Consider the following 57,416-nt stretch of genomic DNA (forward strand, 5'->3'; position numbering starts at 1 on the left):
GGCTTGCGCCCATTGTCCAATATTCCCCACTGCTGCCTCCCGTAGGAGTCTGGACCGTGTCTCAGTTCCAGTGTGGCTGATCATCCTCTCAGACCAGCTACGGATCGTCGCCTTGGTGAGCCATTACCTCACCAACTAGCTAATCCGACATCGGCTCATCTTATCGCGTGAGGCCTTGCGGTCCCCCACTTTCACCTTTCGGTCTTATGCGGTATTAGCGTAAGTTTCCCTACGTTATCCCCCACAATAAGGCAGATTCCGATGTATTCCTCACCCGTCCGCCGCTCGCCGCCAGGGTTGCCCCCGCGCTGCCGCTCGACTTGCATGTGTTAGGCCTGCCGCCAGCGTTCACTCTGAGCCAGGATCAAACTCTTCAGTTGAAATTGCAGACTTCCGGGCCGAAGCCCTTCAGTCAAACTTCTGAGTGTGAACCAAGCCTGCGTAAAACATTGCTGCTTTGACGTTTGCTTGGACGCACTTTGTATCGATGGACATTCATCCACCACAAGGCGCCCACACAAGTTACCTGCGCACACTTTCAAAGATCAAAGGCTTGCGAGAACTTCTTGTCTCGCGCCCCAGGACGTTTCGTCGTAGGGAGCCGCGTACTATACAACCATTTTCGTAACCGTCAACACCCCGGAGCGATTTTTTTTCGTTCCGCGATGCTCGACCGGAGTCTTGCATCGAACCTCGACATTCCGTCCCGGAGGACCTCTCTGTCGAAGGGCCGCGAATCCTACAACCAAACTCGGATTCGTCAACCCCTCTCCGCGAACTTTCTTTCACTTCGCGGAGGGCGCCCTGCAGCCGCTGAAGTCGTCGTTTCGATCGACCCGCCGTTGCAGGGCCGCGCATCCTACATCCAATCCAAAATTCGTCAAGCGTCCGCGCGAAAATTTTTTCGCGGCACGCTCAAACCCGCGTCGCTATGCGGTTCGGACCAGGCGTACGCGCGCAAACGCACGCTTGCCGATCTGCAACAGATGCTCGCCGCCCGGTACGAGCAAGCGCTCGCGATCCTCCACCACGGCACCGTCGATGCGCACGGCACGCTCGTTGAGCTTGCGCGTCACCTCGGAATTGCTCGACGCGAGCTTCGCCGCGACGAACAGCGGCGCGATGCGGATGCCTTCCGCCGGCACGGCGATGTCCTGCAAAGGCAGATCGACGTCGACGCGCTGCTCGCGCACCAGCGCGATCCACTGCTCGACCGCCCGCTCGGCTTCGCCGCTTCCCTGAAAGCGCGCGGCGAGCTCGCGTGCGAGCGCGATCTTGGCGTCGCGCGGATGCAGCTGGCCGCCGGCGACCTCGCGCTTCATCGTTTCGATTTCGCTCGCCGAGCGATCCAGGCTCAACAACTCGTACCAGCGCCACATCAGCTCGTCGCCGATCTTCATCGTCTTGTTGACGATGTCGATCGCCGGCTCATTGATGCCGATGTAGTTGCCGAGCGACTTGGACATCTTGTGCACGCCGTCCAGCCCCTCCAGCAGCGGCATCGTCAGTACGATCTGCGGCGGCTGGCCGGCGTCCTCCTGCAGCATGCGCCCCATCAGCAGGTTGAACTTCTGGTCGGTGCCGCCGAGTTCGACGTCGCACTTCAAGGCGACGGAATCGTAGCCCTGCACCAGCGGATACAGGAACTCGTGGATCGCGATCGACTGCTGCGCCGCGTAGCGCTTGGCGAAGTCGTCGCGCTCGAGCATGCGCGCGACGGTGTGCTTGGCCGCCAACCGGATCATGTCGGCCGCGCTCATCTGCCCGAACCATTCGGAGTTGAAGCGCACCTCGGTGCGCTCGCGATCGAGCACCTTGAACACCTGATCGGCGTAGGTCTTCGCGTTCGCCTCGATGTCCGCGCGGCTGAGCGGCTTGCGCGTGACGTTCTTGCCGCTCGGGTCGCCGATCATTCCGGTGAAGTCGCCGATCAGGAAGATCACCTGATGGCCCAGGTCCTGGAACTGCCGCATCTTGTTCAGCAGCACGGTGTGGCCGAGATGGAGATCAGGCGCGGTCGGATCGAATCCGGCCTTGATCCGCAGTGGCCGCCCGAGCTTGAGGCGCGCCTCGAGCTCCTCGTGCTTGATGATTTCGTCCGCGCCACGGCCGATCAGGCCGAGGGCGTGCTGGATGTCGCTCATGTCGCTCCCAATTCGTGATGCAGTGCGCCTTGCAATAAGTCCACTTCTGGAATTCTCTTCATGCTCCGCGCACAGGGGGGAAACCGGTCGCGCGGTTAATAAAACGTTAGATCAAAGACCTCTCGCAACCCCTTGTTGCGATTGGGATTGACGCCGCCTGCGCAAGCCCTTTATGGTACCGCGCGATTGACCGGACCGCGACCGTGACCGACAGCAAAAACGCCATCCATTCCGCGCGCCACAAAACCCGTCGCCTCGCGATTCGGCGCCACACTCAACGCAAGCATTTCCATTTCTATTCGCGCTGGTCGAGCTGGACCTTCGTGCAGAGCGTCGCCGCCGGACCAATCAACTGGCGCGCCGAGCACTGGATCCTCGGCGGCGTCGCGCTGCTGTTGACCGCTCTAGTCGGTATCGTGATCCCGACCTGGGCCAACGCGACGCGCCACGAATCCGGCCCGACACCTTACACCACGCTCAATATCGAATTGCCGCAGCTGCCCCCCGGCAGCGAGGCGGACCCCGCGATCGGCAGCTACGGCGTCGACGCGACCGAGCCGGAATGGCGCATCGTCAGCGTGCGCGCCGGCCAATCGCTGTCGGACATCTTCCGCGAACAGGGCTTCGGACCGAACGAGCTGCAACGCGCGCTCGATTCGCAGGACGACGCCTCGCCGCTGCGCCGCATCCGCCCCGGCCAGGAATTCGCCTTCGCGCTGGACACCGACGGCAGCCTTGCCGCGATGCGCTTCGAGCGCGACGACGCCACCCGCGTCGTCCTGCACTTCAACGCCGACGACGTCAGCGAAACCACCGAGGACCGCGCCGTCGAGCGGCGCACGCGCGTCGCGCACGGCGTCGTCACGCGCTCGCTGTTCTACGCCGGCGAGCAGGCGGGCCTCAGCGACGCGATGGTGCTCAAGCTCGCCAACGCGTTCGGCTACGACATCGACTTCGCGCAGGACCTGCGCGAGGGCGACAGCTTCAGCGTGATCTACGACGACGTCTACCGCGAAGGCGAACACCTGCGCGACGGCGACATCATCGCCGCGACCTTCATCAACCAGGGCAAGCGCTACACCGCGATCCGCTACACCAACGCGGCCGGCGAAACGCTGTTCTACAACGAGGCGGGACGCCCGCTGCGCAAGTCCTTCCTGCGCACGCCGGTGGAATTCACGCGCATCTCCTCGGTGTTCTCGACCGGCCGCATGCATCCGGTGCTCGGCTACATGCGCGCGCACAAAGGTGTCGACTACGCCGCGCCGACCGGCACGCCGATCCGCGCCGCCGGCAACGGCAAGATCACCTTCCGCGGCTGGAGTTCGGGCTACGGCAACTTCATCACGATCCAGCACAACAGCACGATCACGACCGCGTACGGCCACATGTCGCGCTTCGCCAACGTGAAGGTCGGCCAGAATGTCAGCCAGGGCCAGACCATCGGCTACGTCGGCTCGACCGGCCTCGCCACCGGCCCGCATCTGCACTACGAATTCCGCGTCAGCGGCCAGCACCGCAACCCGCTGACCGTGACCCTGCCGATCGAGGAAGCCCTGCCGGCGACCCAGCTCGCGCAGTTCAAGCTCAAGACCGCGCCGATGCTGGCGCGTCTGAAGACGATCGACGGCCTGCAGTTCGCCCGCGCCGGCAATTGAGCCGCGCGTGGCGCCGGTATCCTGGCTCTATCTCGGCCTGATCTCGGGCACCAGCGCCGACGGCATCGACGCCGCGCTGGTCGAGTTCGCCACGCCGCCGGCCGCCGAACCGTTCACGGCCGGGCATTCCGGCAAGAGCAACTCGCTGCGCATCGTCGCCGCGCGCACCACGCCGTACCCCGAGGAGTTGCGCCGACGCGTGCTGGCGCTGGCCACCTCGACCGCGACCATTGCGCTGGACGACTACGGACGACTCGACGTCGAAATCGGTGAATGCTTCGCGGCCGCCGCGAACGCCTTGCTGCACGAGGCCGGCGTGCCCGCAAGCGCCGTCGTCGCGATCGGCTCGCACGGCCAGACCGTGCGCCACCGCGTCGACGGAGCGCATCCGTTCACGCTGCAGATCGGCGACCCGAGCGTGATCGCCGAACGCACGGGCCTCACCACGGTCGCCGATTTCCGCCGCGCCGACGTCGCCGCCGGCGGCCAGGGTGCACCGCTGCTGCCGTCGCTGCACGCGGCCGTGTTCGCCGATCCGCGCGTCCCGCGTGCGATCCTGAATCTCGGCGGCATCGCCAACCTGACTTTGCTCGACAGCGGCCGCCCCGTCATCGGCTTCGACAGCGGCCCGGCCAACTGCCTGCTCGATGCGTGGGCCGAGCGCCACCTCGGCGCGCCGCGCGACGAAGGCGGCGCGTGGGCACGCAGCGGGCGCGTCGACGAAGCCCTGCTCGCCGAATTGCTCGCCGACCCCTTCTTCGCCGCCGCGCCGCCGAAGAGCACCGGTCGCGAGGATTTCAACCTGGCCTGGCTGGAGCCGCGCCTCGGGCCCGACCTCGCCCCCGCCGACGTGCAGGCGACCTTGCTCGCCCTGAGCGCGCGCAGCATCGCCGACGCGCTGCTCGCGCATGCGCCCGCCACGCGCGAGATCTACGCCTGCGGCGGCGGCGTGCACAATCCGGCATTGATGGATGCGCTGCGCGCGCGATTGCCGCGCCTGCGCATCGACAGCACCGCAGTACTCGGTCTCGACCCGGACTACGTCGAAGCCGTCGGCTTCGCCTGGCTCGCGCGCGAGCGCCTCGACGGCGACCCGGGCAACCTGCCGAGCGTGACCGGCGCGCGCGGCCCGCGCCGGCTCGGCGCGATCTATCCGGCCGGCGGCGCGGACGCTTTCTCGCGCCCAATGTCGCGATAGCGCGGCCACAGCAGAATGAACAGCAACGTCGCCGGAATCAGCGCGAGCACCGTGATCACGAAATAGGCGCCGTAGCCGACCGACATCGCGATACCGCCGGCGAAAATGCCGAGCAGCTTGCCGGGCAGATTCACCAGCGAACTCAGCAGGGCGTACTGCGCCGCGGTGTGCTGGCGATTGACCAGCGCGGACAGGAACGCGACCGTCGGCGGCCCGAGCATGCCGAGCGTGAAGTTCTCGGCCGAGATCACCGCCGTCAGCACCAGCAGATTGCCCTGGTGCGCGATCAGGAACAGGTAGAACAGATTGCTGCAGCCGCAGAGCACGATCGTCGCGCACAGCGGCCGCCAGGCACCCCAGCGCACCACCATCGCACCGCCGATGAAGGCGCCGAGGATGCCGATCCAGACGCCGTAGAACTTGGTGACCAGGCCGATTTCCGTATTGGAAAACCCCATGTCGCGATAGAACGGGCTCATGATGCCGCCGATCGTGGCCTGCTCCGGGATCTTGAATGTGAGCAGGAACGCCAGGGTCAGCAACGCCAGCGGCGCGCCGAAGCGACGGAAGAAATCCGCCAGCGGATCGACGACGCTGACGCGCATCGCGTCGCGCCAGCCCTGCGGATACGCGCGCTCGACGACGGGCTCGCGCGCGATCAGGGCGGCGACGATCGGAATCGTCATCGCCGACGCCATCAGCAGGTAGACGACGCGCCACGGGATGTGGTCCGCCAGCGTCGCGGCGAACGCGAAGCTGACCATCAGGCCGAGGCGATAGCCGAGCGAATAGGTCGCCACCAGCGCACCTTGCTGTTCGACCGACGCGATTTCGATGCGGTACGCATCGACGGCGATGTCCTGCGTCGCGCCGAACACCGCGACGGCGAGCGTCGCGACGATGAACGCCGGCAGGTTCTGCGGCGTCAGCGCCGCCATCGCGATCAGCCCGGCGATCACGCCGAGCTGGGCGAAGACCAGCCAGCCGCGGCGCAGCCCCAGGCGCGCGAAACCGGGCAGCCTGAAGTGGTCGAGCAGCGGCGCCCAGAGGAACTTGAACGCGTAGGCGAGACCGGCGCTCGCGATCATCGTGATCGACTTCAGTTCGATGCCGGCGTCCTTGAGCCACAGCGCGAGCGTGCCGGCGACGAGCAGGAACGGCAGGCCGGAACCGAAGCCGAAGAAAAGCATCGTCCACGCCGACGGCTGCGCGAACGCGCGCCACACCGAGGGCTTGTTCGGGGCGGTCGTCACGCGGCGTCTTCGGCTCACGCGTCCTTGATCGGCGCGTATTCGACCAGGTACGGCGCGTGATCGGAGAAGCGCGGCGCCGGGGTGATCGAGCACTTGCGCGGGCGCAGACCCGGCGTGGCGAGCTGGTAGTCGATGCGCCACCCGACATTGTTCGCGCGCGCGGCGCCGCGGTTGCTCCACCAGGTGTAGTCCTGGCCTTGCGGATGCAGCGCGCGATAGGTGTCGACCCAGCCGCGCGCGGCCGACGGCGTGCCGTCGCTGCCGCCGTCGTCGCCGAGCTGCGCGTTCAACCAGGCGCGCTCCGGCGGCAGGCACCCGGAATTCTTCTGGTTCGAGGACCAGTTCTTGATGTCGAGCCGGCTGCGCACGATGTTCCAGTCGCCGCACAGCACGTACTCGCGGCCGCTGGCCAGCCATTCGTCGAGGATCGGCTTCAGCCACTCCATCGCCTTGAACTTGAAGCCCTGCCGCTCCTCGCCGGAGGAGCCGGACGGGATGTAGAACGAGACGACGCTGAGCTTGCCGTAGCGCGCCTCGATGTAGCGGCCTTCGTCGTCGAACGGCGCCCAGCCGAGCGCGGTGCGCACTTCGTCCGGCTCGCGCTTGGAATAGATCGCGACGCCCGAGTAGCCCTTCTTCGTGATCGCGTCGCGATAGAAGCAGTGATGGCCGTCCGGCCGGAACATCGGGTCGGTCAGCTGGTCTTCCTGCGACTTGGTTTCCTGCAGGCAGACCACGTCGGCGTTCTGCTCGCGCAGCCAGTCGAAGAAACCCTTGTTCGCGGCGGAGCGGACGCCGTTGGCGTTGAAGGAGATGATGCGCATAGGTGAGCGGTCGACCGTGAGCGGTGAGCGGAAGGTGTTTCGTCGCAGAATAGCGCATCACCTGCTCGAGCCCGTCGCGGCCCGAACGATTCCGGCAAAATCCGCTCACCGCTCACCGCTCACCGCTCATCGCTCACGGCCCCCATGCTCCCATCCCAACGCGCCTTCCTCGACCTCGCCGTCGCCCGCAACGTGCTGCGCTTCGGCGAATTCACGCTGAAATCCGGCCGCGTCAGCCCGTACTTCTTCAACGCCGGGCTGTTCGATTCCGGCGCCGCGCTGGCGACGCTCGGGCGGGCCTACGCGGAGGCGATCGAGCGCTCCGGGCTCGAATTCGACATGCTGTTCGGGCCGGCCTACAAAGGCATCGTGCTCGCCGCCGTCACCGCCGCCGCGCTGGCCGAACGGCACGGCCGCGACCTGCCGTTCGCCTACAACCGCAAGGAGGCCAAGGACCACGGCGAGGGCGGCATGCTGGTCGGCGCGCCGCTGCGCGGGCGCGTGCTGATCGTCGACGACGTCATCACCGCCGGCACCGCGATCCGCGAGTCGCTCGGCCTGATCCGCGCCGCCGGGGCGACTCCGGCCGGTGTGCTGATCGCCCTCGACCGCGAAGAACGCGGCCAGGGTGCGCTGTCGGCGACGCAGGAGCTCGCCGCCGAGCACGGCATCCCGAGCTTCGCGATCGCGCGCCTGACCGACCTGCTCGCCTACGTCGGCGACCGTCCCGAACTGGCCGCTCATCGGCAGAAACTCGCCGACTACCGCACCCGCTACGGAGTTTGAAGCGGCACGCAGCGCAGCCGCGCCCGGCTCGCCTATACTCGAAGGGAGGGGGTACCTGCATGCATCGAGGATCGTACGGCCTGTTCGTCTGCGCGCTCGCGCTCGCCGGCGCCAATGCGCTCGCCGCTGGCGGAGCCAGCGGCGCCCGCAGCCAGTACAAATGGCGTGACGCTTCGGGTGCGCTGCACTATTCCGACGCATTGCCGGCGGACGCCGCGCAATACGGCTACGAGATCGTCAATGCCCAGGGCCTGGTGATCAAGCGCGTCGAACGGGCGAAGACGGCGGACGAGAAAGCCGCCGCCAAGGCCGAGCTGGCCAAGGCGCAGGCGCTGCGTGAAGAATCCGATGCGCGCGCCCGCACCGACGCCCAGCTGCTCACCGCCTACCCGGCCGAAAGCGACCTGAAGCGCGCGCAGCAGCAGAAGCTCGACCTGCTCGACCAGCAGGTCAGCGCGGCGCGCATCAGCCTGCGCAGCCAGGAGCAGGCGCTGGCCGACCAGCTCGCGCACGCGGCCGAGGTCGAGCGCAACGGCAAGACCCTGCCGGATGCGCAGGCCAAGCAGATCGCCGAGACGCAGAAGCAGGTCGACGCCCAGCGCGCCGCACTGGCGCGCCGCGAGAGCGACCATGCCGCGGCGGCGGCGAAATTCGAGGCCGAAACCGCGCGCTACCGCGAGCTGAAAGCCAAGCTCGCGCAGCGCGCGCAGGGACAATGATCTAGGAAAGAGTCGGGCCCGACGTCATGCCCGCCCAGATGGGCATCTCCGGAAAGCCGCCGCGAGCGAAAGCGATCTCTCGCACAGACGTAGAGGCGCGGAGAGAAAGAGCTTTTTTCCTCTGCGTCTCTGCGTCTCTGCGTCTCTGCGAGAAAATCTTCTCAGCCTTCCTCAGAACGGCATCGGCAGCGCCGGATCCAGCGCCTTCAGCTGCGTGCGGAACAGATCCTGGATGCGCTTCAGCGCGGCGGCGTTGTCGGCATCGAAGCGCAGTACCAGCACCGGCGTGGTGTTCGACGCGCGCACCAGCCCCCAGCCGTCCGGCCAGTCCGCGCGCAGCCCGTCGATCGTGGTCAGGCGCGCGCCGTCGAACTTGGCCTGCTCGCGGAACGTCTCGATGAAGCGGTAGTGCTCGCCCTCGCGCATCGGGATCTTCAGTTCCGGCGTCGAGACGCCCTTCGGCAAGGTGTCGAAGATCTGCTGCGGCGTGCGGCCTTCCGGATCGCCGGCGAGGATCTCCATCAGCCGCGCGGCCGCGTAGATGCCGTCGTCGAAGCCGTACCAGCGCTCGCCGAAGAAGAAATGCCCGCTCATCTCGCCGGCCATCGCGGCTTCCGTTTCGCGCATCTTCGACTTGATCAGCGAATGGCCGGTGCGCCACATCAGCGGACTGCCGCCGTGCTGCAGGATGACCGGCTGCAGGTGGCCGGTGCACTTCACGTCGTAGATGATCGTCGCGCCCGGATTGCGCGTCAGGATGTCGATCGCGAACAGCATCAGCAGGCGGTCCGGAAAGATCACCTCGCCGCTCGGCGTGACCACGCCGAGGCGATCGCCGTCGCCGTCGAAGGCGAGGCCGAGATCGGCCTTCTCGTGCTTCACGACCGCGATCAGGTCTTCCAGGTTGTGCAGGTCGGACGGGTCGGGATGATGGTTCGGGAAGTTGCCGTCGACGTCGCAGTAGAGCGGTACGACCTCGCAGCCGATGCCTTCGAGCACGGCCGGCGCGAACGCACCCGGGATGCCGTTGCCGCAGTCGACGACGACCTTGAGGCGGCGCTCGGTCTGCACGTCGTCGGTGATGCGGCGGATGTAGTCGGCGCCGACGTCGATCGCCTGCAGGCCGCCCTGGCCGTCGACGAAGCGCCCTTCGACGATGCGCGCGTGCAGGTCGCGGATCGCGCCTTCCGACAGCGTCTCGCCGCCGAGCACGATCTTGAAGCCGTTGTAGTCCGGCGGATTGTGGCTGCCGGTCACCGAGATGCCGGAGCCGGTGTGCAGGTGGTAGTTGGCGAAGTACGTCACCGGCGTCGGCGCGGCGCCGATGTCGATCACGTCCATGCCGGTCGAGCGTAGGCCGTCGATCAGCGCGCGCACGAGTTCAGGCCCCGACAAGCGGCCGTCGCGGCCGACCACGATCTCGCGCAGGCCGCGCTCGCGCGCTTCGCTGCCGATCGCGCGGCCGATCAGGCGCGCGCTGGCGTAGGTCAGGCCCTGCCCCACCACGCCGCGGATGTCGTAGGCGCGGAACATGCTCGCGTCGACCTGCACCGGCTCGTTCGGCGCCGCCGGCTGCGGCGCGGGTTTCGAGGCGGTTCCGGTCGATTCCGGCTGCTGCTGGATCGCTTCGGCCAACGTGATCTCCTGAGTCTTCGATTGGGGGGAACGCTGCAGCATGGACAGGGCGCGCTGAACACCGACCTGCCGCAGCCACAGCGCAAGGCCGCCGCCGAGCAGGCTGAGCAGGGTCAGCACGCACAGCAGCGCGAGATTGTGCGGCACGACGATGAAATAGTCCGGCTCCGCCTTGCCGATGCGCAGGCTCGATCCGGGCACCGGCACGCCGGGATCGGCGAGCGCATCGGCGCGCGACGCGCCGATGCCGGCGATCAGGAGATCGCCGCGGCCGTCGCCCTGGCGCAGCTGCAGGCCCGCGCCGTTCGCCGCCGCGCTGCGGAACGTGTCCAGAACGGGCGCGAACGGCAATTCGACCACGGCATAGGCGCGCACTTCGCCGCCGACCGCGGCCGGCTGCGCGAGCATCAGGCGCTGGCTCTTGTCGGCGCCGCTGCGCATCTCCGCCGGCGGGTGCTCGGGATGCATCTTCGCCTGCATCAGCGCGGCCGCCTTGGCGTAGCCGAGCACTTTCAGGTCGCCGGCGAGCACTTCGTCCAGGTTGGCGCTGAAGAACTGCGCGTCGCTGGCTTCCGGCAGCGCCTGCTTCAGCGCCGCCGCGGCAGCGGCGTGATCGGGCGCTCCCTCCGCCGCGAGCGCCTGCTGCACGGCCGGAGAAGCCAGCGCCTCGCGCACGCGCTCGGTGGTCTGGCGAATCTGCTTGGCCAGCGCGTCGACGGTCGACGTGCGCACGCGATCGGCTTCTTCGGCGCCGCTCTGCATGCGCCAGACCAGCGAGGTCTGCCACGCGAGGAACAAGCCGAGCGCGAGCAGCAAGGTCGCCAGCGCCAACGACAGCAGCACGCGCCAGTCCGCGCGGAATCTCGCCGGTGCCGCGTTCGCCTCGCTCATGAACCGCCCCCTAGTCTGATTCGCGAAACCGGGCGTCCCGCCGCCGTCCGCTACGCAACGATCGCGGCGAAGCCGCGCCACGCCCGTCGCGTCCGCCGCTCACCCGTCGGATGCGACGGCACGTCCTGTGCCGGTGTGGTTGTCCGTCAATGCCGGCCGGAACTGCCGAATCCGCCGGCGCCGCGCTCGCTCGGCGCGAAGTCCTCGACGACCTCGAAGGCGGCACGCACGACCGGCAGGATCACCAGCTGCGCGATGCGTTCCCCCGGCGCGATCGTAAACGCGGCGTCGGAACGGTTCCAGCACGAAATCATCAATGGACCCTGGTAGTCGGCGTCGATCAGTCCGACCAGATTGCCGAGCACGATGCCGTGCTTGTGACCCAGTCCCGAGCGCGGCAACACCACGGCGCAGAGATTCGGATCGCCGATGTGGATCGCGATGCCGCTCGGGATCAACGCGCTGGCGCCCGCCGCGAGCACGAGCGGCGCCTCCAGCATCGCGCGCAGGTCGACGCCGGCGGAGGACGCCGTCGCGGGTTCAGGCAGCGGGAAATCACGGCCGAGGCGCGCGTCGAGGATCTTCAGCGCAATGTTCGTCACCGCCGGGCCGCTCATGCGCGCGCCTGCGCGCTGCGCTCGGCGATGCGCGCGACCAGCGCGCGCGCCAGCGCACGCTTGTCGGCCTGCGCCAGCTCCTCGCGGCCGCCGGGCCAGAGCAGCAGCAGCGCATTGTCGTCGCGCTCGAAGCCGCAGTCGGCGCCGACGCGATTGGCCGCGATGAGATCGAGCTTCTTGCGCTCGAGCTTGGCGCGCGCGTAGTCCTCGACGTTCTCGGTCTCGGCGGCGAAGCCGACCACGAACGGCCGCTGCGGCAGCGCGGCGACTTCGGCGAGGATGTCCGGATTCTGCACCAGGGCGAGTTCGAGCCCGCCGCCGCCGGATTTCTTCAGCTTCTGCGGCGCCACCGCCTCGGGCCGGAAATCGCCGACCGCGGCGGCGGAGACGAACACGTCGTGGCGCGGCGCCTGCGCCAATACCGCCTCGCGCATCTGCCGCGCGCTGCGCACGTCGACGCGCGCGACGCCGGCCGGCGTCGCCAGCGAAACGGGACCGGCGACCAGCGTCACCTCGGCACCGGCCTGAGCCGCAGCTTCGGCGACGGCGAAGCCCATGCGGCCGGAGCTGCGGTTGCCGATGAAGCGCACAGGATCGATGTCCTCGAAGGTCGGACCGGCGCTGACCAGCACGCGCTTGCCGGCGAGCGGCCTGGGACCCTGCAAGGCCGCCAGTTCCGCAACGATCTGGTGCGGCTCGAGCAGCCGGCCCGGGCCGGACTCGTTCTCCGCCATCGGTCCGTCGGCCGGGCCGAGGAAGGTCGCGCCGCGCTGGCGCAGCGTCGCCACGTTGGCCTGCGTGGCCGCGTGCGCCCACATGCGCACGTTCATCGCCGGTGCGATGCTCAACGGCGCGGTACTGGCCAGGCATAGCGTGGCGAGCAGGTCGTCGGCGAGGCCGTGGGCGAGACGCGCGATCAGATCGGCGCTGGCCGGCGCGATCAGAACGTGCTGCGCCCAATGCGCCAGTTCCAGGTGGCCCATCGAGGCTTCCGCCGAGTCGTCCCACAGGCCCGAGCGCACGGGCTGCCCCGACAGCGCCTGGAAGGTCAGCGGAGTGACGAAACGCGCGGCGTTCTCGGTCAACACCACGCGCACGTCGGCGCCGGCGTCGCGCAGGCGTCGCACGAGTTCGCACGCCTTGTACGCGGCGATGCCGCCGGAAACGCCGAGCAGCACGCGCATACCGGCCAGGGAGGGACGATTCATGTAGGAAACCGCGTACGGGACACGAAGCGGCTAGCTTACTGAAATTCGCGCCGATCGCCGCTGCGGCGGTGTCGAGCCGTCGTTAACCTGCAAGGCGACGAAGCCATGACGACATGCGCCCGCGTTCGCTTCGGGCATTTCCGCTCCCGTTCGAAACGACGCGCCCTCCCGATTCCGATCCCGACCCTGCCCATGAACATCCGCGACTGGCCAACCGAAGAACGTCCACGCGAAAAACTGCTCGCGCAGGGCGCCACGAGCCTGTCCGACGCCGAGCTGCTGGCGGTGTTCCTCGGCTCCGGCCGCCGCGGCCAGAACGCGGTCGATCTCTCGCGTGCGCTGCTCGCCGGCGCCGGCAGCCTCAGGGAACTGCTCGACGCGCACGAACGGCCCGGACTCGGCGCCGTCGCCTGGTGCCGCCTGCGCGCCGCGCTGGAACTCGGCCGGCGCTATCTCGACGCGAACCTGCGCGAGCGCGAAACCCTGCTCGATCCGCTCTCCAGCGCGCGCTATCTGAAGTCGCGCCTGTCCGGCTATCCGTACGAAGTGTTCGCCTGCCTGTTCCTCGACAGCCGCAATCGCGTGATCGCCTTCGAGGAACTGTTCCGCGGCTCGATCGGCGGCGCCCACGTGCACCCGCGCGAAGTCGTGCGACGGTGCATCGTGCACAACGCGGCAGCGGCGATCCTCGCCCACAACCACCCTTCCGGATCGACCGAGCCGAGCCCGGAAGACCGCGCGATCACGCATCGGCTGCGCCAAGCGCTGGATCTGATCGAGGTGCGCCTGCTCGATCATTTCATCATCGGCGAAGGCCCGCCGACCTCGCTGGCGCAGCGTGGATGGTTGTAGCAAAGCCCTCCCGCGCGAGCGGCGCCGAATGTCGGGGAGCGCATTCCGGCGGCGGCGTGCCGATCGACGTTTTTCGCGCGGAATCCTCATGCCATGAAGCCGAGGTCGTGCGGTTCGAACTCCTTCAGGTTCGGGAACACCAGATGGAGCGCCTCGTCCGGCACCCCGAACCAGCGCCCCAGCGTCGCGCCATACTGGTCGACGGCGATGCGCGGGATCAGATTGCCGTCGCCGGCGATGTCCTGGCTCGCCGCCGACAAGTCCGGCATCGCGCCGAACACGCGCTGCCCGCGCACGGCGCCGCCGAGCACGAACAGATGGTTGCCCCAGCCGTGATCGGAGCCGTCGCCGTTGCTGGTCAGCGAGCGCCCGAACTCGGTCGCGGCGAACGTCGTCACGCTCGATTCGACGCGCAGCTCGATCGTCGCCGCATGGAACGCCTTCAGCGCGCGCGACAGACCGGCCAGGAGCTGCGGCTGGTCGGCCATCTGCGCGTCGTGCGTGTCGAAGCCGCCGAGCGAGCAGAAGAAGATCTGCCGGCGCATGCCGAGCGCCTGACGCACCGAGATCAATTCGGCGGCGCGGCGGAGCTGGTGCCCGAGCGCGAACGCGAAGCGGTCCGCCGCCGCACCGCCCGGCTCCGGCGGAGGCGGGAACGGGGTGGTCAGTTCCGGCGCCCCGGCAAGCGCGTCGGCGAGCACGCGATAGTCGTCGACCGCGCCGAGCAGCCGCCGGCGATAGGACTCCACCAGCAGATTGGGATGCGCCTGGGCGAGAAGGGCCTCCACCTCGGCGACGGCGCTCGGATCGCGGTCGGCCTCGAGCGAGCGGATCGCGCCGGTGTCGACCGAAAGCGCATCGGTCCTGAGCCCGCTCTGGAACGGATTGCTGCCGGCGAGCGATAGGTTCATCGCCACGGCGGCATCCGGATTGCCGCCGGCCTGCAGCAGATCGGCGATGCGTCCGCCCCAGCCGCTGGCCGGCGTCGTGTCGACCGGCGAACGCGCCTCCAGCGACTGCCAGAACGTCTGCTGGTCGTTGTGCGAGAACAGCTGCGGTGGCAGGCGCGCGGTGCGCTGGTCGTACTGCTGGCGCGACACGGGCTCGACCAGCGCGCCGACGTTCGCCAGCAGCGCGAGCCGGCCGCCTTCGAACAAGGCTTGCAGTTCGGACAACGACGGGTGCAGGCCGAGTGCGTAGTCGGCGCCGGCGATCGGGTTGATCGGCAGCAGCGCCTCGCGCGGCAGCGTCAGACCGCGGCGGCGGTTCGCATAAAGAGCGTATTCGGCAGTGGAGCGCGGCACGATCAGGTTGTGGCCGTCGTTGCCGCCGAGCAGGAACACGCACACCAGCGCTTTGTAGTCGCTGCCGGCCGGCGCCGATTGCGCCCATGCCGCATTGAGCAACGACAGGCTGGACGGGGCGGCGAAGAACGCCGAGCCGCCGGCCAGCGCGGCGAGGCTGCGGCGCAGGAAGCCGCGGCGCGAATGCAGGGAAGATTTCGTGCACATGGGAAAGGCCTCAGCGCTGCACGGCGTATTCCGCCGACGTGGTGATCAGGTAGAGCACGTTCTGCACGCGCAGCAACGTATCCTCGGCGGGAATCGTCAGCAGGCGCGTGCGGATGCGCTGGCGCAGCGGATCGGACATCTGGCCGCCGAGCAGCAGCTCGTCGCAGCGGTCGAGCAGTGCGTCGAGCGCGCCGGGCGGCGCCTCGGCGCCGCCGGAAGCCGGACGGATCAGCGCTTCCCAGCGCCGCAGATCGATCACGCGCGCGTTCGGACTGAAGTCGTCCATCGGCCCGCCGAGATAGCCCCAATAGATGCGGCCGGACAGGTCGTTGGTCAGATGGATCGCGAAGTTCGCGCTGATCGCCTGCATCTCCGGCGCGACCATGCCGGCGGCGAGCGGCGGGCCGGGCGTGTGGTCGGGCGCGAAGAAGTTGAACACCGACGGCGACTGCAACGCGGCCTGGTTGTATCGGTCCTGGATGTTGAGATCGTCGCCGAGCAGTTCGTCCTCCTCCCACGAGACGTCGAACGCGCGCCACATCTGGGTCAGGCGCAGCAGCGGCTCGCGTATCTTGCCGAACGTCGTCGGCGCGGTGCGATGCCCGGTGCGCGCCTCCGGATCGAGCAGGATCGCGCGCACCGTCGCACCGAGGTCGCCGCGCACGCCGGCGCCGTTGTCCTCGAACACGGCGGCGACGCGGCCGACGTAGGCCGGCGACGGGTTGCTGGTGACCAGGCGCTGGATCAGCTGGCGGCCGACGAATGGCCCCACGTTCGGATGGCGGAACAAGAGGTCCAGCGCCGCCTCCAGTTCCGGCCGCGCGTCGCGGTTGGCGGGCAGCACGGCGCCGTCGAGCAGGCGCTTCTCGCCGCGATCGTGGTACGTCTCGAACGGCACCATCGCGTGCTCGGTGCTGCAGGTGAAGTTCTCCTGCTCGAACGGATCCGTCGGGCATTCCTGCCCTTGCCCGCAATGGCAGGCCCAGCCGGTGAACACGCGTGCGAAGCCGCGCACGACGTCGCCGTCGTAGGTCGGCACGGTCTGCCCGTCGACCAGCAGCGGCGTGCCGTCGAGGTTGAGCTTGATCAGGCCGATCGTGAACAGCTGCATGACCTCGCGCGCATAGTTCTCGTCGGCCTGGATGTTGTTGGCCGGATCGGGCTTGCGGTTGCGGTACATGCTGAGGTAGCGCCCCATCGCCGGGCTCAGCGTCACGTCCTCGAGCAGCTGCCGGTAGTTGCCGAAGGCGTTGCGCAGCAGGATGTCGTAGTAGGCGCCCAGCGCGAGACCGTCGTTGCCGAGGGCGTTGCCGCGCTCGGAGACGACGAGGATTTCGCTCAGCGCGAACGCGACGCGCTGGCGCAGCTGGTCCTCGCCGCCGAGCACGTTGACGAACCACGCGATGCAGAACCGCCAGAACGGCAACGGCGCCAGCGGGTCGGTGACCCCCTCGGCGAGGCGCATGTGCGGCAGCATGTACCGGGTCGGTCGCTGCATCTGGCGGTCGAGCCAGGCGCCGTAGCCGCTGGCGACGAGCGCGTCGAGATCGGCCTCGGACGCGCCGAAGGTCGCCTGGGCCAGGAACCGGCTCGCCTCGCCGCGGCTCTCGGGCGTGTCCGACGGCGGATCGAACCCGTAGCGGAAAATCAGATCCGAACCGGCTCGCGCCGGAGCCATGGCCGCGACGGCGCAGAATACGAGCGCCGGCAGCCACCACGAGCCACGCCGTGTCGTCACTCTCATGCGTTTTCCCCCTGCTTCGTTCTCAGCAGGAGTTACGCAAGGAGACGCACCTTCCTATCAGCGCACAAAAGCGAAATGTGACGTCGACAGCACAATCGAGGTCGGGGCGAGGGAAACGGGCGGAGCCGGCGGCTCGACGCGCGCGCAAAGGAGGTCGGTGCGTCCCTGCACCCGGGCGCCGTGCGCATCCCGCACGCCGCCACCACTCCTTCATTCTCCGCTGGATGCGGACCGCGCCAGTGTGGACGCCGACTGCGACGATCTCGTGACAGTTCGTTGGCATCGGCACGCGGGCTTGCCTCTACAATACGCGGCTTTACGAACGGCATGCGCGCGTGAAACAACCCCTCCTCGACGCTCTCCACCAGACGCTGAACGCGCTGCAGTCCGACGGCACGCTGCCGCCCGGCGACGTGCCGGCCTTCGTCGTCGAACGCACCAAGAACCGCGAGCACGGCGATTTCGCGACCAACCTCGCCCTGCTGCTGGCCAAGATCGCCGGCCGGAAGCCGCGCGACCTCGCTGCCGCCCTGGTCGCGGCGCTGCCGCCGGGCGCGGAGATCGCCAAGGTCGAGATCGCCGGACCCGGCTTCATCAACTTCTTCCTGAGTCCGGCCGCCTACCACCGCGAGGTGCGCACGGCGCTCGACCAGGGGGCGGCCTACGGGCGCGGCAACGCCGGCGCCGGGCGCACGGCCGGCGTCGAGTTCGTCTCGGCCAACCCGACCGGACCGCTGCACGTCGGCCACGGCCGCGGCGCGGCGATCGGCGACTGCATCGCACGCGTGCTCGACGCCAACGGCTGGCAGGTCAAGCGCGAGTTCTACTACAACGACGCCGGCGCGCAGATCGACAACCTCGCGCTGTCGGTGCAGGCGCGCGCGCGCGGCCAGGGCCCCGACGACGCCGGCTGGCCGGCCGACGGCTATCGCGGCGACTACATCAAGGACGTCGCGCAGGCGTATCTCGCCGGCGCCAGCGTCGAGGTCGAAGGCCATACCGTAACGGGGACCGGCGACGCCGACGACCTCGACGCGATCCGCCGCTTCGCGGTCGCCTATCTGCGCCGCGAGCAGAATGCCGACCTTGCCGCGTTCGGCGTCGCCTTCGACGTGTACTTCCTCGAATCCTCGCTGTACGGCGGCGGCCAGGTCGAGCGCACGGCGCGCGAGCTGGTCGCGCACGGCCACACCTACGAGGAAGGCGGCGCGCTGTGGCTGCGCACGACCGACTTCGGCGACGACAAGGACCGCGTGATGCGCAAGTCCGACGGCAGCTACACCTACTTCCTGCCGGACGTCGCCTATCACTACAGCAAGTGGCAGCGCGGCTACGAGCGCGCGATCACCGAGCTCGGCTCCGACCATCACGGCACGCTCGCGCGCGTGAAGGCCGGCCTGCAGGCGCTCGACGTCGGCATCCCGAAGGGCTGGCCGGAATACGTGCTGCACCAGATGGTCACGGTCATGCGCGGCGGCGAGGAAGTGAAGCTGTCCAAGCGCGCCGGCAGCTACGTGACGCTGCGCGACCTGATCGACGAAGTCGGCCGCGACGCCACGCGCTGGTTCCTGACCGCGCGCAAGTCCGATTCGCAGCTCGTCTTCGACATCGACCTGGCACGCGCGCAGACCAACGACAACCCGGTCTACTACGTGCAGTACGCGCACGCGCGCGTGATGAGCGTGATGCGCCAGCTCGCCGAACGCGGCCTCAGCTGGGATCGGGCGAACGGCCTGGCCCGGCTCGCGCGCCTCGACAGCGAGGCCGAACAGCTGGTGATGGTGGAACTGTCGCGCTACGGCGAAGCGGTCGAAGCGGCCGGCGCCGGCCTGGAGCCGCACCTGGTCGCGAACTACCTGCGCGAGCTCGCGGCCGCCTTCCACGGCTGGTACAACACCGGCCAGTTCATCGTCGACGACGCGGACCTGCGCGATGCGCGCCTCGCGCTCGCCAATGCCGTGCGCCAGACTCTGGCCAACGGCCTCGACCTGCTGGGCGTCTCGGCCCCGGAGAGCATGTAATGGCAGCGAAGAAGAACGGTCGCCAGGCGACGCGCGGCGGCAACGGCACGCAGAAACCGGCCTGGCTGTGGGTGCTGGTCGGCATGCTGCTCGGCATCGGCCTGATGCTGGTCGTGCTCGGCAAGGACTGGGCGCCGCTGCTGCGCAAGAAGAACCTGCCGCAGCCCAATCCGGAAGCGACCGCGCCGCGCGAGAGCGAGCCGCCGTTGGCCGAAGCCAAGCCGCCGCCGAAGAAGAACTACGACTTCTATCAGGTGCTGCCGGAAGCCGAGGTGGTGATCCCGGACGCCGAGCTGTCGGCCAAGGCCAAGGCGGAGAAGCAGGCGCAGCAGGCGCGCGCGAATCCGACCGCACCGGCGACCACGCCCGGCGCGACGCCGGGCACGCCGGCGGCGCCCGCCGCGGGCGCGCGCTACGTGCTGCAGACCAGTTCCTACCCGGACCCGAAGGCCGCCGACGAAGCCAAGGCGAAGCTCGCGCTGTCCGGTTTCAGCGCGCAGGTGCAGCCGGTCACGATCAACGGCAAGACCTGGCACCGCGTACGCCTGGGGCCGTATTCCAGCGCGAGCGAACTGGAAGCGGCGAAGAAGTCGCTGGCCGAGAACGGCATCAATGCGATTGCGTTGAAGGAACAGCCGGCACAGTAGGCGCGGCGACCTCGAAGCCGTCGGCGAAGAGACGATCGCCGACGGCGAACGTCGCCACGACCGTGCAATCGGCCGTCACCGGCGCGGTCGTGTAGGCGTCTTTCGCCAGCGTCCCGCCGCAGCCGCTCACGCCGTCGACCACGTAGCCCGGATCCGGCTGCACGAGGAACGTCACGGCTTCGCCGTCGTTCACCGTCTGCACCGTCGACGGGGTGATCGAGCCGGAACCGACCACGCTCGGCGTCACCTGATGCGTCGTCGGCTGCGAATGGAAGCGATAGACGATGCCGGCGTCGGTGTTGGCGAGGTAGAGATTGCCCGCCTCGTCCTCGCCGAAGCCGGAATACGTGCCGTAGCCGTTGGCGTCGTCGCGCCAGCGCTCGTACGACCAGACGTCTTCGGCGTCGGGCTTGGCGAAGAAAATCTCGCTCGAGCAGGAATCGGCGAACACGTACATGCCGACCAGCGCCGGAATCGGCCCGCGGAAGCGGTAGCCGCCGGTGACCGCACAGCGCACGCCGCTGTGGCCGTACTCCATCAGCGGCGGCACGCTCGGCGGCAGCGGGTCGGCGCAGACGTTCGCGCTGTTGTAGCGCGCCGTGCCCTCCAGGCAATGCCAGCCGTAGAACAGCGGCTCGCTCGAATCCGGCGTGCGCCGATCGATCTCCTCGAACTGATCCTGGCCGACGTCGCCGATCCACAGGTCGCCGTTGGCGCGATCGAAGCTCCAGCGCCACGGATTGCGGAAGCCGTACAGGAAGATTTCGTCGCAGGTCTGGCTGCTGCCCACGAACGGGTTGTCCGGCGGGATCGCATACTCGGCCGCCGCGCCGGTCGCCGCGCCGCACATGTCGCTCGTCGCCGGCGCGCCGCGCGTGTCGACGTCGATGCGCAGCATCTTGCCGCGCAGGAAATACTGCACGCCGGTGCCGCTGCCGCAGCTGGCCGGATTGCCGTCGGCGGGTTTCTTCCACAGGCACTCGGCGAAGCCGTTGGTGCCGCCCTCCTGGCCGCCGTCGCCGGAGGACATGTACAGGTAGCCATCGGCGCCGAAATGGATGTCGCCACCGTTGTGGAACTGCACGTTGGTGCCGGCGATGCGCATCACGACGGTGCCGGCCGGATCGGCGACGTCCGCGTCGTCGGCGGAGACCACGTAGCGTTCGAGCACTTCGTCCGGCCCGACGCCGAGGCACGTGCCCGGCGGCGAGCAGCCGGGCGGACGGATCGAGACGACGTAGAACTCGTCGTTGTGCGGCAGGCCCGGCTTGCCGTAGTTCGGATGGAACGCGAGCCCGAGCAGGCCGCCGGTACCGCCGGAGCCGGGATAGGTGACCGGCACCTGCAGGAACGGCGTCGGCAGCAGGGCTCCGTCCTTGACGATGCGGATCGTGCCGGCCTGGCTGATCACGAACAGGCGCCCGCTGCCATCGTGCGGTGCGCGCACGCCGATCGGCGCCTCGACCTGATCGGTGACCGTCTCCAGCGCCAAATCGGAAGGCACGCTCTGCGCGGCGGCGACGCCGGCACCGAACGCGAGGACCACCGCCTGCAACGCCGCGAACCCGTGCATCGCACCTCCCCGTGCGGTTTGCCGCGCGGCCTGCGCGCGGCGCCGCTTGCGCGTTATCCGTCGAAACCGTCCTGGAAGATGATGTCGGTCGCGCTGTCGGACTGGAAGCGATAGATCTGCCCGCCCTGCGCCGTGACGTAGAGATTGCCGTCGGCGTCCTCGCCGAAGCTGTAGGTGCTCATGTTCGGCGTGCCGGACAGCGTTTCCCAGGTCCACGGCGCGACGCCCGCGCCCGCATTGGCGACGACGTAGATGTCGCCGCTGCAGTAGTCGCTGAAGAGGTACTGGCCGCGCAGCGGGCCGATCGGACCGCGATACACGTAGCCGCCCGTGACGGCGCAGCCACCGACCGAGTTGTGCGAATAGTCGAGCTTCGGCGGCACGCTGCCGGCCGGGCCGGCGCATCCGGCGGCGCCGCCGGGATAGGTGTGCAGGCCTTCGCAGCGGTTCCACTGGAAGTTCTGCCCCGGGCTGCCGGCGGCCTGGAACGAGACTTCCTCGTAGGTGTTCTGGCCGACGTCGCCGATCAGCATGTCGCCGGTTTCGCGATCGATGCTGAAGCGGAACGGATTGCGGAAGCCCCAGTTGAAGATCTCGGCGCATTCCTGCGGGTGCGCGCCGGCGTCGACGAACGGATTGCCCGGCGGGATTGCGTACGGCGCCGGCTGGCCCGGCGTCGCGCCGCAGAAGTTCGCCGGCGCCGACGCGGTGGTCGCGTGCACGTCCAGGCGGATGATCTTGCCGAGCAGGTAGTAGGTCGGTCCGCTGCCGCTGGTCGTGTGGCAGGTGGACGGGTTGCTGTCGGCCTTCTTGCGGCCGGTGCATTGCGCGAAACCGTTCGGATCGCCCTGCACGCCGCCGTCGCCCATCGACCAGTTGAGATAGCCCTGCCGGTCGAAGTGCAGGTCGCCGCCGTTGTGGTTGTCGGCGATGTCCGGCACGCGCAGGATCACCTCGCCGGTCGGATTGGCGACGTCGGGATTGCCGGCGGACACCGTGAAGCGCGCCAGCACCTGGTCGTTCGTCGCGCCGAGTTCCGGCTCGCCGGACGGGGCGGTGTAGGTCACGTAGAACGTGTGGTTGCTGGCGAAATTCGGATCGAAGGCGAGGCCGAGGATGCCCTGCTCGCTGCTGCAGCTGGTGGCGATCGACACGAACGGCGTCGGCAGCAGTTGGCCGTTCTTGACGATGCGGATGCCGCTGCAGCGTTCGATCACGAACACGCGGCCGCTGCCGTCGGCGGGCGCCTGCACCGCGATCGGCTGGTTGAATGTCGTGCTGCTGTCCGGCCAGCGTACCAATCGGAGATCGGCCGGCGTGATCGCGGCCAGCGCCGGCGTCGCCGCCGCGCATCCCAGCAAGAATCCCAGCCAACGCTCGTTGCGCATCGTCGCGTGCTCCCGTTTCGGCGAGCCGGCCTTTTAGCACGCCGCCGGTTAGATTTACATTGCGCAAACGTCCAGTCCCGGCGTGACGCGCGCCAACCTCGCCGAGCCGCGAGGGGCGTAGGATGGGCGCCCCTGAACGGGACGCCGCGCGCCGACGTCCGATGGAGCGACCCATGCGTACGAAAGCCGTGTCCCTCGCGGGCGTGATCGCCTGCTGCCTTTGTTCCAGCGCCTCCGCCGCCGACTGGCTGCAATGGGGCTACGACCCTTCGCACAGCGCCGACAACCCGGACGAAACGACGATCGGCGCGGCGAACGTCGCGCAGCTGACGCGCCGCTACCAGGTCACCATGTCGGCCAACGCGAACGTCGCGCCGGTGCTGGCGCGCGCGATCGACACGCCGGGCGGCAACAAGGACCTCCTGTTCGTCACCGCGCAGAACGGCCGCCTGACCGCCTACGACGCGTTCGACGGCTCGGTGGTCTGGTCGGCGAACACCACCGGCACCGCGCCGACCGAGAGCGCGCCGGCGATCGACCCGAACCGCCAGTTCGTCTACGGCTACGGCATCGACGGCAAGGTGCACAAGTACCGCATCGGCGACGGCGTGGAGACCACCGACGGCGGCTGGCCGCAGGTGGCGACGCTGAAGCCGAACGTCGAGAAGGGCGCCTCGGCGCTCTCCTTCGCGGTCAGCGGCGGCAAGACGTATCTCTACATGGTCAACGACGGCTACATCGGCGACGGCGGCGACTATCAGGGCCACCTGACCGCGATCGATCTCGCCACCGGCACGCAGAAGGTGTTCAACACCCTGTGCAGCGACATCGAGATCCACATGGTGCCGAACGGCACGCCGGGCACGACCGGCTGCTCCGAACGGCAGAGCGGCATCTGGGGACGCCCCGGCGCGACCTACGACGCCGTCACCGACCGCATCTACATCACCACCGGCAACGGCCTGTTCGACGCCCACACCGGCGGACTGAACTGGGGCGACAGCGTGCTCGCGCTGAAGCCCGACGGCAGCGGCCGCGGCGCCGGCCTGCCGATGGACAGCTACACGCCGACCAACTACAACCAGCTCGACGGCCAGGACATCGACCTCGGCTCCGCCTCGCTGTCGATCCTGCCGGTACCGGCCGCCAGCACGGTGCAGCATCTCGGCCTGCAGACCGGCAAGGACGCCAAGCTGCGCCTGATCGATCTCGACGACATGAGCGGCACCGGCGCACCCGGCGGCGTCGGCGGCGAAATCCAGCTGATCGATGTGCCGGTCAGCGAGTTCTGGATGAAGACCCAGCCGGCGGTCTGGGTCGACCGCAACGGCGATGGCGCAACCTGGGTGTTCATGGCCAACGGCAGCGGCCTGTCCGGCCTCAAGCTCGTGCTCGACGCCGCCAACAAACCCTACCTGCAGTCGACCTGGACCAAGAGCGGAAGCGGCGCGACCGGCGCGACCTCGGCGATCATCGCCAACGACGTCGTCTACCACGCCGGCTCCTGCTCCGGCGGCAACTGCCTGTACGCCCGCAACCCGCACACCGGCGACGTACTGTGGACCTCGCCGACGATCGGCAGCCTGAAATGGCAGAGCCCGATCCTGATCAACGGCGCGCTCTACGTGGCGGCCGGCACCAAGCTCAATCGCTTCGATCTCGGCGAGACCGGCACCACCCACGTGGTCACGCCGAGCGCCGGGCCGAACGGCCACCTCACGCCGGGCACGCCGCAGACGGTCGATGACGGCGCCACGACCAGCTTCGCCGTCACGCCGGACACGCACTACCGCATCGACAGCGTCACCGGCTGCGGCGGCACGCTGGACGGCACCAGCTACACCACCGGCCCGATCAGCGCGGACTGCACGGTCGAAGCGAGCTTCGCGATCATCACGCACACCGTCACACCCGAATTCACCGCCGGCGGCAGCGTGGTGCCGGCGACGGCGCAGACCGTCGACGACGGCGCGGCGACCAGCTTCACGATCACGCCGGACAACCCCGGCATCGCCTTCGAAGCCAGCGGCTGCGGCGGTGCTCTGGACGGCAACGTCTACACGACGGCCGCGGTCACCGCCGACTGCACGGTGACGATCACCTTCTCCGGCGACGACTGGATCTTCGCCGACGGCTTCGAACTGCCGCAGTAGGTGCTCCGGCTCAAGCCTTGCGCTTGAGCCGGATCAACGCCGAGATGTCCTCGTCGCCGTGTCCCTGCGCGAGCAGCACGGCGTAGTCGGCCAGCGACTGTTCGATCACCGAACGGTCGGTGCCGGCGGCGACGGCGAGTTCGCGCACGATCTTCAGATCCTTGTGCAGCAGGGCGAGCTTGAAGCCGACGGCGAACTCGTTCCGCAGCATCGTCGCGCCGCGCTTGTCGAGGAACCAGTTGCCGGCCGCGCCGGCGCCCAGCGTCGGCAGCAGGCGCTCCGCGTCGAGGCCGAGCTTCTCCGACAGCGCCAGTCCCTCGCACACGGCCTGCGCGATGCCGGCCACCAGCACCTGGTTGACCGCCTTGGTGTTCTGTCCCGCGCCGACCTCACCCATGTGACTGATCTTCGCGGCGTAGCATTCGAGCACCGGTCGCGCGCGCTCCAGCACCTCGGCGTCGCCGCCGACCATGACCGACAGCTTGCCGTTCTTCGCGCCCTCGACGCCGCCGGAGACCGGCGCGTCGATGAACTCGCAGCCCTTCTCGGCGAGGATCGCGTGCGCGGCCTTCGCGGTGACCGAAGACACCGTGGAATGGTCGACCACGACGGTACCGATGCGCGCCTTCGCCGCGATCTCCTCCGCCAGGTGCAGCACGTCAGCGTCGGCCGGCACGCACATCGCGATCACGTCGCAGGCGGCGATCAGCTCCGCCAGATCCGCCGGCGCGGCCACGCCGAGTTCTGCGGCCGCCGCGGTCGCCTTGTCGTGCGAGCGGTTCCACACCGCCGCGAGCAGGCCGGCGCGCGCGAGGTGCCCGGCCATCGGCAGGCCCATCGCGCCGAGTCCGACGAAACCGACGTTCAACTCATTCATTGCGATCACTCCGGGCTGGCGCGTTCGATCGATCGGCGCGCGGGAGATGGGAACAAACCTGGATGGAAGGAGCGGAAGGCTTCTCTCGCAGAGACGCGGAGAACGCAGACAAAAAAAACTGAATGGCTTTTCTCTGCGCTCTCTGCGTCTCCGCGAGACCTTCTTCTTGTTCGCGTTCTTGTTAGCGCTGCACCCAGCTACGCGAGTACGGCGCAATGCTTGCGTGCGCGCCCGATCACTCCGCCTCGGCCAGATACGTGTATCCGGTCAGGCCCTGCTCCAGCGCCGACTCGAACGCGCCCGCTTCGGCGCCGGCGAGGCCGGCCGCCGCGATCTTGTCGCGGTACGCCGCGCGCAGCGCGGCGAGGTCGTAGCCGACGTAGTCGAGCATCAGGTCGGTGCTGTCGCCGCGGCGCAGGTGCGTGAACTCGTAGCCGCCGTCGGTCAGCCGCACATTGACCGCGTCGGTGTCGCCGAACAGGTTGTGGATGTCGCCGAGCGTTTCCTGGTAGGCGCCGACCATGAACAGGCCGAGCCGGTACGGCTCGCCTTCGCGCAGGGAGTGCAGCGGCAGGCTGACGTCGACCCCGTCGGCCTCGACGTACTGGTCGATGCGTCCGTCCGAGTCGCAGGTGAGGTCGGCGATCACGCCGCGCCGGTCCGGCGCGCGATCGAGGCCGGCGATCGGCACGATCGGGAAGACCTGGTCGATCGCCCACACGTCCGGCGCCGACTCGAACACCGAGAAGTTGACGAAGTACTTGTCGACCAGCGTCTGGTTCAGGTCGTCGAGCACCTGCCGGTGCACGCGCTCGTCGGGCTTCAGGCGCGAGCGCACGGCGTTGACGATCGCGTAGTAGAGATCGTCGAGTTCGGCGCGGTCGGCGAGCGTGATCTGTCCGAGCGCGTACAGCGAGTAGCCCTCGGCGAGGTGGTACTGCGCCTCGTGGTACAGCTCGGTCGGCGGACGGTGGCCGATCTCGTCCCAGGTCTCGCGCAGGCGGCGCAGCACGGTCGGCTCGTCGAGGCGGGCCGGCGGCACCGCGCCGGCCGGCGCCTGCTCGACTTCGCTGACGTTGACGACCAGCACAGCGTGGTGCGCGGTCAGCGCGCGGCCGGACTCGGTCAGCACGTGCGGCGGCGTCAATCCGTTCGCCGTGCACGCCTCGGCGAGCGCGCCGACCACGGCCGAGGCGTATTCGCCGAGGCCGTAGTTGATCGAGCAGTCCGAACGCGAGCGCGTGCCTTCGTAGTCGACGCCGAGGCCGCCGCCGACGTCCATGTGCGTGATCGGCAGTCCCATGCGCGACAGTTCGACGAAGTAGCGCACCGCCTCGCGCATGCCGTTGGCGATGTCGCGCACGTTCGACATCTGCGAGCCCATGTGGAAGTGCAGCAGCTTCAGCGTGTGCGAGAGCTTCGCGTCGCGCAGCTGGTCGAGCAGCGTCAGGAGCTGGCGCGGCGTCAATCCGAACTTGGCCTTGTCGCCGCCGGAGTTCTGCCACTTGCCGGCGCCGAGGCTCTTCAGGCGCATGCGCACGCCGAGCAGCGGCTCGACGCCGAGCGCACGCGATTCCTCGATCACGTAGCGCAGCTCGGACGGCTTCTCGATCACGATGAAGATGTCCAGGCCCAGACGGCGCCCGATCAGCGCCAGGCGGATGTACTCGCGATCCTTGTAGCCGTTGCAGATGACCGTGCTGCCGGTGCGCGCGAGCGCGAGCACCGCCATCAGCTCCGGTTTCGAGCCGGCCTCGAGGCCGAAGCCCGTGGCGCCCTTTTCCCAGCCGGCGGCGGCCAGCTCGCCGGCGACGTTCTTCTGCTGGTTGACCTTGATCGGGTAGATCGCGGTGTAGCCGCCGGCGTAGTCCCATTCGCGCATCGCCTGCGCGAACGCGCGCTGCAGGCGCGCGCGGCGGTCGTTCAGGATGTCGGCGAAGCGCACCAGTAGCGGCAGGCGCGAGCCTTTCGCGCGCGCCGCCTCGACGATCGCCGGCAGCGACAGCGAAGGCCCCTCGGGGCCGCGCGGGCGCACCAGCAGGTCGCCGCCGGCGCCGACGTCGAAATACCCTTCGCTCCAGTGCGGAACGGCGTACGTTTGCCGCGCCTCCTCGACGCTCCAGCGCTGTTCGCTCACCTCGGTGCTCCAGACGGCCAGGACGGAACGGCGTAGTGTAACGAGACGTTGCGTCCTGCGTATGTCGGCGTCATGCGGAACCGCTACAATCCGCCGCCGCAAATCGCACCCGCGAAACTCCGCCCTCACCGCGCAGGAAGCCCCGATGTCCGTGTCCGAGCAGCAGACCTCCGAACAGCACGATTCCGACAACCGCTGGTTCACCGAGCGCCACGAGCGTTCCGGCTCGTCCTTCGGTCTGCGCGTGAAGGAGCGCCTGCACGCCGAGAAGACGCCGTTCCAGACGATCGAGATCTACGACACGACCGACTGGGGCAAGCTGATGGTCATCGACGGCTGCACGATGGTGTCCACGCGCGACAACTTCCTCTACCACGAGATGATGTCGCACCCGGCGCTGTTCACGCATGCGCGCGCCAAGCGCGTCGTCATCATCGGCGGCGGCGACTGCGGCACGCTGCGCGAGGTGCTCAAGCACGAGGAAGTCGAGCACGCGGTGCAGGTGGACATCGACGAGCGCGTCACGCGCCTGGCGGAGAAGTACTTCCCCGAACTGTGCGAGTCCAACGGCGATCCGCGCGCGGAGCTGCTGTTCATCGACGGCATCAAGTACATGGCCGAGATCGAGCACGAATCGGTCGACCTGATCATCGTCGACTCGACCGACCCGGTCGGTCCGGCCGAGGGCCTGTTCGGCGCGGCATTCTACGCCAGCTGCTACAAGGCGCTGCGGCCGAGCGGCATCCTCGTGCAGCAGAGCGAATCGCCGCTGGTGCATCTGGACCTGATCAAGGCGATGCGCTCGGCGATGCGCGTGGCGGACTTCCAGTCCGTACGCACGCTGACCTTCCCGCAGCCGCTGTACCCGACCGGCTGGTGGAGCTGCACGATGGCGCGCAAGGGCGCCGACCTCAGCGGCTTCCGCGAGCGCGGCGCCGCCACCAAGCAGTTCGCCACGCGCTACTACAACGCCGACATCCACCGCGCGGCGCTGGCGGTGCCGGAGTTCATGCGCGAGGCGTTGGGGGATTAAGGAGGCAGCGTTCGGTCCTCGGGACTCGACGGCAAATTTCGTCGCGGCGGAGGCAACGGGCGCACCGAGTGAAGGCCGGCTGGCAGAGTCGGCGTCTCGCCTCCAGGCGGCGTGATGGCGAGCACCGTGGCGGTCGAGGAGTACTGGACTTCCGTACTCACCGCCATGAACAGCCGGCCGTTCCTGTCCCGCACGAGTCCTGCCAAGGGGCTGGGGTGGTCCATCGCGATCGTTTCGCGCCAAGAGACGGTGCCATCGGCGACGGCCAGCTTGGCGAGCACGTAACCAGCCCCATCGCGGTGCGCGAACAGCAATCCGCCGTCCGAATCGAACGCGGCAGCGCCGTCGCGCCGCCCCCCATCGTCATAGTGTGCATCGTCGACCGGCATGCGCGCGCTCCAGAGCGTCGCGCCGTTGGAAGCATCGACGCGCGCGATTGCATGCCTGCGATTGTCTTCCGCCGGCACGCCGAGCAACAAGAGACCGCCGTCGCGATCGACGAGCATATTGTCCGCGGACAGGCCCGGTCGCCGCCAGCGGATTTCTCCGTCCGTGCCGGACACGCGCATCAGCTCCTCTCGCGCCTGCACGACGACGTCGCCTCGCGGCAGCAAGGCCATGCGCATGTCGGAGTAGGAGGCATCGTCGACGGGAACTCGACGATGCCACATCGAAAGACCATCGACGCCGCGCAATTTGAAGAAGTCGACGCCCTCCTCGCCATTCAAGCCACTGACGCCGTACGACATCGTCACGACGACATCGCCGACCGCGTCGATTGCAATGCGCACGTCGGCGTAGCTTTCGGCACCCGGAGTGCGCGACAGCGGAACCGTCCAGAGCAAGGCGCCGTCCGCAGCCGCGTAGCGCCGCACGGCCAGCGTCGAGGCCACGACGACGCCCCCGTCGCCGGCAAGCGCGAGCGAGCGGGCTCGCTCGTCGTCCTCGTCCGCCGGCAGGCGATCCCCGAAGCGCTCCCACAGCGAGCGTCCGTCTTCCGAATCTACGCGTGCGACGAACGGAGACGCATCGAAATGGGCATCAGCGGCATAGCCGATCGCGTACAACGCACCGGAGGCATCGGCGGCCATGCCGTCGAGTTTCGGAGAAGCTCTTTCCACCAATGACTTTGGCTGCCAGTGCCACAGCACGCTACCGTCCCGTGTCAGCTTGGTCAAATGGGGAAATCCATGGCTCACGTACGGACTGTCGTATTCGGTGATCGCGCGTCCGCCGACGATGACGCCGGGCGCTCCACCATCGACGGCAAGCAGCCACGTCGACAGGGAATCCCCTGTCGAATAGAAATCTATCTGCTGCGGTGACGCGACCGGTTCGCGCACGCTCCAGGCGACATTCAGTGAATCGTCGATACGGCCGAGCCAGAGCTGCCGGTAGTTGTTGAGGCCGCCGAGCAGGACTTCGCCATCCGGCAACGAGGTCAGGAACAACGAGTAGTAGTAGAGACGGTCGCGATCGGCAGCGGTGAACTCCTTTCGTCGCAACAGCCGTCCATTCGCCGTGTCGTACAGCGACAGACGGCCGGTCTCCATCTTCTGCTGGCCGGAAGTCCCGATCATTTCCCATACGACCAGGCGGCCGTCGCTCATGACCGGGTACAGCGATACGCTTCGTACGCCGGTCTCGCTCGGTAGATGGCCCAAAGCACCCGGCGTCGCCCACAACGTGCGCCCGTCGGCCGCCGAGAAGCGCGCGACTTCCGCGGCCACGCCGTCGACGCGCATCGTGCCGACCAGCACGACATCGCCGTTCTCGTCGAACTCCCAGTAGCGTTCCGCCGCCTCGATCTCGCGCTGCCACAGCACGCGGCCGTCACCCGCGAGCCGGCCGATCGTCACCTTGCCGCGGCTGCAAGCGGAAGCGAACACGACACTGCCATCAGGCTGCGCTCGAGGCAATCCGCACAGCGGAGACTGCCAGCGCAAGGCGCCGGTGGCGGAATCGATTGCGTCGACGTGGGACTCGGTTCCGTTGTTGAACGCATCGGTCAGGACCAGCACGAGATCGCTCGATCCTGCGTCGACGGCTCTGCCGTAGAGCAACCAGTCCGGCCGCGCGTTCTCGTTCTGCCAGAGCAGCGAGCCGTCCGCTCCGGACAGCTTGATCGTTCGCGCGACGTCGCCGCGTCGGCCGGTCGCCAGGACATCGCCACTCGCGTCGACCGTGATCGCCCCGGTCAACGTAGGCTCCGCTCCCGCCGGGTCGCGGTCAATCACGCTCCATAGAATGCGTCCGTCGCGCGCATCCAATCGCGCGTAGCAGGCGGCTCGGCGCACCGCACCAAATTGCTTTCTCGCGGCGACGACGACGTCGCCGTTCGCGAACGTCGCCAGCCGCGGAGCTATGTCGAACCAGTCGTCAGCGCAGTCGCCGACCAGATCGCGTTGCCACAAGACCATTCCGTTCACCGCATCGTAGGCGATGACACGCGCTCGACGAATCTCGATGCCGTCGAGCAATCCCTCCCACGCCGCACCGACGATCAGCCGCGCCCGGCCATCGTCGGATCGACTCAATACCTGCCCGCCGAAGTCCAGCGCCGAGGCGACTTCAGCGTATATCGGAGTTTGCCAGAGGACTTCCTGCCCCATCGCCGGGGCGCACCATGCCGTCAGACAGGCGACAACCCGCATCGCGCCGGTGCGCAGAAGATTGCGCATGAGAATCCCTCTCCCGAATTAGAGCCTCGCATCTTAGCGTGCCCCTGCGCGGCGCGGCGCAAGCACGATTGGGCAGCGCGACGCTACGGCGTCGACCGCTGCGGTGCGGAAAACGGCAGACCCTCCGGCTTTCGCCGCGGCAATACCGGGCGCTTCCTATGGCGCGTCACTTCGGCCGGCGAACCGCCGACTGATCACGAAATCGACCCGATCGAGCAACCGCGCCGCCACCAGCGACTCCTCGGCGATCAACACCGCGGCGACGAACAGCGCGAGCAGTCCGGGCCCGGGCAGCACCAGCATCGCCACGCCGGCGATGATCAATCCGGTGGCGGCGACCAGTACGCCGATCCTGCGCAGCCAGCCGCTCGGACGCTCGGCGCGGCGGCGATAGCGGCGCTGGAATCGCGTTCCGGCGGGTTCCGCGCGAAACGCGCGCCAATGTCGTTGCAGGGCTTCGAACATCCGGTTCTCTGTCGCCTCGGCCGGCGCTCGCCGGCGGGTCGCTCTAGTCTCGCCGCGCCGTGCTGAACGAAATGTTCGCTGGCGACGGCATCAGCCGCCAGCCGGCTTCACCGCGTTCGACACGCAGCGGCATCCCGTACAGCGCCGACAGACGCTCGTCGGTCAGCACCGCCGTGGGCGCGCCGTCGGCGAAGACGCGGCCGGCGCGCAGCAGGATCACGCGGCCGATCTCGGGCACGAGCTCCTCGACGTGATGGGTGACCAGCACCAGCGTGGTGCCGGCACGCGCGAGGCGGCGCAAGGTGGCGAGGAAGTGCTGCTGCGCGGCGACGTCCAGCCCGCTGGTCGGCTCGTCGAGCAGCAATGCCTTCGGGCGATGCGCGAGCGCACGCGCGATCAGCACGCGGCGCGCTTCACCGGTCGACAGTTCGGCCAGCGGACGCGCGGCGAGATGAGCGGCCTCGGATTCGGCCAGCGCCTGCGCGGCGCGTTCGCGCATCGCCGCCGTCACCGCATCGGCCGGCACGCGCTGGCTGGCGAAGAAGCCGCTGAGCACGGCGTCGACGGCGCTCATGCCCGGCGCACGCAGCAGGTCGCGCTGCAGGTCCGGCGCGACCAGGCCGAGTTGCGCGCGCAGCTCGAACACGTCCCAGCGCGTGCGGCCGAGCACGCGCACCGGCGCGATGCCGGCGTGCGCGACCGCGTACAGCTCGCGCGTGATCAGCTTGACCAGGCTCGACTTGCCGCTGCCGTTCGGGCCGAGAATCGCGGTGTGCTGACCAGCGTCGACGCGCAGGCTGAGTTCGTGCAGCGCCGGCGTGGCGCCGCGCTGGACGGTGGCGCGGTCGAGTTCGATCAGCGGCGCGACGCTGGCGGGAGCGGCTTGGGGCATCGGTCGATCTTCGCCGAGCGGCGCGCGCAACGCCATCGCCGCCGTCGTATGCTCGCCGCTTTCGTTCGATCGAGGTCCGCCATGAAACGCATCGCGCTCGCCGTGCTCGTCGCTCTCGTCACCGCCGGCTCCGCGCAGGCCGGCGACCGCGTCACCGGCAAGCCGTTCGCGACGCGCTCGGAAGTGCTCGCGCGGCACGGCATGGTGGCGACCTCGCAACCGCTGGCGACGCAGGTCGGGCTGGACGTTCTGAAGAGCGGCGGCAGCGCGGTCGACGCGGCGATCGCCGCCAACGCTGCGCTCGGCCTGATGGAACCGACCGGCAACGGCGTCGGCGGCGACCTGTTCGCGCTCGTCTGGGACGCCAGGACGAAGAAGCTCTACGGCTACAACGGTTCCGGCCGTTCGCCGAAGGGGCTGACCCTGGCGTGGTTCAAGGAGCACGGCCACACGGCGATCCCGCCGACCGGGCCGCTGCCGGTCAGCGTGCCGGGCGCCGTCGACGGCTGGTTCGCGCTGCACGACCGCTTCGGCAAGCTGCCGATGAAGCGCGTGCTGAAGCCCGCGATCGACTATGCGCGCGAAGGCTTTCCGGTCAGCGAGCTGATCGCCTACTACTGGAATCTGTCGGTGCCGAAGCTGTCGAAGTACCCCGGCTTCAGCGAGCAGTTCACGCGCGACGGCAAGGCGCCGGCGAAGGGCGATATCTGGAAGAACGCCAATCTCGCCGATACGCTGCAGACGATCGCCGACGGCGGCCGCGACGCGTTCTACAAGGGTCGCATCGCGCGCACGATCGGCGACTACTTCAAGGCGAACGGCGGCTTCCTGTCCTACGAGGATCTCGCCGAGCACAAGGGCGAATGGGTCGAGCCGGCGTCGGTCAACTACCGCGGCTACGACGTCTGGGAGCTGCCGCCGAACGGCCAGGGCATCGCCGCGCTGCAGATGCTGAACCTCCTGGAGGCCTACGACTTCTCCAAGATTCCGTTCGGCAGCACCGAGCACGTGCATCTGTTCGTCGAGGCGAAGAAGCTCGCGTTCGAGGATCGCGCGAAGTACTACGCCGATCCGGCGTTCCAGAAGACGCCGATCTCGTGGCTGCTGTCGAAGGAATACGCCGCCGAGCGCCGCCAGCGGATCTCGCCGGACAAGGCGATGAAGGCAGTCGAGCCCGGCGCACAGAAGCCCGGGGCGGACACGATCTACCTGACCACCGCGGACAAGGACGGCAACATGGTGTCGCTGATCCAGTCCAACTACCGCGGCATGGGTTCAGGCATGGCGCCACCGGGGCTCGGCTTCATCCTGCAGGACCGCGGCGAGATGTTCGTGCTGAAGGAAGGCCACGCCAACACCTACGCGCCCGGCAAGCGGCCGTTCCACACGATCATTCCGGCCTTCGTGACCAAGAACGGCGAGCCGTGGCTGAGCTTCGGCGTGATGGGCGGCGACATGCAGCCGCAGGGGCACGTCGAGATCGTGATGAACCTGATCGACTTCGGCATGAACCTGCAGGAAGCCGGCGACGCGCCGCGCATCCAGCACGAAGGCTCCACCTCGCCCGAAGCGCAAGCCGAGCCGATGAGCGACGGCGGCTGGATCGACCTCGAATCCGGCTTCTCCTACGAAACCGTGCGCGGGCTGATGCAGAAGGGCCATTCGGTACGCTTCGCCAACGGCCCCTACGGCGGCTACCAGGCGATCGGCTGGGACGCGAAGAACCAGGTCTACGTCGGCGCGTCGGAAGGACGCAAGGACGGGCAGGCGGCGGGATATTGACGCGAGTCGCGAAAAGCCCGCTCCTCTACGGCTTTTCACGACGCGCTGATTTCGCCAGCGCGCCGACGCGGTGTACGCTTCGCGCCACTGCGTACCGACGGAGGCATCCATGCTGAAAGTCCTGGTGGCGAGTTCGAAAGGCGGTGCCGGCAAGAGCACGCTGGCGACCAACCTGGCGGCCTACTACGCGGTCGACGGCAAGAACACCGTCCTGGTCGACGCCGACCGGCAGGGTTCGGGGCTGCGCTGGTGCGAGAAGCGCGCACCGCACGCGAACGCGGTGCTCGGCGTGTCCGGACTGCGGCGCGACTGGGACAAGCATATCCCGGCCGACGCTCAGCGCGTCGTCATCGACACGCCGGCCGGTATCCGCCCGAACGAGGTCGAGGCGTATCTGGAACGCATCGACGCCGTGCTGGTGCCGGTGCTGCCGTCGGCGATCGACCTCGAAGCGACCGCGCCGTTCCTGAGCGAGCTGGCCGAGCTCGGTCGCATCAAGCGCGGCAAGGTCGCGGTCGGCCTGGTCGCCAACCGGCTGAAGCCGTGGACGAACGCCTCGCAGCTGGCGGTCGAGGAAATCCGCCAGTTCCCGTTCCCGCTGGTGGCGGAACTGCGCGACACGCAGGGCTACGTGCTGGCCAACGCGCTCGGCAAGAGCATCTTCGACTACCACTCCGAACTGGTGCGCTCGCACCAGGAAGACTGGCACAAGCTGCTGCGCTGGTTGAAGAAACATTCCTGAACCGCGCGCCGCGGCATTACAAGAATTTGCGCGATCTTTGCACCTCGACGGCGAACGCCGTCGAGCCTGCGGCGTTCAATAACGCTGCGGCCGACGTGGCCGCCGTATTGAGGTTCCGACCATGCGCAACTTCTTCTCCACCCTGCTCGCCGCGAGCGCCCTGTGCGCCGTCGGCGCGGCCGTCGCGGCGCCGGTCACCGATGCCGACATCGCGAAATCGACTCAGCGCGCTGCGGCCAAGCAGCGCTTCTTCGACCGTATCGACACCGACCACGACGGCAAGATCAGCCGCGCCGAATATCAGGCCTGGGTCGACGGCCGCTTCGACAAGCTCGACGCGAACCACGACGGCGTAGTCGACGCCAACGAGATCGCCCAGTCGCCGATGGCCGCCGAACGCGCGCAGAAGCGCGCCGAACGCTTCGTCGAACGCTACGACACCAGCGGCAGCGGCAAGGTCAGCAAGGCCGATTTCGAGGCCAAGGAAATGGCGCGCTTCGACAAGCTCGGCGACGGCGCCGACACGGTGACGGCGGAGCAGTTCGCCGCCGCGCACAAGCGCGGGCCGCACGGACCGCACGGCGCTTCGGCCCAGTAAGCGGGGAACCCGGGAGCGTGCGGTACGCGCGCTCCCGGCCCGGCGAAATCAACGATTTGCGCGACCGATCATGGTCGATCCGCACAGGGGCGACCGGCGGATGACTGCTTGATGATCGCGAAGGCGCGAAGCTTGCTTGCCCCCGGCGCACGGTGAACGGGCGTTACGCCGTCCGCCGTGCGCCGCCCTCGTCGGGCGAATCGGCCCTTGACCGCAGGCGCGGCGATTGGGGCATCATCGCGCATCGGAGAGAGGAGTCGGTCATGGCCATTCGCGAGATCATCCTGCTGCGTCATGCACACGCCGACGCGGCCACGCCGGGGCAGGACGACATCGCACGCGTGCTCAGCCTGCGCGGTGAAGCCGAAGCGGACGCCGCCGGCGTCTGGCTGAAGGATCACGGCGCGGCGCCCGACCGCGTGCTGTATTCGCCGGCGGCGCGCACGCGCGAGACCTGCGAGCGCGTGCTGGCGACGCTCGGCTACGCCGACCTGCGCAGCGAGGCGCGCATCTACGAGGCCACCCCGGCGACCCTGCTGCGCGTGCTCGACGATCACGCCGACGTCGGCACCCTGCTCCTGGTCGGACACAATCCCGGCCTGGAGAACCTGGTCGCCTTGCTGACCGAAGGCGCTTCCGACTCCGGCCGCGGCATCCCGCCCGGCGGCGTCGTCTGGCTGCGCCTCGCCGCGGACGCGGGCCTCGAACCCGGCAGCGCCACGGTGCGTCATTTCTGGTGGCCGTGACGCGGTCGCGGCGCCATGCGGCAACCGACGTCGCACGCGCCGTTCATCCTCGCGCTGATCGCGGCACTGCTGTCCGCCGCGGCCGGCGCGGCCGATGACACCGTCCGCCTCGACAGCGAGCGCTCGCGCGTCGACTTCAGCGTCAAGGTGCTCTGGCTGGTGCGCGTCGAAGGCCGCTTCGGCAAGGTGCACGGCAGCGTGAGCGTCGACCGCTTCCGCAGCCAGATCCGCGTCGACGCGCGCATCGACGTCGACACGATCCGCATGAACAGCAAGAACTACGAGAACTGGGTCAAGTCGCCGGAGTTCTTCGATGCCGGGAAGCACCCGCAGATCGAGTTCGCGTCCAACGCGATCCCGCAGGACCGCCTGCGCAAGGGCGGCGAATTGCCGGGCCTGCTGACCGTGCGCGGCATCCGCCAGCCGGTGCGCTTCCAGATGCTGCCGTCGACGTGCGAGCGCCCGGCCTACGATTGCCCGATCGAGGTGGAAGGCGCGATCCGCCGCTCCGATTTCGAGATGCGCTCGCGTCGCGGCACGCTCAGCGACAAGGTCGAGCTCGACTTCAGCGTCTACGCGCAGCCCGCCGAACGATGAAGCCGCGCTCGTACCGGCGCGCCGGCGTGCGCGCCCTGCTCTGCTCGGCCGCGCTGCTGCTGTCGGCCTGCGGACTCAATCGCGAGCTGGCGCGCCAGGCCGACGCGGTGGTCGCCGCCGAGCGGCCGAGCGAAGTGGGATGCGCGCGCGCCGACCGTTGCGCGATCGCCTCGCCCTACCACGACCTGGTCGAACGCGCGCGCGCGGAGAATCGCCCCGACGCGCCGGCGCACTACGTCAACGTGCTCGAGGTCGGCGAGGACTCGCTGCTGCTGCGCGTGCACCTGATCCGCGCGGCGCGCACCAGCATCGACCTGCAGACCTTCATCTGGGCCGGCGACGACGCCGGCTGGCTCGTGCTCGAGGAGCTGATCGCCGCCGCACGCCGCGGCGTGAAGGTGCGCGTGCTGGCCGACCAGCTGTTCTCGCTCGACAACGTGGACTGGCTCGCGCGCCTCGCGAGAGCGCACGTCAATCTCGAATTCCGGCTGTACAACCCGACCTTCGACGAAGCGGTCACCCAGCCGCTCGAATTCGCCGCCGGCCTGGTCTGCTGCTTTTCCAAGTTCAACCAGCGCATGCACAACAAGCTGCTGCTGATCGACGGCGAGATCGGCATCGCCGGCGGCCGCAACGTCGAGAACCGCTACTTCGACTGGGACGCGGAATTCGACTATCGCGACCGCGACGTGCTCGTGCTGGGGCCGGTGGCCGGCGCCGAGATGCGCGCCTCGTTCGAGCAGTTCTGGAAGCATCCGCGCAGCGCGCCGCTGACCCGGCTCAACGACGTCAACCGGCGCCTGGTCGCCGGCGCCGGCGAACCACTCCGCTTCACGCCGCCGGAGAACCTGGACCGGCCGCGCGTCGACGCACTGCGCGCGCGCGCGGACGACGCGGAATACGTGCGCGCGCATTTCGCGCAGGCGGCGCTGCGCGTGGGCCGCGTCGACTACTTCTCGGACGCGCCGGACAAGGCGCAGCGGCCGGACGACCCGGCCGAAGCCGAGCTGACCCGCCGCATCAGCGACCTGCTGCTGTCGGCGCGCTCGCAGATCGTGTTCGAGACACCGTACCTGGTACTGAGCCAGCGCGCGCGCGAGGTGTTCCGCGACATCCGCCGGCGCAAGCCGCCGGTGCCGGTGATCGTGTCGACCAACTCGCTCGCCGCGACCGACGCGTTCTACGTCTACGCGCTCTCGTACAAGTACAAGAAGCGCTATCTCAAGCGCTACGGCTTCCAGATCCACGAGTTCAAGCCGTTCCCCGCCGACGCGGCCGAGTTCGTGCGCAACTACGAGCAGCTCGCCGGCGGCGGCGCGGCCGGCAAGTACCAGCGCTACGGCCGCACGCCGCTCAAACGCGAGGGCGTGCGGCTCGGCCTGCACGCGAAGTCGATCGTCATCGACGATCGCGTCAGCCTGATCGGCTCGCACAACTTCGATCCGCGCTCGGACAACGTCAACAGCGAGTCCGGCTTCATCATCTACGACCGCGCGGTGGCCGAGCAGGTGCGCGCTGCCGTGCTGCGCAACACGCAGCCGCAGAACGCCTGGGTCGTCGCGCAGCGGCCGCCGCGCGGGCCCAAGCTGATCCGCAAGCTCAACAACGTGATCGCGACCGTGTCCACCGCGCTGCCGCTGTTCGACCTGTGGCCGTTCCGCTACGCGACCAGCTACGAGCTCAAGCCCGGCTGCAGCCCGCTGCCCCCGCGCGACCCCGGCTTCCAGGCCTGCTATGAGGACGTCGGCGACTTCCCCGAGGTCGACCTGCCGCTGAAGACGATCTACACGCGTATCGTGACCGCATTCGGCGCCGGGCTGGTCGGAATCCTCTGAGCGGCGGGCCCGGCGCGGCCGGGAATCGGAGCGTCCATTGACGCCATGAGCCCCGCTGGCTAGTCTCGCGCGTCGTTTCCCGTGGAGTTCCGCCCATGTCGCTCGCGATCACCATCGAGCTCGGCGATGCCGATCTTCAGCATTTCATCGGCGCGATGCAGCGCGCGCAGAACGAGGCGAAACACCTGACGCCGCAGCAGGTCACCGAAGCCGCCTCGAAGCTTCTGGTCGACGGCCACAAGGTCAAGCTGCCGCACTTCATCGCCGAGCGCCTGAGCAAGCTCGACAGCATGATCGCGATGGCCAACGACGAAGGCTTCGCGCTGCCGGAGGAAGACCGCCAGCACGTGCTCGCCTGCCTGACCTACTTCGCCAATCCGCAGGACATCATTCCGGACAACGTGCCGGTGCTCGGCTTCCTCGACGACGCGATCATGATCGAGTTGTGCGTGCGCGAACTGCAGCACGAGATCGAGGCCTACGAGGACTTCGTGCACTACCGCAAGGAAGAGGCCGCCGCGCACGGCGTCGATCCGGCCACGCTGAAGACCCAGCGGCACGAATGGGCGGAAGCGCGCCGCGTCGAGCTGATCGAGCGCATGCGCAAGCGTCGCGGCCAGAGCTACCAGTCGAGCGGCGGCTGGAAGCCGGTGCTGTTCACCTTCCGCGGCTGAGAACGCCCCTCCGGCGATCACCTCGATCGCCGCCGGGCGGGAAGGCAGTCCGCCCCTCGCTCCGGATCGAGTCCCCGAATGGATCCCCGCTTGCGCGGGGATGACATCGCGGGACCAGCGAAGTCTTTCGAGGCGCGCGAAGGAACCGCCGCAGCGCCGTCACCGCCGACGTGTCCGACGCGGCAATCCGCGACGGCGCTGGTCGACCGCCCGGGCTACGGCCGTTCCAGGATCGCCGTCACGCCCATGCCGCCGGCGGTGCAGATCGAAATCAGCCCGCGACCGGAACCCTTCTCCTCCAGCAGCGCCGCCAGCGTCGCGACCACGCGCGCGCCGGTGGCCGCGAACGGATGGCCGGCGGCGAGGCTGGAACCGTTGACGTTGAGCTTGGCCGGGTCGATCGTGCCGAGCGGCGCGTCGAGGCCGAGCCGGTTCTTGCAGTAGTCGGCCGATTCCCACGCGCGCAAGGTGCACAGCACCTGCGCCGCGAAGGCCTCGTGGATCTCGTAGAAATCGAAATCCTGCAGGCGCAGACCTGCCTCGGCCAGCATGCGCGGCACGGCGATGGTCGGTGCCATCAGCAGGCCCTCGCCATGCAGGTAGTCGACCGCGGCGACGCGCGCATGGGTCAGGTACGCCTGCACCTTGAGTCCGCGCGCGGCCGCCCATTCGTCGCTGCCGAGCAGCACCGCGGCCGCGCCGTCGGACAGCGAGGTCGAATTGCCGGCGGTCAGCGTGCCCTGGCCCGACGTCTTGTCGAACGCCGGCTTCAGCGCGGCGAGCTTTTCCAGCGTCGTGTCGGGACGCAGGATGTTGTCGCGCTCGACGCCGCGGAACGGCACCACCAGGTCCTTGAAGAAGCCGCGCGCATAGGCTGCGGCGAGCTTCTGGTGGCTGGCCAGCGCGAGGCGGTCCTGTTCCTCGCGGCCGATCTTCCACTCCTTGGCCATCATCTCGCAGTGCTCGCCCATCGACTTGCCGGTGCGCGGCTCGGCCACGCCGGGGAACGAGGGCTTCAACTCGGACAGCGAGAAGCCCTTCACCGCCGTCTCGAGCTTCTCCAGCGGGGTCTTGGCGCGATTGACGTGCAGCAGGCGCTGCTGCAGACCCTTCGAGTAGACGATCGGCACGTCGCTGGTGGTGTCCGAGCCGCCGGCGATGCCGGCGTCGATCTGTCCGGTGGCGATCTTGTTGGCGACGATGATCGCGTTGTCGAGCGAGGTGCCGCAGGCGCGCGCGGTGGTGATGCCGGGCGTGGTCGGCGCGAGGCCGGAAGACAAGGTCGCCTCGCGCGCGATGTTCCAGTCGGAGGCGTGCTTGATCACCGAACCGAACGCGACTTCACCGAGCTCGAGGCCGTGTAGGCCGAAGCGCTCGACCAGACTGCCGAGCGTCTTCACGGCCATGCCGAAGTTGCCGACGTCCGCGTACGCGGTGTTGTTGCGGCAGAACGGAATACGCACGCCGCCGATGATGCCTACCCGCCTGGTCGAATTCACGAGCTCATCCGTTCCGGAACGAAGTCAGAGATTGGCCTTGATATCATGCGCGGCCACCAAGGATGCCTCATTGTATGTCGTACGTCTTCGATCTTCAGCGACTGGACGCATTGGCCGCCGCGCCGAAGGCCGCTTTCCTGGATGCCGAGCCGTACCCGTACGCCGTTCTCGACGATTTCCTCCCGGCCGCAGTCGCCCAGCGCCTCGCCGACGAGTTCCCGGGGCCGGATGCGCTGGCCTGGGATCACTATGCCGCGCCGGGCCTCGAAGTGAAGCTCGGCAGCTCGCGCGAGGAGACGTTTCCGCCGCTGCACCGCCAGGCCATGCACGACCTCAACTCGGGCGCGTTCATCCGCTTCCTCGAGGCGTTCACCGGCATCGGCCATCTGCTGCCCGATCCGCACCTGGTCGGCGGCGGCCTGCACCTGACGCGCCGCGGCGGCCTGCTCGGCGTGCACGCCGACTTCAACTGGCACGCGCAGATGCAGGCGCATCGGCGCCTGAACCTGCTGATCTACCTGACGCCGGGCTGGCGCCCCGAATGGGGCGGCGCGCTGGAATTGTGGGACACGCAAGCGCAGGCCTGCCGGCGCGTCGTCGAGCCGCTGTTCAACCGCGCGGTGCTGTTCGCCACGCGCTCGGACACCTTCCACGGCCATCCGACGCCGTGGACCGCGCCGGAAGAGGTCACGCGCAAGTCGATCGCGATGTACTACTACACGACCGCTCGGCCCGCGGAGGAGATTCGCGAACCGCACAACACGTTGTACGCCGAACGCCTGCGCGCGGCCGGCTGAGCGCCGGCGCGAAGCGCCGACTCAGGCGGCCCCGCTCGAATCTTCCGCGACGAAGATCAGCGGCGCGACGTGCCACATCTGCCAGGCTTCCGGCGCGCGGCGCACCGCGCCTTCCAGGTGCGCGCCGTAGCGCGCGAGCAGCTCGTGCACCGAAAGCGCGGGCGGCAGTTCCTCCACCTGCAGCAGACGCCGCCCGCTGCGCGTGTCGAGGCCGCAGCTCAGCAGGCGGACCGGCGCGTTCTGCGCACGCGCGATCTCCAGCAGCCCGCTGGGCAGGCGCGCCACGCGCCCGAGCAGCGGCACGCGCTGCGCGCGCTGCGCGTCTTCCGCCGGAAGATCGAGCATGCCGACCACGCCCTCGCCGGCCGCCAGGGCTTCGGCGACCCGCTTGGCGCTGCCGCCCGTGTAGAGCACGCCGAGACTGCCGATGCGGCGCAGCGCACGGCCGCGCAGCTGCGCGTACCACAGCGCGACGCGGCCGCGACCGTGGTCGAGCGCCTGCGGACGGCGCGCGAGGAAGTGCGCGCGGATGCCACGATGGACGAACAGCCGCCACAGCCAATGCCCGGCGCCCCAATGGAACGTCAGCAGCATGCCCGGCGCGGCGGACGGCGGCAGATCGCCGGTGACGTCGACGCGCCGGCGCCACCAGGCCGGCGAGCGCGTCAACGTCAGGAACGTGTCGATGCGCTCGACCCAACGCACCAGCCGATAGCCGAACTTCCATTCGCCCTCGTCGCTGTCCGCGCAGAACGGCGCCGCGTTGGTCCAGGCGGCATCCGCCTCCGCGCGGAACAGGCGCGCATGCTGCGCGAGCAGGCGCGCCGCGCGGAAGCTGAGCGACCACGGCAGCAGCGCCAGCGAGAGCGGCAGCACGAACAGGTTCCAGGCGTCGGCGCCGTTGCGCCGGATCGTGTCGAACGCTCGCATCAGCGCGGCCGTTTGCGCGAGCTGCCGAGCTTGCGCGTCATCGTGTTGCGGCCAAGGCCCAGCGACTTCGCCGCGCGCTGGCGGTGGCCGTGGTGCGCGACCAGCGCGGCGTCGAGCAATACGCGCTCGAGCTCGGCCAGCGCTTCGCCGTGGATGTTCTCGGCGCCGGCGGCGAGTGCCTGCTCGGCCCAGGCGCGCAAGGCGCCGCTCCAGGCCGAGGCTTCGCGCACCGGCGCGTCGGCAAGCAGCGCCGGCGGCAGGTCGCCGACGCCGATCTCGCGCCCGGGCGCGAGCACGGCGAGGCGGCGGCACAGGTTTTCGAGCTGACGCACGTTGCCGGGCCAGGCATAGTCGCGCAGCACGCCGAGCGCGGCCGGCGAGAAGCGCTTGGCGCCGCTGCCGGAGATCCCCGCGGCCTGACGCAGAAAATGTTCGGCCAGGGCCGGCACGTCGTCGCGCCGCTCGCGCAGGGCCGGCAGATGCAGGCGGACGACGTCGAGCCGATGCAGCAGGTCGGCGCGGAATTCGCCGCGGGCCACCTTGGCGTCCAGATCCTGGTGCGTCGCTGCCACGATGCGCACGTCGGCGCGGATCAGCTCGCGGCCGCCGACGCGATAGAACTCGCCCGCGGCGAGCACGCGCAGCAGGCGCGTCTGCAAGGCCAGCGGCATGTCGCCGATCTCGTCGAGGAACAGCGTGCCGCCGTCGGCCTGCTCGAAGCGCCCGGCGTGGCGGCGCGCGGCGCCGGTGAAGGCGCCGACCTCGTGGCCGAACAGTTCCGATTCGAGCAGCTCGGCCGGGATCGCGGCGGTGTTCAAGGCGACGAACGGCTGGCGCGCACGCGCGCTTTCGCGATGCAGGGCGCGCGCAACGAGTTCCTTGCCGGTACCGGTCTCGCCGGTGATCAGCGCACCGAGCCCGCTGGCGGCGACGCGGCCGATGGCGCGGAACAGTTCGCGCATCGCGGCGCTGCCGCCGATCAGCTCCGGCTCCTCGACCGGTGGCGGCGCCGGCGGCGCGGACGTCGCGCGCGGCTGCGCCAGCGCGCGGCGCGCGGCGGCGACCGCCTGATCGAGGTCGAACGGCTTGGGCAGGTAGTCGAACGCGCCGAGGCGATAGGCCGAGGCGGTCGATGCGACGTCGGTGAACGCGCTCATCACCACCACCGGGAAGCGCGGCTCGTGCAGGCCGATGCGTTCGAGCAGCTTGAGGCCGCTCGCGCCGGGCATGCGCACGTCGGTGAACAGGAGGTCCGGCGCGTCGGCTTCCAGCGCCGCCAGCGCGCTCTCGGCGTCGGCGAACTCGCGCGGCGCGAATCCCGCCTCGCGCAGCGCCGCGGCGAGCACCAGGCGCACGCCGCGGTCGTCGTCGACGATCCAAATCACGGCCTGGCTCATGCGCACTCCCGACGCTGTCGTCCGGCGCCGCGCATTCAGGCCTCCGCCTCGCCGAGCGGCAGCAGCAGGGTGAACACCGTCGCGCCGGGGCGGCTGACGTAGGCGATCTCGCCGCCGTGCTCGTGCGCGATCTCGCGCGCGATGGCGAGGCCGAGGCCGGTGCCGTCGGCGCGGCCGGACACCAGCGGCTCGAACAAGGTGTCGACCAGCTCGGCCGGCACGCCGCGACCGTCGTCGGCCAGATCCACGCGCAGCGCCAGGCGCAGGCTGCGTTCGCCGATGCGCGCGCCGTGCTCGACGCGCGTGCGCACGGTCAACGTCTGTGCGCCGGCTTCCACGGCGTTGCGCGCGAGGTTCAGGCAGGCCTGCTGCAGGCGATCGGCGTCGGCGGCCAGCGGCGGCAGGCTCGGGTCGTAGTCGCGGCGGATGCGCAGCGTTTCCGATTCCGCCGACAGCAGCGCGGCGACGCGCTCGACCACCTCGTGGATGTTGATGCGCGCCCGGTTCGACTTGGCGCCCGTGTCGAGCAGGCCATCCGACAGCGCGGCGAGCCGGTCGGCCTCGCCGACGATCAATCCGGCCAGCTCCACCAGGTCCGGCTCGTGCAGGCGCCGCTGCAGCAGCTGCGCGGCGCCGCGCACACCGGCGAGCGGCCCGCGCACCTCGTGCGCGAAGCCGCGCAGCGATTCGGACAGGCGCAGCCCCGAATGGTCGACCGGCGCGGATTGCAGCTCGATCAGCAAGGTATCGGCGTCCAGCGGCGTCAGGGCGAGGTCGGCCGCGCGGTCGCCGATCGCGGTGCGCAGGCGCGCGTCGCGCAGCCAGACGCGGCGCTGCTCGGCCAGCGCGCGTGTCGCCGCTTCGTTCAGCCGCGGCGGCGACGCGTCGAGCAGCGCCAGGCGTTCGCCGCGCCAGCTGCGCGCACCGGCGCCGAGCCAGTCGTGCAGGCTCTGGTTGACCGTGCGCAGCAGGAGGTCGCGATCGACCAGCGCCATCGCGGTCGCGCAGGATTCGAGCGCGGCCCACAGCGCGTCGGCAGGCGCTTCGGGGGCGAGGACGGGATCGGACATTGCACCAGTTTAGTGCATGTGCCGGTGCCGTCGTGACCTCGCGCGCGAGCGCTGCACCGACGACTCAGGCGTCGGTGGCGGCGGCGTCCGTGTCGCGCGTCAACTGCGCCTGCTTCTCCGGCGTCAGCTTCAGGATGCCGTGGCGGATCTCGCGCGAGAGGATCACGCGCGCGTCCTTGGCGACCGCTTCGAGCTCCGGCTCGAACACCAGCTTGCCGTTCTCGTCGACCGCGATCACGCGGCGCTCGCGCAGCTTCTGGATGAAGCCGCGGAACAGGCTCTTGTCGAAGAACTCCGGCGCGTTCATCTCGTGCAGCAGCGACAGGCGCTGCGCGGTGAGATAGCTCAGGTTCTCCAGTTCGCTCGCGCTGAGCGCGTGCTGGCCGTTCTTCACCAGCAGCGCGAGGCCGATGTAGTAGCGCTCGATCGCCGGCATCAGCGTGTGCCCCAGCGAACGTAGGCGGAACGCGCCGTCGCTCTGGCCCGGACCGCGTTCGAGGATGCGGCCGTCGGTGCCTTCGACGGTCGCCAGCAGGCCGCGCGCCTGCAGGAATTCCAGCGTCGCCTGGATGCGCTCGCCGAACTCGGCTTCGCTCCACGGCAGGAACAGCTCGGCCTGCACGAACGGATAGACCAGGCGCCCGAGGCGCAGGATCGACGCGCGCGCCAGGCGGCGGTTGTTGTTGAAGCAGCAGCCGATCCACGCCGCGGTGGCGAACAGGTGGGTGACGTTGTTGCCGAAGTAGCTGAGCAGCACGCCGGGCTTTTCGTCGACCGTGAGCACGTCGCCGAGCGGGTGCGCGACGCGGCGGATCCATTCCATCCGCTCGCCGTAGGCGATGATTTCCTGCGCCGACAGCGCCGTCACGGTGACGCGGTCGGAGTACGGCACCGCCGTGAGCAGTTCCTTGCTGAGTTCGATCTGCGCGATCAGATCGGCTTCGGCCATCGCATGCTTCGGCGTCGCCAGCAGGGTCAGCGCGAGCAGGTTGATCGGGCCGGCGTGCGCGGCGCGGTTGATGTTGACCAGGATGCGTTCGCCGAGCGTGTCGACCGCGCTCTTCAGCCAGGCGGGCTTGGCCTCCGGGTCCGCCGCCGCCTGCTGCCAGTCCGGCGCGACTTCGTCGAGCAGCGGCTTGAGGAACAGCGCCTCGCCGAAGTTCACCGTCACCGCGCCGTAGTTCCGGCGCAGCGCGCCGAGGCTGCGGATCAGGCCGCCCCAGGATTCCTTCTCCTTCGGCTTGCCGGACAGCTCGCCGATGTAGGACTCGCCCTCCATGATCTTCTCGTAGCCGATGTAGACCGGCTGGAACACGACCGGACGGTCCGGCTGGCGCAGGAAGCTGCGCAGCGTCATCGACAGCAGGCCGCCGCGCGGCGTCAGCGTGCGGCCGGTGCGCGAGCGGCCGCCCTCGATGAAGTACATCAGCGAGATGCCGCGCGCGATCAGCTGGCTCATGTACTCGCGGAACACCGTCGAGTAGAACGGATCGCTGAAGCTGCGGCGCAGGAAGAACGCGCCGCCGCGGCGCAGCAGCGAACCGATCAGCGGCAGGTTGAGGTTCACGCCGGCGGCGATGTGCGGCACCGCCAGGCCGTTGTGGTAGAGCACGTACGGCAGCAGCGCGTCGTCGGTGGTGCTGCGGTGGCAGGGCACGAAGATCACCTCGTGGCCGGGCACGATCTCGCGCAGCCGGTCGAAGTGGTTCATGTGCACGCCGCGGTAGATCTTCTCCCACAGCGCCGTCAGCAGGAACGAGGCCGAGCGCACCACCAGGTGCGACTGGTCGGCGGCGATCTCCCAGGCGAAGCCGCGCGCCTTCTCCGCCGCCGCGTCGCGGTCGATGCCTTCGCGGCTGGCGTTGGCGTCGATCGCCTGCTGCACCGGCGCCGCGTTGACGACGCTGTCGATCAGCGTGCGCCGATGCGAAAGATCGGGCCCGATCACCGCCGCGCGGATGCGCCGGAAGTGCACGCGCAGGATGCGCTGCAGCTTGCGCACGCCGCGCTCGGTGTCGGTTTCGCCGGCGACGAACTCGCGCAGGTCGATCGGCGCCGCGAACTGCACGACCGTGTCGCGACCGTTCAGCAGCAGCGCGAGCAGGCGGCGGAAGCGGCCGACCACGACCCAGTTCTCCGAGAACAGCACGCTGAACCAGCCCGACTCGCGCGCCGGCGCGCGGCCGACGAAGATCGACACCGGCACCACGCGCACGTCCTTGCCGGACGACTCCCCGTCGGCGCCGGCACGCACGAGGTCGACCAGCGCGCTCAGCGTCTCCGAGCGGGTCGGATGCGGCCGCCGGCCGAACAGGCGCGGGCGCGGCGACAGCGTGACGACCGCGCGGCGCCGCTTGATCGGCAGGCGCTCGGCCGCCGCGTACGGCGAAGGCAGCCCCGCTTCCTGGCAGGCGCGTTCGAGGATCAGGGTATCGGACAGGCCGTGACGCTCGATCACGTAGACGGTCGGCCGCGCGTCGTCCGGCAGCAGCGCGTGCACGTCGTCGGGGGTGCGGCGGATGCGCACCCACGGGCGCAGCAGTGCGCCGACCGCGTTGAGCCAGGCCGGCGCCTGCTTGTCGTGCGTCGCGGGCGGCGCCGTCGGAGGCGACTCTTCCATCGGTTCAGTCTATCAGGGCGAAGAAAACCGCCGCTGCCTCGTTCGCGCATCGGTACGCGCGTTCGAGTGCGCCGGGTCGGTGTGAGCAGGGCTCATGCAGCGGCCGCGTCGCGGCGCGCTGCCGCGGACGGCCGGGAGGCCGGAGCGCGCGTCGGTGCGGATGAAGGCCACCCGTCGTCGTCGATCGCGACGTCACCACGAGCACTCGCGTACGCAAGGCCGGCCCCGAGAAACCGACGGCGCGCAGTTCGATGAACTGCGCGCCGTCGTTCGATCCGGAATGGGCGACGCCGTCCGCGTCGCCGCCGTCCATGCGCCTGTCGGCGTCAGTCCTTCGCCGGGGCCTCGGCAGCGGCATCGGCCGGAGCGGCCGGAGCGGCACCGGCCGTCGCCGCCGCCTTGTCCTCGGCCTTCTCCAACGCGTGCTTGCCGTACCAGCGGCCGTCGAGGTTGACCATCTCGGTCTCGCCGGTCAGCGGCGTGTCGAACAGCGTGTAGCTGATCTTGACCTTGGCGGTCTTGCCGTCGTTGGAGATCACTTCGGACTTCACCGAGTCCAGCGTCTGGTCGAGCGAAAAGCCATAGACGGCCAGCGCTTCCTTGACGCCCTGCACGCCGATGCGCGCCTTCTCCATCGACTGGTCGTAGGTCAGCGCGCGCGCCTCGTCGGCGCTCTTGAGGTTCAGCGCGCGGGCGGTCTTGGTCACCACCGCGAGCACCTTCTTGACCGCCTCCGGGTCGGTGAAGCGCGTCTTCTGCACCCACGCGGCGGTCGCGTTGATCGCGGCCAGCGCCTGCTGCTTCTCCGGCTCGGACATGTCCTTGTTCTGCTGGACCATGCCCTGCAGCCAGCCGCTGCCCATCGAAACGTACATCGGGATCTGCTGCTGGTACGTCGCGTCGAACGTCTTCAGCTGCGGCTCGAGTTCGGCGTAGAGCTTGGCTTCCGCGTCCGGCGCGGTCAGCTTCTCCATCGTCTCGGCGAACTTCTTGCGGTCCTCGTCGGTGACCGGCTGCGCGTCCTTGCCCCAGTCGGCCTTGGCCTTGGCGAACTCCGCCGGCGGCAGCGCGTGCTGCATCAGGCCGCCGATGTCGCCCTGCTTGAGCAGCGCGACGGATTTCTGGATCGCCGCATCCGGCCCTTCGGTCTTGGCGGCGGCGGGAGCGGCGGCCGTCGCGGCGGTGTCTTCCGCCTTCTTCTCGCAAGCGGCGACGAAAACGATCAACGACGCCGCGAGCGCGGCGCGGGCGATGGGCATACGCATCGGAAATCCCCAGGGGGTCAGGAGTGGAAGGGGCGGCACTTTAACAGCGCGCCAAGACGGCAGCCACCACGCCTGCGCCAACAAAAAACCCGGCAAGCAAGCTTGTCGGGTCAATCCGGCACAGCCGGAGGGGGAACTTGTACGTCGTTGTCTGGGAGACGGTTATCGGGGCTTTATTGGGATCGTCACCGGATTCTTGCCGGTCAATATACTTAAGCGACATTGCTAATGCAATGCCTTAATTGTAAAGCCATAACCGATTGATTCTTAATTACTTCCTCAGTGCGTCCATTTTCGCGCGACGGCGCGCTTCTGCCCCCTGCGACCAGTCGTTGTTGAACAGCGCCGGCTCCCATGAGCCGTAGGTCGGGTTGGGCAGCACGAACCAGCGCTCGCCGATCCAGTCCAGATACGGCTCGACGGCGCTGCGGCGGCCGTCCGGCGTATTGGCGACCGGGTCGACGAAATCGCCGAGCTGGTCGCCGAGCTGCATCAGCACGCGGTGCTTGCGGCCGACCAGCGCGCGGCGGCAGCCCTTCTCGGTGCCGTTCTGCTCGCAGCCCTCGACCACCGTGCCGAGGCCGAGGAAGACCGACTCGTCGGCGATCGGGAAGCCGGCCTCGCGCAGGTTTTCCAAGGTGACTTCGTTCAAGTCCTGCGCGCGATTGGACAGGTAGAACACCGTCACGCCGCGCTTGGCCGCCAGCTTGGCGAATTCCAGCGCGCCGGGCAGCGGCTTGGCCGCCTTCTCCTGGCACCACGCCGCCCAGGTCGCCTCGTTGTACTCGCCGCCGCTCTGCACCAGGCGTGCCTGGTAGGGCGAGTTGTCGAGCATGGTCTCGTCGATGTCGACGATCACCGCCGGCTTGGCGCCCTTCGGCATGCGCTTGCGGTCGCCCTTGGCCAGCGCGTCCCACTTCGGCGTCTTCAGCGCGACGGCGAGCTTCTCGCCGGCCTGGCGGAACACCTCGCGGTAGATCAGGTCGTGCTCGACCGCGGTCTGCGTCCAGACCACTGCGTTCAGGTTGTCGTTCGCGGGCGGACCGGCCGGCACCGGCGGCGCGACCGGGGCGGGCGTCCTGCGGGCACTCGGCGCGCCGGCACAGCCGGCCAGCAGCGCCGCGGCCAGGGCGAGGGAAAGCGAGATCTTCGACATGCGAACCCCTGAGGAGATGAACGGGAAAGACGGGCAGGATTGGATTTGCAACGGTCAGCGCATACGATCCGGCAAGTTTATGACACCTCGTCGCGCGGACCGTCGCGACCGACGCGGTCCTCACCGGGACGTCTATGGAATCGCCGTTCGGCCTGCGTTTGCGCGTCGCCAGCTACGTCCTCGCCGGACTGGCGCTGTTCCTGATCCTTTACCTGCACCTGCTGCCGGCCCTGCTCGCCGGCCTGCTCGTCTATGCGCTGGTCAACGCGCTGGCGCCGCTGCTGCAGCGCCACCTGCCCGGCGCGCACGCGCACTGGCTGATCGTCGCCCTGCTCAGCGTCATCGTGGTGGGCCTGCTGACCCTGGCGATCCTCGGCGCGGTCGGTTTCCTGCGCAGCGAACTGGGCAACCCGAGCGCGGTGTTCGAACGACTGATGCCGCTGCTCGAACGCGCGCGCACGCAGTTGCCGCAGATCGTCGTCGACCACCTGCCCGACAGCATCGACGACTTCCGCGCCGTCGCCGTCGAATGGATGCGCGAACACGCCGCACAGCTGCAGCTCGCCGGCAAGACCGCCGCGCGCGTGATCGTGCACCTGCTGATCGGCATGGTGCTCGGCGCGATGATCGCGCTGTACAACGCACGGCCGAACGGCCGCGGCGGCCCACTCGCCGAGACGCTGGCCGCGCGCTGCGCGAACCTGGTCGACTCGTTCCACGACATCGTCTTCGCGCAGGTGAAGATCTCCGCGCTGAATACCTTGTTCACCGGCATCTTCCTGCTGCTGATCCTGCCGCTGTTCGGCGTGCACCTGCCGCTGGCGAAGACGCTCGTGGTGGTCACCTTCGTCGCCGGCCTGCTGCCGGTGATCGGCAACCTGATCTCCAACACGGTGATCTTCGTCGTCGGCATGTCGATCTCGCTCGGCGTGGCGATCGCCGCGCTGGTGTTCCTGATCGTGATCCACAAGCTGGAGTACTTCCTCAACGCGCGCATCGTCGGCACGCAGATCCGCGCGCGCGCCTGGGAACTGCTGATCGCGATGCTGCTGATGGAATCCGCGTTCGGCGCGCCCGGCCTGATCGCCGCGCCGATCTACTACGCCTACCTGAAGCGCGAACTGGGCGCGGCCAAGCTGATCTGACGGCGTCAGACCGGTGGAAGCTCGCCCGACCGTGGACGGCGAAGGCTGAGCGCGGTCCCGGCCGCGGCGGCGACGATCGCCGCGATCGCCGACCATTGCAGCAGACTCAGATGCTCGCCGAGGAACGCGACGCCGGCCGCGGCGGCGATCGCCGGCTCCAGGCTCAGCAAGGTACTGAACGTGCGCGACGGCAGGCTGGTCAGCGCGATCATCTCCAGCGTGTACGGCAGAGCGGAACTCAGCACCGCCACGCCCAGCGCGAACGGCAGCAGGTCCAGGGACAGCAGCGCGGTGCCGGCCTGCGCGGCGCCGATCGGAACCGTCACCAGGGCGGCGATCGAGGTACCCCAGGTCACCGCATCGGCGCCGTAGGCGGCGCCGGCCTTTTTCCCGAGCACGATGTACAGCATCCAGCCCACGCCCGCCGCCAGCGCGTACATCACGCCGACCGGATCGAGCGCATGCGCCTGTTCGCGCAACGGCAGCAGCATCGCCAGGCCGACCACCACCAGGGCGATCCAGACGAAATCGATCCAGCGGCGCGAACCGAGCAGCGCCAGCGCCAGCGGGCCGGTGAACTCCAGCGCCACCGCGATGCCGAGCGGGATCGTGCGCAGCGACAGATAGAACACCAGGTTCATCGCGCCGATCGCGAGGCCGTAGCCCCACAAGGCGAGCCGATCCTTGCGCGCAGGCGCATTGCGCCACGGCCGCCGCCAGGCGAGCAGGATCAGCGCCGCCAGGCCCAATCGATACGCGGCCGCTCCCTCCGCGCCGACGGCCGGGAACAGCTGCTTGGCCAGCGCGGCGCCGAACTGGTACGACGCCATGCCGATCAGCAGCGCGCCGATCGCGAGCAGGATGCGGGAGAAATCCGGGCGGGCGGACATGGGCGGAAGTGCGAGCGGAGGTCGGGCCGATGATCTTCGCAGAAGCGCACGAACGCCATCGCATCGAACGCGAAAGCTCCCGCTCTGCTGACAGCTTCCGTCAGCAGAGCCGCGCGCGCGGCGTCGGCCGCGCGACCCGCCGCGCTCAATCGGCCAATAGGCTCGCCAGCCGCGCGATGTGCGAGGACGCCAGCTCCTGCTTGTGCACGGCGTCCTGTTCGGCGTCGCGGCCGGACCAGTGCAGATCCTCGCCCGGCAGCTCCTTCAGGAACCGGCTCGGCTCGTTGGCGATGATCTCGCCGAAGCGGCGCTTGCGCTTGGCGTAGCTCATCGACAGCTGCTCCTTCGCGCGCGTGATGCCGACGTACATCAGGCGCCGCTCCTCCTCGACGCGGCCCTCGGCGAGGCTGCCTTCGTGCGGCAGCATGCCGTCCTCGAGGCCGACCAGGAAGACGAAGCGGAATTCGAGCCCTTTCGCCGAGTGCAGGGTCATCAGCCGCGCCGCGTTGCCCGGATCGTCGCGGTCGCCGTGGCTGAGCAGGGCGAGCTGCGCGGCGAGGTCGCCGGCCGCGCCGTCCTTCTGCATCGCGCGGAACCATTCGGCCAGTTCCTTCAGATTCTCCAGCCGGCGTTCGCGCAGCGTCGGTTCCTTGACTTGCGCGGCGATGTGCTCGGCGTAGCCGACGCGACGGATCAATTCCTCGACCAAGTCGGCCGCGGCGACACGCTCGGCGCGCTGCGCGAGGTCGCGGATCAGGCCGGCGAAGCCGACCAGGGACGAGGCCGAGCGCGCCGCGAGCTGGCCGAGCACGGCGTCGCTCTGCGCCGCGCGCAGCAGCGACACGTGCCGCGCGCCGGCGAGCTCGCCGAGCTTTTCCAGCGTGGTCGCGCCGATGTCGCGCCGCGGCAGGTTGACCACGCGCAGGAATGCCGCGTCGTCGTCGGGATTGTTGATCAGACGCAGGTAGGCGAGCAGGTCCTTGACCTCGGCGCGATCGAGGAACGCGGTGCCGCCGGTCACGTGGTACGGCACGCGCGCCATGCGCAGGGCCTTCTCCAGCGCGCGCGATTGATGGTTGCCGCGATAGAGCACGGCGAACTCGTGCCACGCCGCCTTGTGCTTCTCGGCGAGGTGCGCGATCGAGCCTGCGACGCACTCGGCTTCGTGCTCGTCGTCGCGACATTCCAGCACGCGGATCGGCGGACCCTCGGCCTCCTGGCTCCACAGTTTCTTCTCGAACACGTGCGCGTTGTGCGCGATGACCGCATTCGCCGCGCGCAGGATGCGCCGGCCGCAGCGGTAGTTCTGCTCGAGCTTGACCACCCTGAGCTGCGGATAGTCCTTCGCCAGCTCGGCGAGGTTCTCCGGATTGGCGCCGCGCCAGGCGTAGATGCTCTGGTCGTCGTCGCCGACGGCGGTGAACATGCCGCGCTCGCCGGCCAGCGTCTTCACCAGCCGGTACTGCGCGCTGTTGGTGTCCTGGTATTCGTCGACGAGCAGGTAGCGCAGGCGTTCGCGCCAGCCGGCGCGCGCTTCGGCGTCGGTTTCGAGCACCATCAGCGGCAGGCGGATCAGATCGTCGAAGTCGACCGCGTTGAACGCGGCGAGGCGGCGCTGGTAGGCGGCGTAGATGTCGGCGGCCTCGCGCTCGCGCGGACTGGCCGCGCGGTCGGCGGCCTGCTCCGGCGTCAGGCCTTCGTTCTTCGCGCGCGACAGCAGCGACTGCAGCGCGAACAGCACGTCCGGCTTGGCGTTCTTCGGCGCGAGCTCCTTGACCAGTCCCTGCGTGTCGTCGGCGTCGAGCACCGAGAAGCCGCGGCGCAGGTTCGCGCGCGCGTGCTCGAGCTGCAGGAACTTCAGCCCGAGCGCGTGGAACGTGCACACCGTCAAGCCTTCCGCCGCGCTGCCGGACACCAGCTTGCCGACGCGCTCGCGCATCTCGCGCGCGGCCTTGTTGGTGAAGGTGATCGCGGCGATCTTCGAGGCGGAAAGATTCCGCCGGCGGATCAGGTACGCGATCTTCTCAGTGATCACGCGCGTCTTGCCCGAGCCCGCGCCAGCGAGCACGAGCAGCGGGCCGTCGCAGTATTCGACGGCGGCGCGTTGTTGGGGATTCATGCTCATCGCGGCAGCGATTGTGCCGCGCGGATGCGCCGGCCGACAGCTTGACAGGTCCGCATTGGGGTTTTGCCCGCGATGTCGCGTAAGAGCGATCGAGCATCGCCAATCGGACGTCCCGCCATGACCGCCACTTTCCGCCATCCTCTCGCCGCCGCGCTGCTGCTCGCCTTCGGGCGTGCCGGCGCAGCGACGATCGACGTCGACGTCGGCGCGGACGCGCACGTCTCCGGCCACTGCACGCTGCGCGAGGCGATCCTCGCCGCGAACACGCACGCGACCCCGCCCGACACGAACTGCGCGGCCGGCGACGACGGCGGCAATACGATCGGAATTCCGCCGTCGCTGTCGCCGATCGAGCTGACCGACGCCGCGCTCGACGTGGCCGACGCCGGCGGCACGACGACGATCCGCTCGACCGTCAGCGGCACGCCGGTCGCGGTGCGGCGCGTCTCCGGCTCTGGTCCGGTGTTCAGCGCGAGCCGGCCGGTCCGGTTCGAGGACCTGTCGATCTCCGGCGGCCACGCGGACATGACCGGCGGCGGCATTTCCGCCGGCGCCACCGAGGTCACGCTGACGCGCTGTCGCGTGTCGGGCAACTGGTCGACCTACTTCGGCGGCGGCATCCTGATTTCCGACACCGGCACGCTCACCTTGACCGACAGCACCGTGTCGGACAACGCCACGGGGCCGCTGGGGCTGGGCGGCGGCATCGCCTCGGACGACGGCTCCACGATCACGCTCGTCGGCAGCACGGTGTCGGGCAATTCGGCCGGCGACGGCGGCGGCCTGTTCGTGTGGAAGGGCAGCCTCAGCCTCAGCAACAGCACCGTGTCCGGCAACACGGCAGCGAGCGACGGCGGCGGCATCGGCACCTACCAGCTCGACTCGTTCGAGCTGATCCACGCCACGATCGCCGGCAATGCCGCGGTGCACGGCGCCGGCATCCGCCTGTACAGCCGCGCCGCACAGGGCACGCTGGTGCGCGCCCACAGCAGCCTGCTCGCGGGCAACACCGGCTCGCCCGACATCGAGCACCTGGGCGGCGCGGACGACATCGTCACCGGCAGCGACAACCTGATCGGACAGATCGGCGAGCACGTCTCCTATCCGCCCGATACGCTGCGCTGCGATCCGCAACTGGCGCCGCTCGCCGACAACGGCGGCCCGACGTGGACGCACGCGCTTCCTGCCGGTTCGTGCGCGGTCGACGCCGGCGGCGTCTACCTCTGGTCGGACTACGACCAGCGCGGCCCGGACCATCCGCGCTGGATCGGCACCGCGGTCGACATCGGCGCCTACGAATACGACCCGGACGACGTCGACGACGACCGCCTGTTCGCGGACGGCTTCGATTGATGCCGGCTACGCCAGGCGCAACGCCGCGGCGCAATCCGCCTCGACCTTGAGCGTCAGCAGGTCGTCGGCGCGCGTGCGGCCGAGGTTGACCGCCGCGATGGGTTTGCCCAGGCGCGCCGCCTCGCGCGCGAAGCGGTAGCCGGAGAACACCATCAGCGACGAGCCGACCACCAGCATCGCGTCAGCCGCGGCGAGGTGCGCCTGCGCGCGCTCGACGCGTTCGCGCGGCACGTTCTCGCCGAAGAACACCACGTCCGGCTTCAGCAGCCCGCCGCAGTCGGCGCAGGCCGGCACCTCGAACGCACCGAAGTCCAGGCCGTCCAGATCCGCGTCGCCGTCCGGCGCGTCGTCGGCGTCGAGGGCGGTCCAGTCCGGATTGCGGCGTTCGAGCGCGTGCTGGAACTGCGCGCGCGGGATGCGCCGTTCGCAACCGAGGCAGCGCACTTCGTCCAGGCGTCCGTGCAGGTCGATCACGTCGCGGCTGCCGGCGGCCTGATGCAGGCCGTCGACGTTCTGCGTCAACAGCACCTCGACCCGGCCTTCGGCCTCCATCCGCGCCAGCGCCGCGTGCGCGCCGTTCGGCCGCGCGCGACCGAAACGGCGCCATCCGACCAGGCTGCGCGCCCAGTAGCGCGCCCGCGTCGCCGCGTCGCCGACGAAGGCCTGATAGGTCACCGGCGGCGGACGCTTCCAGCCGCCTTCGAGGTCGCGGTAGTCCGGAATGCCCGAAGCGGTGCTGCAGCCGGCGCCGGTCAGCACGAACAGGCGGTGATGGCGCTCGAGGAAGCGACCCAGTTCGAGCGACTCGTGTGCAGCGACGGACATCGGCCATGCCCCCTGATGAAGAAAGCTTCATTTGCGGGCGACGCGGCGCCCGCTCAAGCGCTGGCAGCGGCATTGCGACGCGGGTATGGTAGTCGCCGCAATCCCCATCTGCCGCTTCGGCCAGCGGTACGTCATTCTTCGTACGGAGGAATTCGCCGATGAAGCCGATGCCTTGCCTGTTCGCCCTGCTGTTGCTGGCGGGAAGCGCCGCCCCTGCCCTGGCCGCCGCCGAGTTCGACGAGGGCGACCCGCTGATCCTCGACAGCGAAGGCTTCCTGAACGGTCATCAGGACATGCTCTCGCGCAATCGCGGCGCGTTCGAGTACAAGCGCCAGCGCTACGCGGACGCCGCGCGCTACTTCCGCCACGCCGCGTTCTACGGCGACAAGCCGTCGCAGGCGATGCTGGCGATGATGCTGTGGAACGGCGAAGGCGTCGCCGTGGATCGCGCGCAGGCCTATGC

The 57,416-nt window shown here is 69.2% G+C and carries 46 protein-coding genes and 1 rRNA gene (1 of these 47 running past the window's edge); 20 read left to right on the forward strand and 27 right to left on the reverse strand.

Going from position 1 to position 57,416, the window contains the following annotated elements:
- Together J7520_RS00005 and tyrS are read right to left on the reverse strand one after the other, a co-directional pair.
- Positions 1-380: ribosomal RNA gene (locus tag J7520_RS00005) — 16S ribosomal RNA — on the reverse strand; the annotation flags it as partial.
- 549 nt (positions 381-929) lie between these two features.
- Positions 930-2,144, reverse strand: coding sequence for a tyrosine--tRNA ligase (gene tyrS, locus J7520_RS00010; protein WP_291182509.1), 1,215 nt, complete (start codon positions 2,142-2,144; stop codon positions 930-932).
- 203 nt (positions 2,145-2,347) lie between these two features.
- Here tyrS and J7520_RS00015 point away from each other — a divergent pair, with 203 nt between their 5' ends.
- Entirely contained in the window at positions 2,348-3,802 is a 1,455-nt protein-coding gene (locus tag J7520_RS00015) for a peptidoglycan DD-metalloendopeptidase family protein (protein ID WP_291182511.1), read from the forward strand.
- 7 nt (positions 3,803-3,809) lie between these two features.
- Positions 3,810-5,000 carry an anhydro-N-acetylmuramic acid kinase gene (locus tag J7520_RS00020; protein WP_291182513.1) on the forward strand — a complete coding sequence of 397 codons (1,191 nt, stop codon included), beginning with the start codon at positions 3,810-3,812 and terminating at the stop codon, positions 4,998-5,000.
- On the opposite strand, the gene J7520_RS00025 is transcribed toward J7520_RS00020, so the two are convergent.
- Complete coding sequence (locus J7520_RS00025; protein ID WP_291182514.1) at positions 4,952-6,253, reverse strand: MFS transporter; 1,302 nt, start codon at positions 6,251-6,253, stop codon at positions 4,952-4,954. The two genes, J7520_RS00020 and J7520_RS00025, sit on opposite strands and share 49 nt — an antisense overlap.
- Before the next feature lie 14 nt (positions 6,254-6,267).
- Positions 6,268-7,077, reverse strand: coding sequence for an exodeoxyribonuclease III (locus J7520_RS00030; protein WP_291182516.1), 810 nt, complete (start codon positions 7,075-7,077; stop codon positions 6,268-6,270).
- Positions 7,078-7,221: 144 nt separating this feature from the next.
- Here J7520_RS00030 and pyrE point away from each other — a divergent pair, with 144 nt between their 5' ends.
- Together pyrE and J7520_RS00040 are read left to right on the forward strand one after the other, a co-directional pair.
- Positions 7,222-7,863, forward strand: a complete 642-nt coding sequence (gene pyrE, locus J7520_RS00035; RefSeq protein ID WP_291182518.1) for an orotate phosphoribosyltransferase — start codon at positions 7,222-7,224, stop codon at positions 7,861-7,863.
- 59 nt (positions 7,864-7,922) lie between these two features.
- The gene (locus J7520_RS00040) at positions 7,923-8,582 is read left to right on the forward strand and encodes a DUF4124 domain-containing protein (protein ID WP_291182520.1); all 660 of its coding nucleotides are present in this window, start codon (positions 7,923-7,925) and stop codon (positions 8,580-8,582) included.
- Positions 8,583-8,753: 171 nt separating this feature from the next.
- Here the strand turns inward: J7520_RS00040 and J7520_RS00045 are convergent, their stop codons facing one another.
- The 3 genes from J7520_RS00045 to coaBC form a co-directional block, all read right to left on the reverse strand.
- The gene (locus J7520_RS00045; RefSeq protein WP_291182522.1) at positions 8,754-11,108 is read right to left on the reverse strand and encodes a phosphomannomutase/phosphoglucomutase; all 2,355 of its coding nucleotides are present in this window, start codon (positions 11,106-11,108) and stop codon (positions 8,754-8,756) included.
- Between the two features lie 146 nt (positions 11,109-11,254).
- Entirely contained in the window at positions 11,255-11,725 is a 471-nt protein-coding gene (gene dut, locus J7520_RS00050; protein WP_291182524.1) for a dUTP diphosphatase, read from the reverse strand.
- Positions 11,722-12,933 carry a bifunctional phosphopantothenoylcysteine decarboxylase/phosphopantothenate--cysteine ligase CoaBC gene (coaBC, locus tag J7520_RS00055; RefSeq protein WP_291182526.1) on the reverse strand — a complete coding sequence of 404 codons (1,212 nt, stop codon included), beginning with the start codon at positions 12,931-12,933 and terminating at the stop codon, positions 11,722-11,724. The genes dut and coaBC overlap by 4 nt, the downstream gene beginning before the upstream one ends.
- 192 nt (positions 12,934-13,125) lie before the next feature.
- Here coaBC and radC point away from each other — a divergent pair, with 192 nt between their 5' ends.
- Entirely contained in the window at positions 13,126-13,785 is a 660-nt protein-coding gene (gene radC, locus J7520_RS00060) for a DNA repair protein RadC (RefSeq protein WP_291182528.1), read from the forward strand.
- Positions 13,786-13,871: 86 nt separating this feature from the next.
- On the opposite strand, the gene J7520_RS00065 is transcribed toward radC, so the two are convergent.
- Together J7520_RS00065 and J7520_RS00070 are read right to left on the reverse strand one after the other, a co-directional pair.
- Positions 13,872-15,296, reverse strand: a complete 1,425-nt coding sequence (locus J7520_RS00065; protein WP_291182530.1) for a DUF1501 domain-containing protein — start codon at positions 15,294-15,296, stop codon at positions 13,872-13,874.
- Positions 15,297-15,306: 10 nt separating this feature from the next.
- The gene (locus tag J7520_RS00070; protein WP_291182532.1) at positions 15,307-16,974 is read right to left on the reverse strand and encodes a DUF1800 domain-containing protein; all 1,668 of its coding nucleotides are present in this window, start codon (positions 16,972-16,974) and stop codon (positions 15,307-15,309) included.
- 401 nt (positions 16,975-17,375) lie between these two features.
- Here J7520_RS00070 and argS point away from each other — a divergent pair, with 401 nt between their 5' ends.
- Entirely contained in the window at positions 17,376-19,061 is a 1,686-nt protein-coding gene (argS, locus tag J7520_RS00075) for an arginine--tRNA ligase (RefSeq protein WP_291182534.1), read from the forward strand.
- Positions 19,061-19,708: an SPOR domain-containing protein gene (locus J7520_RS00080; protein ID WP_291182536.1), complete on the forward strand. Its 648-nt coding sequence runs from the start codon at positions 19,061-19,063 to the stop codon at positions 19,706-19,708. The genes argS and J7520_RS00080 overlap by 1 nt, the downstream gene beginning before the upstream one ends.
- Here the strand turns inward: J7520_RS00080 and J7520_RS00085 are convergent.
- Positions 19,671-21,281 carry a PQQ-dependent sugar dehydrogenase gene (locus tag J7520_RS00085; RefSeq protein WP_291182538.1) on the reverse strand — a complete coding sequence of 537 codons (1,611 nt, stop codon included), beginning with the start codon at positions 21,279-21,281 and terminating at the stop codon, positions 19,671-19,673. The two genes, J7520_RS00080 and J7520_RS00085, sit on opposite strands and share 38 nt — an antisense overlap.
- A 53-nt stretch (positions 21,282-21,334) precedes the next feature.
- Positions 21,335-22,669 carry a PQQ-dependent sugar dehydrogenase gene (locus J7520_RS00090; RefSeq protein ID WP_291182540.1) on the reverse strand — a complete coding sequence of 445 codons (1,335 nt, stop codon included), beginning with the start codon at positions 22,667-22,669 and terminating at the stop codon, positions 21,335-21,337.
- Positions 22,670-22,842: 173 nt separating this feature from the next.
- On the opposite strand from J7520_RS00090, the gene J7520_RS00095 reads away from it, so the two are divergent.
- Complete coding sequence (locus tag J7520_RS00095) at positions 22,843-24,822, forward strand: PQQ-binding-like beta-propeller repeat protein (protein ID WP_291182542.1); 1,980 nt, start codon at positions 22,843-22,845, stop codon at positions 24,820-24,822.
- A gap of 10 nt (positions 24,823-24,832) precedes the next feature.
- Here the strand turns inward: J7520_RS00095 and J7520_RS00100 are convergent, their stop codons facing one another.
- Positions 24,833-25,699, reverse strand: a complete 867-nt coding sequence (locus J7520_RS00100) for an NAD(P)-dependent oxidoreductase (protein ID WP_291182544.1) — start codon at positions 25,697-25,699, stop codon at positions 24,833-24,835.
- A 235-nt stretch (positions 25,700-25,934) separates the two neighbouring features.
- The gene (gene speA, locus J7520_RS00105) at positions 25,935-27,836 is read right to left on the reverse strand and encodes a biosynthetic arginine decarboxylase (protein WP_291182546.1); all 1,902 of its coding nucleotides are present in this window, start codon (positions 27,834-27,836) and stop codon (positions 25,935-25,937) included.
- A gap of 145 nt (positions 27,837-27,981) precedes the next feature.
- Here speA and speE point away from each other — a divergent pair, with 145 nt between their 5' ends.
- On the forward strand, positions 27,982-28,869 hold the full coding sequence (gene speE, locus J7520_RS00110; RefSeq protein WP_291182548.1) for a polyamine aminopropyltransferase: 888 nt from the start codon (positions 27,982-27,984) through the stop codon (positions 28,867-28,869).
- On the opposite strand, the gene J7520_RS00115 is transcribed toward speE, so the two are convergent.
- From J7520_RS00115 to J7520_RS00125, 3 genes are all read right to left on the reverse strand, one after another.
- Positions 28,866-31,550 (reverse strand): PQQ-binding-like beta-propeller repeat protein, encoded by a 2,685-nt coding sequence (locus J7520_RS00115; protein WP_291182549.1) that lies wholly within the window; start codon positions 31,548-31,550, stop codon positions 28,866-28,868. The genes speE and J7520_RS00115 overlap by 4 nt on opposite strands.
- A 156-nt stretch (positions 31,551-31,706) precedes the next feature.
- On the reverse strand, positions 31,707-32,015 hold the full coding sequence (locus J7520_RS00120; RefSeq protein ID WP_291182551.1) for a PGPGW domain-containing protein: 309 nt from the start codon (positions 32,013-32,015) through the stop codon (positions 31,707-31,709).
- A gap of 43 nt (positions 32,016-32,058) precedes the next feature.
- Positions 32,059-32,907, reverse strand: a complete 849-nt coding sequence (locus J7520_RS00125; protein ID WP_291182553.1) for an ATP-binding cassette domain-containing protein — start codon at positions 32,905-32,907, stop codon at positions 32,059-32,061.
- Between the two features lie 81 nt (positions 32,908-32,988).
- Between J7520_RS00125 and ggt the strand changes: the two genes are divergently transcribed.
- From ggt to J7520_RS00160, 7 genes are all read left to right on the forward strand, one after another.
- Positions 32,989-34,689, forward strand: coding sequence for a gamma-glutamyltransferase (gene ggt, locus J7520_RS00130; RefSeq protein ID WP_291182555.1), 1,701 nt, complete (start codon positions 32,989-32,991; stop codon positions 34,687-34,689).
- A gap of 109 nt (positions 34,690-34,798) precedes the next feature.
- Positions 34,799-35,431, forward strand: coding sequence for a ParA family protein (locus tag J7520_RS00135; RefSeq protein WP_291182557.1), 633 nt, complete (start codon positions 34,799-34,801; stop codon positions 35,429-35,431).
- A gap of 121 nt (positions 35,432-35,552) precedes the next feature.
- Complete coding sequence (locus J7520_RS00140) at positions 35,553-36,029, forward strand: EF-hand domain-containing protein (protein WP_291182559.1); 477 nt, start codon at positions 35,553-35,555, stop codon at positions 36,027-36,029.
- Positions 36,030-36,298: 269 nt separating this feature from the next.
- Positions 36,299-36,775 (forward strand): histidine phosphatase family protein, encoded by a 477-nt coding sequence (locus J7520_RS00145; protein ID WP_291184860.1) that lies wholly within the window; start codon positions 36,299-36,301, stop codon positions 36,773-36,775.
- A 15-nt stretch (positions 36,776-36,790) separates the two neighbouring features.
- Positions 36,791-37,372, forward strand: coding sequence for a YceI family protein (locus J7520_RS00150; RefSeq protein WP_291182561.1), 582 nt, complete (start codon positions 36,791-36,793; stop codon positions 37,370-37,372).
- Complete coding sequence (locus J7520_RS00155; protein WP_291182563.1) at positions 37,369-39,207, forward strand: phospholipase D family protein; 1,839 nt, start codon at positions 37,369-37,371, stop codon at positions 39,205-39,207. The genes J7520_RS00150 and J7520_RS00155 overlap by 4 nt, the downstream gene beginning before the upstream one ends.
- Before the next feature lie 95 nt (positions 39,208-39,302).
- Complete coding sequence (locus J7520_RS00160) at positions 39,303-39,881, forward strand: YkvA family protein (RefSeq protein ID WP_291182565.1); 579 nt, start codon at positions 39,303-39,305, stop codon at positions 39,879-39,881.
- 215 nt (positions 39,882-40,096) lie between these two features.
- Here J7520_RS00160 and J7520_RS00165 read toward each other — a convergent pair whose 3' ends face one another.
- The gene (locus J7520_RS00165; RefSeq protein WP_291182567.1) at positions 40,097-41,380 is read right to left on the reverse strand and encodes an acetyl-CoA C-acetyltransferase; all 1,284 of its coding nucleotides are present in this window, start codon (positions 41,378-41,380) and stop codon (positions 40,097-40,099) included.
- Between the two features lie 74 nt (positions 41,381-41,454).
- On the opposite strand from J7520_RS00165, the gene J7520_RS00170 reads away from it, so the two are divergent.
- Positions 41,455-42,177, forward strand: a complete 723-nt coding sequence (locus J7520_RS00170; RefSeq protein ID WP_291182569.1) for a 2OG-Fe(II) oxygenase — start codon at positions 41,455-41,457, stop codon at positions 42,175-42,177.
- Positions 42,178-42,198: 21 nt separating this feature from the next.
- Here J7520_RS00170 and J7520_RS00175 read toward each other — a convergent pair whose 3' ends face one another.
- The 7 genes from J7520_RS00175 to J7520_RS00205 all read right to left on the reverse strand — a co-directional run bounded on the left by J7520_RS00175 (position 42,199) and on the right by J7520_RS00205 (position 50,615).
- Positions 42,199-43,107, reverse strand: coding sequence for a hypothetical protein (locus J7520_RS00175; RefSeq protein ID WP_291182570.1), 909 nt, complete (start codon positions 43,105-43,107; stop codon positions 42,199-42,201).
- Positions 43,107-44,504: a nitrogen regulation protein NR(I) gene (gene ntrC, locus J7520_RS00180; protein WP_291182572.1), complete on the reverse strand. Its 1,398-nt coding sequence runs from the start codon at positions 44,502-44,504 to the stop codon at positions 43,107-43,109. Before ntrC ends, J7520_RS00175 begins: the two co-directional genes overlap by 1 nt.
- A 35-nt stretch (positions 44,505-44,539) precedes the next feature.
- The gene (locus tag J7520_RS00185) at positions 44,540-45,574 is read right to left on the reverse strand and encodes an ATP-binding protein (RefSeq protein WP_291182574.1); all 1,035 of its coding nucleotides are present in this window, start codon (positions 45,572-45,574) and stop codon (positions 44,540-44,542) included.
- A 64-nt stretch (positions 45,575-45,638) separates the two neighbouring features.
- Positions 45,639-48,194 carry a glycerol-3-phosphate 1-O-acyltransferase PlsB gene (gene plsB, locus J7520_RS00190; RefSeq protein ID WP_291182576.1) on the reverse strand — a complete coding sequence of 852 codons (2,556 nt, stop codon included), beginning with the start codon at positions 48,192-48,194 and terminating at the stop codon, positions 45,639-45,641.
- 4 nt (positions 48,195-48,198) lie between these two features.
- Positions 48,199-48,507 carry a hypothetical protein gene (locus tag J7520_RS00195; protein WP_291182577.1) on the reverse strand — a complete coding sequence of 103 codons (309 nt, stop codon included), beginning with the start codon at positions 48,505-48,507 and terminating at the stop codon, positions 48,199-48,201.
- Between the two features lie 13 nt (positions 48,508-48,520).
- Complete coding sequence (locus J7520_RS00200) at positions 48,521-49,459, reverse strand: hypothetical protein (protein ID WP_291182579.1); 939 nt, start codon at positions 49,457-49,459, stop codon at positions 48,521-48,523.
- 271 nt (positions 49,460-49,730) lie between these two features.
- Positions 49,731-50,615 (reverse strand): HAD family acid phosphatase, encoded by an 885-nt coding sequence (locus tag J7520_RS00205; protein WP_291182581.1) that lies wholly within the window; start codon positions 50,613-50,615, stop codon positions 49,731-49,733.
- A 134-nt stretch (positions 50,616-50,749) separates the two neighbouring features.
- Here J7520_RS00205 and J7520_RS00210 point away from each other — a divergent pair, with 134 nt between their 5' ends.
- Positions 50,750-51,760, forward strand: coding sequence for an AI-2E family transporter (locus J7520_RS00210; protein ID WP_291182583.1), 1,011 nt, complete (start codon positions 50,750-50,752; stop codon positions 51,758-51,760).
- Between the two features lie 5 nt (positions 51,761-51,765).
- Here the strand turns inward: J7520_RS00210 and J7520_RS00215 are convergent, their stop codons facing one another.
- Both J7520_RS00215 and J7520_RS00220 read right to left on the reverse strand, forming a co-directional pair.
- Positions 51,766-52,650 carry an EamA family transporter gene (locus J7520_RS00215; protein ID WP_291182585.1) on the reverse strand — a complete coding sequence of 295 codons (885 nt, stop codon included), beginning with the start codon at positions 52,648-52,650 and terminating at the stop codon, positions 51,766-51,768.
- A 145-nt stretch (positions 52,651-52,795) separates the two neighbouring features.
- Positions 52,796-54,775 carry a UvrD-helicase domain-containing protein gene (locus tag J7520_RS00220; protein ID WP_291182587.1) on the reverse strand — a complete coding sequence of 660 codons (1,980 nt, stop codon included), beginning with the start codon at positions 54,773-54,775 and terminating at the stop codon, positions 52,796-52,798.
- Between the two features lie 117 nt (positions 54,776-54,892).
- Here J7520_RS00220 and J7520_RS00225 point away from each other — a divergent pair, with 117 nt between their 5' ends.
- Entirely contained in the window at positions 54,893-56,128 is a 1,236-nt protein-coding gene (locus J7520_RS00225) for a right-handed parallel beta-helix repeat-containing protein (RefSeq protein WP_291182588.1), read from the forward strand.
- A 6-nt stretch (positions 56,129-56,134) separates the two neighbouring features.
- On the opposite strand, the gene J7520_RS00230 is transcribed toward J7520_RS00225, so the two are convergent.
- A complete protein-coding gene (locus J7520_RS00230) occupies positions 56,135-56,953 on the reverse strand; it encodes an NAD-dependent protein deacetylase (protein ID WP_291182590.1) in 819 nt (272 codons plus the stop codon).
- A 158-nt stretch (positions 56,954-57,111) separates the two neighbouring features.
- Between J7520_RS00230 and J7520_RS00235 the strand changes: the two genes are divergently transcribed.
- Positions 57,112-57,416, forward strand: the beginning of a protein-coding gene (locus tag J7520_RS00235; RefSeq protein ID WP_291182592.1) for a hypothetical protein. Its footprint extends 412 nt past the window's final position; 305 of the gene's 717 nt are visible here — the first part of the coding sequence; its start codon is at positions 57,112-57,114; its stop codon lies beyond the right edge, outside the window.

The sequence above is a fragment of the Dokdonella sp. genome, assembly GCF_017744955.1.
Lineage (GTDB): Bacteria > Pseudomonadota > Gammaproteobacteria > Xanthomonadales > Rhodanobacteraceae > Dokdonella_A.

What these genes read in the sequence shown, in the direction of transcription:
- tyrS (WP_291182509.1), bottom strand. Translation starts at nt 2,144, where the DNA reads ATGAGCGACATCCAGCACGCCCTCGGCCTGATCGGCCGTGGCGCGGAC.
- J7520_RS00030 (WP_291182516.1), bottom strand. Translation starts at nt 7,077, where the DNA reads ATGCGCATCATCTCCTTCAACGCCAACGGCGTCCGCTCCGCCGCGAAC.
- pyrE (WP_291182518.1), top strand. Translation starts at nt 7,222, where the DNA reads ATGCTCCCATCCCAACGCGCCTTCCTCGACCTCGCCGTCGCCCGCAAC.
- J7520_RS00040 (WP_291182520.1), top strand. Translation starts at nt 7,923, where the DNA reads ATGCATCGAGGATCGTACGGCCTGTTCGTCTGCGCGCTCGCGCTCGCC.
- J7520_RS00045 (WP_291182522.1), bottom strand. Translation starts at nt 11,108, where the DNA reads ATGAGCGAGGCGAACGCGGCACCGGCGAGATTCCGCGCGGACTGGCGC.
- dut (WP_291182524.1), bottom strand. Translation starts at nt 11,725, where the DNA reads ATGAGCGGCCCGGCGGTGACGAACATTGCGCTGAAGATCCTCGACGCG.
- coaBC (WP_291182526.1), bottom strand. Translation starts at nt 12,933, where the DNA reads ATGAATCGTCCCTCCCTGGCCGGTATGCGCGTGCTGCTCGGCGTTTCC.
- radC (WP_291182528.1), top strand. Translation starts at nt 13,126, where the DNA reads ATGAACATCCGCGACTGGCCAACCGAAGAACGTCCACGCGAAAAACTG.
- J7520_RS00065 (WP_291182530.1), bottom strand. Translation starts at nt 15,296, where the DNA reads ATGTGCACGAAATCTTCCCTGCATTCGCGCCGCGGCTTCCTGCGCCGC.
- J7520_RS00070 (WP_291182532.1), bottom strand. Translation starts at nt 16,974, where the DNA reads ATGGCTCCGGCGCGAGCCGGTTCGGATCTGATTTTCCGCTACGGGTTC.
- J7520_RS00080 (WP_291182536.1), top strand. Translation starts at nt 19,061, where the DNA reads ATGGCAGCGAAGAAGAACGGTCGCCAGGCGACGCGCGGCGGCAACGGC.
- J7520_RS00085 (WP_291182538.1), bottom strand. Translation starts at nt 21,281, where the DNA reads ATGCACGGGTTCGCGGCGTTGCAGGCGGTGGTCCTCGCGTTCGGTGCC.
- J7520_RS00090 (WP_291182540.1), bottom strand. Translation starts at nt 22,669, where the DNA reads ATGCGCAACGAGCGTTGGCTGGGATTCTTGCTGGGATGCGCGGCGGCG.
- J7520_RS00095 (WP_291182542.1), top strand. Translation starts at nt 22,843, where the DNA reads ATGCGTACGAAAGCCGTGTCCCTCGCGGGCGTGATCGCCTGCTGCCTT.
- J7520_RS00100 (WP_291182544.1), bottom strand. Translation starts at nt 25,699, where the DNA reads ATGAATGAGTTGAACGTCGGTTTCGTCGGACTCGGCGCGATGGGCCTG.
- speE (WP_291182548.1), top strand. Translation starts at nt 27,982, where the DNA reads ATGTCCGTGTCCGAGCAGCAGACCTCCGAACAGCACGATTCCGACAAC.
- J7520_RS00115 (WP_291182549.1), bottom strand. Translation starts at nt 31,550, where the DNA reads ATGCGCAATCTTCTGCGCACCGGCGCGATGCGGGTTGTCGCCTGTCTG.
- J7520_RS00120 (WP_291182551.1), bottom strand. Translation starts at nt 32,015, where the DNA reads ATGTTCGAAGCCCTGCAACGACATTGGCGCGCGTTTCGCGCGGAACCC.
- J7520_RS00125 (WP_291182553.1), bottom strand. Translation starts at nt 32,907, where the DNA reads ATGCCCCAAGCCGCTCCCGCCAGCGTCGCGCCGCTGATCGAACTCGAC.
- ggt (WP_291182555.1), top strand. Translation starts at nt 32,989, where the DNA reads ATGAAACGCATCGCGCTCGCCGTGCTCGTCGCTCTCGTCACCGCCGGC.
- J7520_RS00135 (WP_291182557.1), top strand. Translation starts at nt 34,799, where the DNA reads ATGCTGAAAGTCCTGGTGGCGAGTTCGAAAGGCGGTGCCGGCAAGAGC.
- J7520_RS00140 (WP_291182559.1), top strand. Translation starts at nt 35,553, where the DNA reads ATGCGCAACTTCTTCTCCACCCTGCTCGCCGCGAGCGCCCTGTGCGCC.
- J7520_RS00150 (WP_291182561.1), top strand. Translation starts at nt 36,791, where the DNA reads ATGCGGCAACCGACGTCGCACGCGCCGTTCATCCTCGCGCTGATCGCG.
- J7520_RS00155 (WP_291182563.1), top strand. Translation starts at nt 37,369, where the DNA reads ATGAAGCCGCGCTCGTACCGGCGCGCCGGCGTGCGCGCCCTGCTCTGC.
- J7520_RS00160 (WP_291182565.1), top strand. Translation starts at nt 39,303, where the DNA reads ATGTCGCTCGCGATCACCATCGAGCTCGGCGATGCCGATCTTCAGCAT.
- J7520_RS00170 (WP_291182569.1), top strand. Translation starts at nt 41,455, where the DNA reads ATGTCGTACGTCTTCGATCTTCAGCGACTGGACGCATTGGCCGCCGCG.
- J7520_RS00175 (WP_291182570.1), bottom strand. Translation starts at nt 43,107, where the DNA reads ATGCGAGCGTTCGACACGATCCGGCGCAACGGCGCCGACGCCTGGAAC.
- ntrC (WP_291182572.1), bottom strand. Translation starts at nt 44,504, where the DNA reads ATGAGCCAGGCCGTGATTTGGATCGTCGACGACGACCGCGGCGTGCGC.
- J7520_RS00185 (WP_291182574.1), bottom strand. Translation starts at nt 45,574, where the DNA reads ATGTCCGATCCCGTCCTCGCCCCCGAAGCGCCTGCCGACGCGCTGTGG.
- plsB (WP_291182576.1), bottom strand. Translation starts at nt 48,194, where the DNA reads ATGGAAGAGTCGCCTCCGACGGCGCCGCCCGCGACGCACGACAAGCAG.
- J7520_RS00195 (WP_291182577.1), bottom strand. Translation starts at nt 48,507, where the DNA reads ATGGACGGCGGCGACGCGGACGGCGTCGCCCATTCCGGATCGAACGAC.
- J7520_RS00200 (WP_291182579.1), bottom strand. Translation starts at nt 49,459, where the DNA reads ATGCGTATGCCCATCGCCCGCGCCGCGCTCGCGGCGTCGTTGATCGTT.
- J7520_RS00205 (WP_291182581.1), bottom strand. Translation starts at nt 50,615, where the DNA reads ATGTCGAAGATCTCGCTTTCCCTCGCCCTGGCCGCGGCGCTGCTGGCC.
- J7520_RS00210 (WP_291182583.1), top strand. Translation starts at nt 50,750, where the DNA reads ATGGAATCGCCGTTCGGCCTGCGTTTGCGCGTCGCCAGCTACGTCCTC.
- J7520_RS00215 (WP_291182585.1), bottom strand. Translation starts at nt 52,650, where the DNA reads ATGTCCGCCCGCCCGGATTTCTCCCGCATCCTGCTCGCGATCGGCGCG.
- J7520_RS00220 (WP_291182587.1), bottom strand. Translation starts at nt 54,775, where the DNA reads ATGAGCATGAATCCCCAACAACGCGCCGCCGTCGAATACTGCGACGGC.
- J7520_RS00225 (WP_291182588.1), top strand. Translation starts at nt 54,893, where the DNA reads ATGACCGCCACTTTCCGCCATCCTCTCGCCGCCGCGCTGCTGCTCGCC.
- J7520_RS00230 (WP_291182590.1), bottom strand. Translation starts at nt 56,953, where the DNA reads ATGTCCGTCGCTGCACACGAGTCGCTCGAACTGGGTCGCTTCCTCGAG.